General features: G+C 44.4%; 57 protein-coding genes (2 of these 57 only partly in view). 17 read left to right on the top strand and 40 right to left on the bottom strand.

Annotated features, from left to right (window positions below):
• Positions 1-589 carry the 3' portion of a cysteine desulfurase family protein gene (locus GTQ38_RS14485; RefSeq protein WP_161436262.1) on the top strand. It extends 584 nt beyond the left edge of the window, so 589 of the gene's 1173 nt are visible here — the last part of the coding sequence; the start codon falls outside the window, past its left edge; it ends in the stop codon at positions 587-589.
• Positions 590-973: 384 nt separating this feature from the next.
• Here GTQ38_RS14485 and GTQ38_RS14480 read toward each other — a convergent pair whose 3' ends face one another.
• The gene (locus GTQ38_RS14480) at positions 974-2080 is read right to left on the bottom strand and encodes an XdhC family protein (protein WP_161436261.1); all 1107 of its coding nucleotides are present in this window, start codon (positions 2078-2080) and stop codon (positions 974-976) included.
• A 103-nt stretch (positions 2081-2183) separates the two neighbouring features.
• Between GTQ38_RS14480 and GTQ38_RS14475 the strand changes: the two genes are divergently transcribed.
• Positions 2184-3398 carry a molybdopterin molybdotransferase MoeA gene (locus GTQ38_RS14475; protein ID WP_161436260.1) on the top strand — a complete coding sequence of 405 codons (1215 nt, stop codon included), beginning with the start codon at positions 2184-2186 and terminating at the stop codon, positions 3396-3398.
• Between the two features lie 287 nt (positions 3399-3685).
• Here the strand turns inward: GTQ38_RS14475 and GTQ38_RS14470 are convergent, their stop codons facing one another.
• The 7 genes from GTQ38_RS14470 to GTQ38_RS14440 all read right to left on the bottom strand — a co-directional run bounded on the left by GTQ38_RS14470 (position 3686) and on the right by GTQ38_RS14440 (position 10372).
• Entirely contained in the window at positions 3686-4756 is a 1071-nt protein-coding gene (locus tag GTQ38_RS14470) for a HesA/MoeB/ThiF family protein (protein WP_161436259.1), read from the bottom strand.
• On the bottom strand, positions 4753-5346 hold the full coding sequence (locus tag GTQ38_RS14465; protein WP_161436258.1) for an NTP transferase domain-containing protein: 594 nt from the start codon (positions 5344-5346) through the stop codon (positions 4753-4755). The genes GTQ38_RS14470 and GTQ38_RS14465 overlap by 4 nt, the downstream gene beginning before the upstream one ends.
• A gap of 10 nt (positions 5347-5356) precedes the next feature.
• Entirely contained in the window at positions 5357-6340 is a 984-nt protein-coding gene (gene moaA, locus GTQ38_RS14460) for a GTP 3',8-cyclase MoaA (RefSeq protein WP_161436257.1), read from the bottom strand.
• A gap of 32 nt (positions 6341-6372) precedes the next feature.
• On the bottom strand, positions 6373-6618 hold the full coding sequence (locus GTQ38_RS14455; RefSeq protein WP_161436256.1) for a MoaD/ThiS family protein: 246 nt from the start codon (positions 6616-6618) through the stop codon (positions 6373-6375).
• A gap of 2 nt (positions 6619-6620) precedes the next feature.
• Complete coding sequence (locus GTQ38_RS14450; RefSeq protein WP_238857943.1) at positions 6621-8807, bottom strand: xanthine dehydrogenase family protein molybdopterin-binding subunit; 2187 nt, start codon at positions 8805-8807, stop codon at positions 6621-6623.
• 66 nt (positions 8808-8873) lie between these two features.
• Positions 8874-9335: a (2Fe-2S)-binding protein gene (locus tag GTQ38_RS14445; RefSeq protein ID WP_161436254.1), complete on the bottom strand. Its 462-nt coding sequence runs from the start codon at positions 9333-9335 to the stop codon at positions 8874-8876.
• 101 nt (positions 9336-9436) lie between these two features.
• Positions 9437-10372: a polysaccharide deacetylase family protein gene (locus GTQ38_RS14440; RefSeq protein WP_161436253.1), complete on the bottom strand. Its 936-nt coding sequence runs from the start codon at positions 10370-10372 to the stop codon at positions 9437-9439.
• A 154-nt stretch (positions 10373-10526) separates the two neighbouring features.
• Here GTQ38_RS14440 and GTQ38_RS14435 point away from each other — a divergent pair, with 154 nt between their 5' ends.
• Both GTQ38_RS14435 and GTQ38_RS14430 read left to right on the top strand, forming a co-directional pair.
• Positions 10527-11615 carry a vWA domain-containing protein gene (locus GTQ38_RS14435; RefSeq protein ID WP_161436252.1) on the top strand — a complete coding sequence of 363 codons (1089 nt, stop codon included), beginning with the start codon at positions 10527-10529 and terminating at the stop codon, positions 11613-11615.
• Between the two features lie 443 nt (positions 11616-12058).
• Positions 12059-12226, top strand: a complete 168-nt coding sequence (locus GTQ38_RS14430; RefSeq protein ID WP_161436251.1) for a hypothetical protein — start codon at positions 12059-12061, stop codon at positions 12224-12226.
• Positions 12227-12305: 79 nt separating this feature from the next.
• Here GTQ38_RS14430 and GTQ38_RS14425 read toward each other — a convergent pair whose 3' ends face one another.
• From GTQ38_RS14425 to GTQ38_RS14410, 4 genes are read right to left on the bottom strand one after another with little or no spacing between them, the layout of a single operon-like run.
• Entirely contained in the window at positions 12306-13793 is a 1488-nt protein-coding gene (locus tag GTQ38_RS14425) for a M14 family metallopeptidase (RefSeq protein ID WP_161436250.1), read from the bottom strand.
• The gene (locus GTQ38_RS14420; protein ID WP_161436389.1) at positions 13793-14431 is read right to left on the bottom strand and encodes a peptidoglycan recognition protein family protein; all 639 of its coding nucleotides are present in this window, start codon (positions 14429-14431) and stop codon (positions 13793-13795) included. The genes GTQ38_RS14425 and GTQ38_RS14420 overlap by 1 nt, the downstream gene beginning before the upstream one ends.
• 52 nt (positions 14432-14483) lie before the next feature.
• On the bottom strand, positions 14484-14870 hold the full coding sequence (locus GTQ38_RS14415; RefSeq protein WP_161436249.1) for a 3D domain-containing protein: 387 nt from the start codon (positions 14868-14870) through the stop codon (positions 14484-14486).
• 40 nt (positions 14871-14910) lie between these two features.
• Positions 14911-15783 (bottom strand): pirin family protein, encoded by an 873-nt coding sequence (locus tag GTQ38_RS14410; protein ID WP_161436248.1) that lies wholly within the window; start codon positions 15781-15783, stop codon positions 14911-14913.
• 56 nt (positions 15784-15839) lie between these two features.
• Between GTQ38_RS14410 and GTQ38_RS14405 the strand changes: the two genes are divergently transcribed.
• Entirely contained in the window at positions 15840-17183 is a 1344-nt protein-coding gene (locus GTQ38_RS14405; protein WP_161436247.1) for a serine hydrolase domain-containing protein, read from the top strand.
• Between the two features lie 925 nt (positions 17184-18108).
• On the opposite strand, the gene GTQ38_RS14400 is transcribed toward GTQ38_RS14405, so the two are convergent.
• From GTQ38_RS14400 to GTQ38_RS14375, 6 genes are all read right to left on the bottom strand, one after another.
• Complete coding sequence (locus GTQ38_RS14400; protein WP_161436246.1) at positions 18109-18951, bottom strand: 1,4-dihydroxy-2-naphthoyl-CoA synthase; 843 nt, start codon at positions 18949-18951, stop codon at positions 18109-18111.
• Between the two features lie 24 nt (positions 18952-18975).
• Positions 18976-19509, bottom strand: coding sequence for a hypothetical protein (locus tag GTQ38_RS14395; RefSeq protein ID WP_161436245.1), 534 nt, complete (start codon positions 19507-19509; stop codon positions 18976-18978).
• 96 nt (positions 19510-19605) lie between these two features.
• On the bottom strand, positions 19606-20775 hold the full coding sequence (locus tag GTQ38_RS14390; protein ID WP_161436244.1) for a glycosyltransferase: 1170 nt from the start codon (positions 20773-20775) through the stop codon (positions 19606-19608).
• A gap of 124 nt (positions 20776-20899) precedes the next feature.
• A complete protein-coding gene (locus GTQ38_RS14385; RefSeq protein ID WP_161436243.1) occupies positions 20900-22411 on the bottom strand; it encodes a DEAD/DEAH box helicase in 1512 nt (503 codons plus the stop codon).
• A gap of 121 nt (positions 22412-22532) precedes the next feature.
• Positions 22533-23459 (bottom strand): 2-hydroxyacid dehydrogenase, encoded by a 927-nt coding sequence (locus GTQ38_RS14380; RefSeq protein WP_161436242.1) that lies wholly within the window; start codon positions 23457-23459, stop codon positions 22533-22535.
• Positions 23460-23465: 6 nt separating this feature from the next.
• Positions 23466-23975, bottom strand: a complete 510-nt coding sequence (locus tag GTQ38_RS14375) for a DUF6155 family protein (RefSeq protein WP_161436241.1) — start codon at positions 23973-23975, stop codon at positions 23466-23468.
• 200 nt (positions 23976-24175) lie between these two features.
• On the opposite strand from GTQ38_RS14375, the gene GTQ38_RS14370 reads away from it, so the two are divergent.
• A complete protein-coding gene (locus GTQ38_RS14370; RefSeq protein WP_161436240.1) occupies positions 24176-25039 on the top strand; it encodes a sigma-70 family RNA polymerase sigma factor in 864 nt (287 codons plus the stop codon).
• A gap of 457 nt (positions 25040-25496) precedes the next feature.
• Here the strand turns inward: GTQ38_RS14370 and GTQ38_RS14365 are convergent, their stop codons facing one another.
• From GTQ38_RS14365 to GTQ38_RS14340, 6 genes are all read right to left on the bottom strand, one after another.
• Positions 25497-26822, bottom strand: coding sequence for a YaiO family outer membrane beta-barrel protein (locus GTQ38_RS14365; RefSeq protein ID WP_161436239.1), 1326 nt, complete (start codon positions 26820-26822; stop codon positions 25497-25499).
• 3 nt (positions 26823-26825) lie between these two features.
• Positions 26826-29210: a sulfatase-like hydrolase/transferase gene (locus tag GTQ38_RS14360; protein ID WP_161436238.1), complete on the bottom strand. Its 2385-nt coding sequence runs from the start codon at positions 29208-29210 to the stop codon at positions 26826-26828.
• Positions 29211-29214: 4 nt separating this feature from the next.
• Positions 29215-30642, bottom strand: a complete 1428-nt coding sequence (locus GTQ38_RS14355) for a glycosyltransferase family 2 protein (RefSeq protein WP_161436237.1) — start codon at positions 30640-30642, stop codon at positions 29215-29217.
• The gene (locus GTQ38_RS14350; protein ID WP_161436236.1) at positions 30635-32920 is read right to left on the bottom strand and encodes a HEAT repeat domain-containing protein; all 2286 of its coding nucleotides are present in this window, start codon (positions 32918-32920) and stop codon (positions 30635-30637) included. The genes GTQ38_RS14355 and GTQ38_RS14350 overlap by 8 nt, the downstream gene beginning before the upstream one ends.
• Positions 32921-33088: 168 nt before the next feature.
• On the bottom strand, positions 33089-33466 hold the full coding sequence (locus tag GTQ38_RS14345) for a response regulator transcription factor (RefSeq protein WP_161436235.1): 378 nt from the start codon (positions 33464-33466) through the stop codon (positions 33089-33091).
• A gap of 9 nt (positions 33467-33475) precedes the next feature.
• Positions 33476-35212: an ATP-binding protein gene (locus tag GTQ38_RS14340; RefSeq protein ID WP_161436234.1), complete on the bottom strand. Its 1737-nt coding sequence runs from the start codon at positions 35210-35212 to the stop codon at positions 33476-33478.
• A gap of 1431 nt (positions 35213-36643) precedes the next feature.
• Between GTQ38_RS14340 and GTQ38_RS14335 the strand changes: the two genes are divergently transcribed.
• Together GTQ38_RS14335 and GTQ38_RS14330 are read left to right on the top strand one after the other, a co-directional pair.
• Positions 36644-36820 (top strand): hypothetical protein, encoded by a 177-nt coding sequence (locus tag GTQ38_RS14335; RefSeq protein WP_161436233.1) that lies wholly within the window; start codon positions 36644-36646, stop codon positions 36818-36820.
• Positions 36821-36826: 6 nt separating this feature from the next.
• A complete protein-coding gene (locus GTQ38_RS14330) occupies positions 36827-37684 on the top strand; it encodes a phosphatidylserine decarboxylase (protein WP_161436232.1) in 858 nt (285 codons plus the stop codon).
• Here GTQ38_RS14330 and GTQ38_RS14325 read toward each other — a convergent pair.
• Both GTQ38_RS14325 and GTQ38_RS14320 read right to left on the bottom strand, forming a co-directional pair.
• Positions 37681-38574: a DUF72 domain-containing protein gene (locus GTQ38_RS14325; RefSeq protein ID WP_161436231.1), complete on the bottom strand. Its 894-nt coding sequence runs from the start codon at positions 38572-38574 to the stop codon at positions 37681-37683. The two genes, GTQ38_RS14330 and GTQ38_RS14325, sit on opposite strands and share 4 nt — an antisense overlap.
• Positions 38575-38713: 139 nt before the next feature.
• Entirely contained in the window at positions 38714-39250 is a 537-nt protein-coding gene (locus GTQ38_RS14320; protein ID WP_161436230.1) for a DinB family protein, read from the bottom strand.
• A gap of 377 nt (positions 39251-39627) precedes the next feature.
• Here GTQ38_RS14320 and GTQ38_RS14315 point away from each other — a divergent pair, with 377 nt between their 5' ends.
• The 3 genes from GTQ38_RS14315 to GTQ38_RS14305 all read left to right on the top strand — a co-directional run bounded on the left by GTQ38_RS14315 (position 39628) and on the right by GTQ38_RS14305 (position 42270).
• Entirely contained in the window at positions 39628-40674 is a 1047-nt protein-coding gene (locus GTQ38_RS14315) for a toll/interleukin-1 receptor domain-containing protein (protein ID WP_161436229.1), read from the top strand.
• A gap of 121 nt (positions 40675-40795) precedes the next feature.
• Positions 40796-41803: a hypothetical protein gene (locus GTQ38_RS14310; RefSeq protein ID WP_161436228.1), complete on the top strand. Its 1008-nt coding sequence runs from the start codon at positions 40796-40798 to the stop codon at positions 41801-41803.
• Between the two features lie 56 nt (positions 41804-41859).
• Positions 41860-42270, top strand: coding sequence for a hypothetical protein (locus GTQ38_RS14305; RefSeq protein WP_161436227.1), 411 nt, complete (start codon positions 41860-41862; stop codon positions 42268-42270).
• A gap of 14 nt (positions 42271-42284) precedes the next feature.
• Here the strand turns inward: GTQ38_RS14305 and GTQ38_RS14300 are convergent, their stop codons facing one another.
• The 12 genes from GTQ38_RS14300 to GTQ38_RS14245 all read right to left on the bottom strand — a co-directional run bounded on the left by GTQ38_RS14300 (position 42285) and on the right by GTQ38_RS14245 (position 52042).
• Complete coding sequence (locus GTQ38_RS14300) at positions 42285-42728, bottom strand: hypothetical protein (protein ID WP_161436226.1); 444 nt, start codon at positions 42726-42728, stop codon at positions 42285-42287.
• Positions 42725-42961 carry a hypothetical protein gene (locus GTQ38_RS14295; RefSeq protein WP_161436225.1) on the bottom strand — a complete coding sequence of 79 codons (237 nt, stop codon included), beginning with the start codon at positions 42959-42961 and terminating at the stop codon, positions 42725-42727. Before GTQ38_RS14295 ends, GTQ38_RS14300 begins: the two co-directional genes overlap by 4 nt.
• Positions 42961-43218 carry a phosphopantetheine-binding protein gene (locus GTQ38_RS14290; protein ID WP_161436224.1) on the bottom strand — a complete coding sequence of 86 codons (258 nt, stop codon included), beginning with the start codon at positions 43216-43218 and terminating at the stop codon, positions 42961-42963. The genes GTQ38_RS14295 and GTQ38_RS14290 overlap by 1 nt, the downstream gene beginning before the upstream one ends.
• A 4-nt stretch (positions 43219-43222) precedes the next feature.
• Positions 43223-44500 carry a beta-ketoacyl-[acyl-carrier-protein] synthase family protein gene (locus GTQ38_RS14285; RefSeq protein ID WP_161436223.1) on the bottom strand — a complete coding sequence of 426 codons (1278 nt, stop codon included), beginning with the start codon at positions 44498-44500 and terminating at the stop codon, positions 43223-43225.
• Complete coding sequence (locus tag GTQ38_RS14280; RefSeq protein ID WP_161436222.1) at positions 44493-44945, bottom strand: 3-hydroxyacyl-ACP dehydratase FabZ family protein; 453 nt, start codon at positions 44943-44945, stop codon at positions 44493-44495. The genes GTQ38_RS14285 and GTQ38_RS14280 overlap by 8 nt, the downstream gene beginning before the upstream one ends.
• Before the next feature lie 2 nt (positions 44946-44947).
• Complete coding sequence (locus GTQ38_RS14275; protein WP_161436221.1) at positions 44948-45739, bottom strand: SDR family oxidoreductase; 792 nt, start codon at positions 45737-45739, stop codon at positions 44948-44950.
• 37 nt (positions 45740-45776) lie between these two features.
• Complete coding sequence (locus tag GTQ38_RS14270) at positions 45777-46832, bottom strand: type III polyketide synthase (RefSeq protein ID WP_161436220.1); 1056 nt, start codon at positions 46830-46832, stop codon at positions 45777-45779.
• Positions 46825-47550: a methyltransferase domain-containing protein gene (locus tag GTQ38_RS14265; RefSeq protein ID WP_161436219.1), complete on the bottom strand. Its 726-nt coding sequence runs from the start codon at positions 47548-47550 to the stop codon at positions 46825-46827. Before GTQ38_RS14265 ends, GTQ38_RS14270 begins: the two co-directional genes overlap by 8 nt.
• Positions 47547-48668 carry an NAD(P)/FAD-dependent oxidoreductase gene (locus tag GTQ38_RS14260; RefSeq protein ID WP_161436218.1) on the bottom strand — a complete coding sequence of 374 codons (1122 nt, stop codon included), beginning with the start codon at positions 48666-48668 and terminating at the stop codon, positions 47547-47549. The genes GTQ38_RS14265 and GTQ38_RS14260 overlap by 4 nt, the downstream gene beginning before the upstream one ends.
• A 79-nt stretch (positions 48669-48747) precedes the next feature.
• Positions 48748-49440: an OmpA family protein gene (locus GTQ38_RS14255; protein ID WP_161436217.1), complete on the bottom strand. Its 693-nt coding sequence runs from the start codon at positions 49438-49440 to the stop codon at positions 48748-48750.
• 3 nt (positions 49441-49443) lie between these two features.
• Entirely contained in the window at positions 49444-49926 is a 483-nt protein-coding gene (locus GTQ38_RS14250; protein ID WP_161436216.1) for a lipocalin family protein, read from the bottom strand.
• 139 nt (positions 49927-50065) lie between these two features.
• Positions 50066-52042: an alpha-ketoacid dehydrogenase subunit alpha/beta gene (locus GTQ38_RS14245; RefSeq protein WP_161436215.1), complete on the bottom strand. Its 1977-nt coding sequence runs from the start codon at positions 52040-52042 to the stop codon at positions 50066-50068.
• A gap of 123 nt (positions 52043-52165) precedes the next feature.
• On the opposite strand from GTQ38_RS14245, the gene GTQ38_RS14240 reads away from it, so the two are divergent.
• The 6 genes from GTQ38_RS14240 to GTQ38_RS14215 all read left to right on the top strand — a co-directional run bounded on the left by GTQ38_RS14240 (position 52166) and on the right by GTQ38_RS14215 (position 56794).
• Positions 52166-53116: an isopenicillin N synthase family dioxygenase gene (locus tag GTQ38_RS14240; protein ID WP_161436388.1), complete on the top strand. Its 951-nt coding sequence runs from the start codon at positions 52166-52168 to the stop codon at positions 53114-53116.
• A gap of 2 nt (positions 53117-53118) precedes the next feature.
• Entirely contained in the window at positions 53119-53646 is a 528-nt protein-coding gene (locus tag GTQ38_RS14235) for a hypothetical protein (RefSeq protein ID WP_161436214.1), read from the top strand.
• 12 nt (positions 53647-53658) lie between these two features.
• Positions 53659-53985 (top strand): translation initiation factor, encoded by a 327-nt coding sequence (locus GTQ38_RS14230; RefSeq protein ID WP_161436213.1) that lies wholly within the window; start codon positions 53659-53661, stop codon positions 53983-53985.
• A gap of 120 nt (positions 53986-54105) precedes the next feature.
• Positions 54106-55038, top strand: a complete 933-nt coding sequence (locus tag GTQ38_RS14225) for a DUF1835 domain-containing protein (protein WP_161436212.1) — start codon at positions 54106-54108, stop codon at positions 55036-55038.
• A 6-nt stretch (positions 55039-55044) separates the two neighbouring features.
• Entirely contained in the window at positions 55045-55911 is an 867-nt protein-coding gene (locus GTQ38_RS14220) for a nucleoside phosphorylase (protein ID WP_161436211.1), read from the top strand.
• Between the two features lie 28 nt (positions 55912-55939).
• The gene (locus tag GTQ38_RS14215) at positions 55940-56794 is read left to right on the top strand and encodes a substrate-binding domain-containing protein (protein WP_161436210.1); all 855 of its coding nucleotides are present in this window, start codon (positions 55940-55942) and stop codon (positions 56792-56794) included.
• Here the strand turns inward: GTQ38_RS14215 and GTQ38_RS14210 are convergent.
• Both GTQ38_RS14210 and GTQ38_RS14205 read right to left on the bottom strand, forming a co-directional pair.
• Complete coding sequence (locus tag GTQ38_RS14210) at positions 56781-57446, bottom strand: uracil-DNA glycosylase (RefSeq protein WP_161436209.1); 666 nt, start codon at positions 57444-57446, stop codon at positions 56781-56783. The genes GTQ38_RS14215 and GTQ38_RS14210 overlap by 14 nt on opposite strands.
• Before the next feature lie 73 nt (positions 57447-57519).
• On the bottom strand, positions 57520-57671 hold the end of the coding sequence (locus tag GTQ38_RS14205) for a DUF6340 family protein (protein WP_161436208.1). The gene runs 907 nt beyond the window's last position; the window shows 152 of its 1059 coding nt (coding positions 908-1059); its start codon lies beyond the right edge, outside the window; its stop codon occupies positions 57520-57522.

Below are 57671 nucleotides of genomic sequence, written 5' to 3'. Positions count from 1 at the left end.
AGACTTCGCCTGTTTTTCCGCCCACAAGCTATATGGCCCCAAGGGTGTGGGAATGGTTTATGCCAGGGAGGCTACCACAAAAGAGGTGTTTACAAGTTTTATACAGGGAGGTGGTCAGCAAGGCGGTCTCAGAGGTGGTACGCTGAACACCCCGGGAATTATTGGTCTTGCAAGTGCCACATTACTGGCTCAGCAGCTACTTGAACAAGATACCGGGAGGATGAAAAGCCTAAGGGACCGTTTGGAAAAAGGTATCAGTTCAATCGAATTATCAACAGTGAACGGCAAGGAGGCAGAACGCCTGCCAAATACTTCCAATATCTCGTTTCAGTTTGTCGATGGAGAAAATCTGCTACGAGCCCTTAGCCCATACCTTGCGGTTTCCAACGGATCCGCCTGTAATTCAGCTTCGGTAGAACCTTCGCACGTGCTAACCGCCATGGGAGTAGCTCGCGATATGGCCTATGCTTCCCTTAGGTTCAGCCTTGGACGATTCACAACGGAAGAACATGTAGATGAGGCTGTGGATATCGTCTCCAGGGAGATCGCAAAACAACGCGAGAATAATATTCTATGGGTCAGGAGGTGAGGGTTCACGGGGGCGAACAGTAATCAGTGAACAGTAATCAGTAAACAGTGAACAGTCCTCCTTCGCCAAGGTTATGGAGGATGAGATCAGTGGGCAGTTAGCAGTTGGCAGTGCGCACACCTAAGTTAACAGTAAACAGTAAACAGTGAACAGTAAGCAGTGAACAGTTGCTTAGCAAACTATCTACTCGTCTAGCCATCTGGCAGTCTAACAATCCAATTATCTAACCGTCCGACCATCTGGCAGTCTAACCGTCTAAACGTCTTTCCGTCCAACCATCTAAACATCCAAACGTCTAACCGTCCAACAGTCTAAACGTCTATCCTTCCAAGCGTCCAACAATCCAAAATTCAAAACCTTAAATCTTGAACTTACGCTTAAACTTCACACCCTGGCATGAATAGGCCCCTTTTTATTTCTAAGCATCCCTCCTTCTTTCCCCGAGAATACACTTAGGATTTCAGCAAATACACTTGCAGCTATTTCTTCGGGTGAATTCGCACCGATTTCCAGTCCGCAAGGCGCGTAAATCCGATCCATTTCCTGCTCAGAAATGTGTATGTCTCTATCTTCAAATTCTCCCAAAATCTTAAGAAAACGCTTTCTGGGGCCTAAGGAACCAATATAAGGCGCTTCGGATTTCAACAGCTCTTCCAGGTTATCGCGGTCCGCCTTAAAGTCGTGCGCCATAAGTAGTATTGCTGTTCGATCATCTATTTCAGGCCGCTCAGCAGCATCTTTGGGATATAGATGTTTTACAGACCTGAGTTTTTTACTGTCCAATTTTTGAATATTGCCGACCAGGCTCACTTCCCAATCCATAACCTGAGCCTGAGCTATCATAGGATAAACATCGTAGTTATCACCATAGATCGCCAGATGGTATTGGGGAGGTATGTATTCTACAAAGGCCCTCACTTGCTGACCCTCCATTTCATAATCTATTATTCGTGATTTTCGTTTGCTAAGAACATCCTGGGCCTCGGCCGTTGCGAATTGGGCAAAAGATGCTTCCGGGCATCCCACGAGTTCCGAGGTATCTGCCTGATAGTAGAAACTGTTTCCCAGGTTGAGGGAAGGATGTTCTTCTGATATAGCCACTACGGTTACAAGGCAATGATGCCTGCGATCTTCCGCACATTTACGAAGCATTTCTATCGCTGAAGGATTCTCATCTATAGGGGTAATAAGTACTTCTATAAGCCCGTTGCATCCAAGCCCTACCCCAATTTCCTTTTCCTTGGAAGTGTCATAGGTAACCACTGAGGGTTGTCCTTTAAGAATGGCTATTTGTGATCGCTTGAGTGCGTCACCCTCCAGGCAACCTCCACTAATGCCTCCTTCAAAAATACCGGATTCAAAAACGATCATCCTTGCTCCTTCCCTGCGATAGGAAGAATCCTGTACACGGACCACCTGGGCAATGGCCGCTTTTTCTCCACTAAAGCCTCCTGAATCAAAAAGTTTAAGAATGGATTTTATCTCTCTCATGCGCACATATTAAATTCTAATTAGCTGCCGATTCACCAACCTATAGTATTGTCAGCCATATGCTCTAAGATACCTAAAATTTGCTATATTCATCAGCTCTAAAATGGATAACATTTTCATCACATATCAACGGGCGCTGGAGCTGTTGGAAAGTCAAATAGAAGACTTCCCTACTGAAAGCAAGGCATTAAAAGACTGCGTGGGAGCATATCTGGCGGAAGACCTGCATGCGGATCGCGATTTCCCACCTTTTGACAGGGTTACCATGGATGGAATAGCCATCTCATTTAGCTCCTTTGAATCAGGAAGGCGTCAATTTAAGATTGAGGCTATATCTCCCGCAGGAAGTCCACAACTGGTATTGCAAAACCCTGATAATTGTATAGAAGTCATGACCGGTACGATTGTTCCGGAAAAAGCGGATACCGTAATCCGGTACGAAGACCTGTCGATCCAAAATGGTGTGGCACATCTTCAGTCAGAAACGATAACGCATAGACAAAGCATCCATTTTAAAGGTTCTGATAGGGCTCAGGGAGCCTTGATGGTAAAAAAGGGAAGGCAGCTTAGCAGTGCGGAGATCAATATTGCGGCAGCTGTTGGTAAACCCTCCCTATTGGTGAAAAAACTTCCCGATGCCGTTATTTTTTCGACCGGGGACGAACTTGTGGATGTAGACGAATCTCCAGAGATCCACCAAATCAGAAGATCCAACGTTTACGGCATCCGCAATACCCTCAAAGAATGGGGGATACAAAGTGAATTGCAGCATCTGCCGGATGAGAAATCTGAGATGGAAAGAGTAATCGCCAAATATTTGAAATCACATCAGATATTGTTCTTTACCGGTGGGGTTTCTAAAGGGAAATACGACTTTTTACCTGAGGTTTTAGAGGCCCTGCAGGTTAAAAGGCTCTTTCATAAAGTACAGCAGCGCCCTGGAAAACCCTTTTGGTTTGGAACAGCTCTTACAGGAGCAAAGATCTTTGCGCTTCCAGGAAACCCGGTGTCCTCTTTTGTATGCCTGTACGTGTATTTTCAGTACTGGTTAAGAAGCTCGCTGGGCTTAAATTTAAATTTTCAGTACGTAAAACTTCTTGACGAGATCAGTTTTAAACCGGACCTTGTTTACTTTTTAGAGGCTAAACTGGAAAGCCAGACAGACGGAACACTGGCAGCGCTACCCCTTCCCGGTAATGGTTCAGGAGATTTTGCCAACCTGGTGAATGCGGATGGCTTTTTGATCCTACCTCAAAACAAAACCCTCTTCAAAAAAGGGGAAGTATACCCTTTTCTGCATTACAGACAAGTTTTTTAATGTATCAATGAATCAATGAGGAAATTTGAAGGTTTGAGGATTTGAGGATTTGAAAACGAGGTAATCCAAAAATACAACAGTCTAAAGATCTGGCCGTCTAATTATCCAGCAGTCGAACAATCCAACCGTCTAGCAATCCAATGTACCAATGTGGAAATGTGAAACTGTGAAACTGTGAAACTGTAAAATTGTAAAAATCTAATAATCCAACCTTCTATCACTCCAGCAGTCCAGCCATCTAATCGTCCAACAATCCAACCATCTAATTATCCAACAGATTATCCCAATTACGAGAATACCGCAGAATACCTGTTCAGCCCTCCTGATATATGGAAAACAGCTGCGGAAGGATATTGGGAAAGGGCTATCCTGGCGGCTACTTCACTGCGCTTCCCGGATTGGCAGAGAAAATATATCTCATGATCAAAATCTATTTCCATTAACCTGTTTTCCAATTCGTCGATGGGGATATTATGTGATCCCTGAAGGTGGTAATCATCAAACTCCATGAAGCTTCTAACATCAATAAGCTGTATGAACTTTGACCCATCCAGAAGTTTTTTGAGTTCCTCGGAGGACACTGTCGGAACCGTATGGCAAATCGGGATATCGTAAGTTTCCTCCAGGGCGGAAATCTTCAGGTTTTCTTCTTTAGGTTTAAATCGGATCTTCTGAAAGGATTGATTTAAGCCATTAAACAACAATAACTGCCCGGATAAGACCTCCCCTACTCCAGTCAATACTTTGACGGTTTCCAGGGCTTGCAGGTTTCCGACAATACCAGGGACAACTCCTAAAATCCCATTGTCATCACAATTTGGGATCTCATTATTTGCCGGAGGATCGGGGAACAGGCAGCGATAGCTTGGCCCACCCTTGTAATTGAATACGGACACCTGCCCTTCAAATCCGTGCAGTGCACCATAAACGAAGGGTTTATTGAGCATTACACAGCAGTCGTTAATCAGGTAGCGTGTGGCAAAATTATCCGTTGCATCCACAACAACATCGTAATTCTCAATGATTTCCAGCGCATTTTCGCGGACCAGAAAACTATCGTAGGTATGGAAATTAGTTTCGGAGTTTTGAGCCTTTAGCTTTTGAAGAGCCACCTGGAGTTTTGGCCTGCCGAGATCTTCTTCGGAGTAGAGCACTTGCCTTTGCAGGTTGGCCAGTTCAACGGTATCCTGATCTATTAGCCCAAGGGAGCCTACGCCCATGGCGTTCAGGTATTGCAATACCGGAACACCAAGGCCTCCGAGCCCCACAACCAGGACGCTGGATCCTCCAAGGGTCTTTTGGGCTTTCGGACCAAAATCCTTTAGGGTGATCTGCCTGTTGTACCGTTCTTCTGTCATACTTTGCCCAATTTAAGAAGCACCTGCTCGTAGTCTTCCTTAGAGTTGGCATTCAGCAGCACTTCATCGTCTAAGGGGAAGACCAATTTGATATCCGAATTGATCAAAAACTTCCTGGGGCAGGTACTGTCACCATTGTCAAGATACCGTTCTGACTGCAGTAAAGCCTTTGGCTCCCAAATTGCCGCCAATGGTTCGGGTAAGCCACTTTGTCTTGTTGCAAAGGCCGTAGCGTACTTTGAACTGTCCCTGGCTTCTACCAGTTGTGTCAGTGCCTCCTTGTTGATCAGCGGAATATCGCAGGCAACAACGAGCCAGGCCACCTCTGGGTGTTGTTTCCTGGCACTTAGCATTCCATTAAATGGGCCGCGATATTTATCCGCATCTACAATGAGGTTCGCTCCTTCAGGAAAATCTGCCCGCTGTTCTTCGCGGAGACTGTAGAAAGTACGATCACAGAGTTGATCCAACAAATGGAAAAGATGTTCCTGCTGTGGAAGTTGGTGATAACGAAGGTTTCCCTTGTCTTCACCCATCCGTGTGCTTTTACCTCCGCAGAGTACCAGGCCATATAGCTTAGTGTTATTCATCTGAGCAGAATTAACCTCCTATGGAGGTCATTGAATTTTCGAATACGGCATTGTGGTTTTGCTGAGCCTCAAATCCTGTTCTGGCCCTACTGCCGATTGCCTTCAAAATCGCCTCTTTTACGTTTTCAGTGGACGCCGGTGAACGCATAATATCCCTAAGATTCGTCACTGGTTTGCCGTACAAACAGGTGATCACATCGCCGGTGGCCGTAATCCTAAGGCGATTGCAACTGCCGCAGAAAGTTCGACTGAATGATGGGATTAAACCAAAGGTACTCTTATGTCCATTGATTTGATAATTTATTGAAGTAGAGGTCTTTGGAGAAACTAATTTCTTGAAATCAGGATAGGCAGAACGGATGTGCTCCAGTATACGCTTGTAATCCCAGGTGATAGCTGTAAAATTCTTACTTCCACCATTAAACGGCATTTCTTCTAAAAAACGAACGGAAACCGGATAGTGTTTCATGAGTTCCAGCATGGGAATAATATCCTGGGTATTCTGATTCTCCAGGGCGATAAAATTGATGCGAACGTTAAAGCCTTCGGAGATCAATCTGGTTAAATTCCCGTAGACTGTATCATAAAGGTCCCTCCGCGTTACGCTTTTGAAGGTTTCTTTATTGATAGCATCCAAACTCACGTTCACGTTCATGATCCCCAGCTCCTTAAGCTCATCAATATAAGGCCCTATCAGGGTAGCATTGGTGGTAACGGAGATATCTTTGAGACCCTCAAGTGCCGCGAGTTTCCTTAGGAGCACGATCAGGTCCTTCCTCACAAATGGTTCTCCCCCGGTTATACGGATCTTATCTATACCCTGCTCTACCAGTATGGCCGCGAGCTCGGAGAGTTCATCAATACTCAGTAACTTTTCTCGCTTTTCAAAATTGATCCCCTCGGAAGGCATACAGTAGTTACAGCGCAGGTTACAGCGGTCCGTAACCGCAAGTCGGAGGTAATTTATTTGTCTGTTGTGATTGTCGATCAACATAGTGTATCCCGGTAAATTATGCCTTTATAAAATTATCCCCCACTTACTGGTGGAATAAGCGCAATCTCGTCAAAATTATCAATTTTATCACTATCCTCAGCATAAGAATTGTTTACTGCAACAGCTAAGGAGCTAAGGTTTCTCAGCCTTGGATAGGTACTGCTGAGATAGTCCTTCAACTCCCCTACAGTTCGTAATCGAGAAGTGCTGGAAACAGGCAAGGACAGTGTGGAGCTACCCACAATGTCCTTGGTAATGCCAAAAAGTAATACGGTCATATTTATCCTATGATTTCTTTTTCCGGAACCGTTAACAGTTCTGGATATTTGCTAAATGGCTGATTGTACAAACGCTTTCCGGTCGCTGCCTTGAAGGCATTGGCTATAGCTCCTCCTGCAGGTGGAAGCGTAGGTTCTCCTAATCCGGTAGGCGAATATTCATTCTTGAGGAAGTGGACCTCAACTACCGGCGCTTCTTTCATTCGAATCAATCGGTACTTGTCAAAATTAGCTGCCATAGGGGTCCCGTCCTTAAACGCGTAATCCCCGTACATGGAATGTCCGATGCCGTCAATAACTCCACCTTCTGCCTGATTTTTGGCCCCTAATGGATTCACTACGATTCCGCAATCCACTACGCAGGTAATCTTCTTAACTACAGGGGATCCATCTTCAATTTCTACATCTGCGACTTCAGCCACGTGGCTGTTATGGCAGTAATAATTCACGAATCCCTGGTAAACACCTTCCGGTTTGGTTCCCCAACCTGATTTCTCAACCGCCACTTTAATGACTTCCTCCATTCTTTCAGGGGAATATTGAATTCTTTCGTCTTCAGTACCTTTTACCTTCTGCAACAGGTCCAGGCGTAATTGAACCCGATCCACCTCCATCATCTCGGCCAACTCATCAAAGAAGCTCTGTTCTGCAAAGGCAAGGAAATTGGTATATGGTGCCCTCCAGGCTCCTGTAGTTATCTTACTCTGATACTTGGCAACGTCTACCTGATAGTTCTCTATGGCTCCGGCAGGAAAGAAATTGGGTATCAGATCATACATATTGTCATTGATCGCGGCTTCTTTCAGATGGTAAGCAGTTACTTTTCCATCTTTTACACCAGCCTTTATGCGGTACTTGATAGCTGGTCTGTAGATCCCGTCCATCATGTCGTCCTCTCTGCTATACACTACCTTAACGGGCTTCTTAATGGCATCCGCGATTTCAGCTGCTTCGATCACGAAATCCCCGAAAAGCCTTCTTCCGAATCCTCCACCCTGACGTGTCATTTCCAAATGAATTTCCGAAGGATCCCGTTCCAACATGGCGGCTACCAATCCGGCCTTCCAGGCAGGGGTCTGTATAGGTCCTACCAGGTGTACCTTTTCCGGGGTAACATTGGCATAGAAATTCATGGGTTCCATACAGTTATGGGGTAAAAAGGGCGACTCATAGGTACGCTCAAGAACCTTATCAGCCTGCGCAAAAGCGCGGGATACATTACCGTCTTTTCGCAAGTTCTCAAACCTGTTACCATCCAGTAATCCGGTCAGCGCCTTATCCATTTCTTCAGTGCTATCTATAGTACCATCGTCCTCCCACTCCGCTTTAATCGCCTCTTTGGCCTTCATCGCCTGCCATGTAGTTTTTGCAATTACGGCAACCTTATCACTAGTGGATATCTTACTGGAAAATCCTGGATCTTTTTCAAGCAGGCTTCGTACTTTGGCTCCAATTTTCACTACATCTATAACTCCCGGCATCGCTTTGGCCGCGGCGTCATCATAAGACACTAGCTTTTTACCAAAGGTAGTTGGCCTGACCACTGCTGCATATACCATCCCATCGGCCTTATAGTCCAACCCGAACAATGGCTCTCCGGTTACGATCTTATCGATATCCACATTACCGACATCCGTACCGATAAGCTTAAAGTCCTTAACTTCTTTCAGAGCAACCTCCTCTGGAACTTCCAGTGCCGCAGCATCGTTAACCACGTCACCATAACCCAGGGTTTCGCCCTTGGAATTTGTGATCACTCCTTCGCTGGCCGTACATTCGGAAGCATCTACCCCCCAGCGGGCCGCAGCCGCGTTGATAAGCATTTGCTTAGCCGTAGCACCCGTTTGTCTTAAGGCTTCCCAACCAAAACGAATGGACTGGCTTCCCCCGGCTACCTGTCGGGTGTAGTTTTCGTTATCCAGGATACCCTGTACAACGTTCACTTTGTCCCAGGATACATCTAATTCTTCGGCGATGATCATTGGCATGGATGTTTTTACCCCCTGCCCGATTTCCGGATTGGGAGAAAAAATGGTCACCGCACCATTGTCCGCAATTTTTATGAATGCGTTAAAGTCATTGTAGTTCAGCTCGGCAAGATCGATAGGCGGAGCCGCTTTGGGTTTACAGGCCTGAAAGAGGTTAAACCCGATTAGGAGCCCCCCGCCAGCCAGTGAACTGGTTCGCATAAAAGCTCTTCTACTAAATTTTGAGGATGTTATGTTAGTTGACATGTTTCTTTTGTTGATTGATTTTTAGCCCATTTTTTCTGCAGCTATTTCCACTGCGCGATAGATCCTGTTGTAAGTGGCACATCTGCATATGTTGCCGTGCATTGCACTTTTGATATCCTCCGGGCTAGGGTTAGGATTCTTTTCCAGAAAGGCCGATGCTGTCATGATCTGACCTGCCTGACAATACCCGCACTGTGGAACATCCACTTCCTTCCAGGCTTCCTGAACAGGATGATTGCCATCTTCGGACAATCCTTCTATAGTGGTAACCGACTTACCTTCTACCTGCGACATGGTCAGTGAGCAGCTCCTAACGGCATTCCCATCCAGGTGAACCGTACAAGAGCCACATTGGGCAATTCCACAGCCGTACTTGGTACCCACGAGATCCAGATGATCCCTAAGAACCCATAATAAGGGAGTGTCTTCACTAACGTCAACGGAGCGGTTTTCGTTGTTGACTTTAAATTGATACGTTGGCATATTCTGTTGTTTTAGGTGTTTTAATGAGAGAGATACTCTTTAAAGGTATCAAAAAAACGAGCAGCACATTGGGCTTTAACAATTTGTTAAATGTTAAAGTACTAAGGCGCCCGGGTGATCTTGTCACGCAGTTCCCGCCATGTGACCAAAATAATATTTTGCTCCTCCAGGAGCTCCTTGCATTCCTGACTGGAAAAAAAGTCCACATCCGCTTGCCGCCATTCTGCACCCCAGTAAGGATGATCCACCGTTACAGCTCTCGTTTCCTCATCGTCATAGGCCAGATGTATTAAAAGGCAGTTCAATCCCGGAGACAGATTATTTAATACTGATTTATAGTACGCTGCCATACCCTGGTCAAAGTCTGAGGGAGCCGCTCCTAGAATATTATCCATGACCACAGTGCGCTCATCCAGCAAATCCTTGACCCCCTGGTCCTGTATTTGATATATCCTTCCATCCAGCAGCACCGGTAGCTGAAACTCTTTGCCTATTTTCATATATGCGGCTAAATAGTCTGGCCTGCTTGCGGCCGCGCCCATATGCGCATCCAGATGAGTGAGGTCTATACCTGACTGATAGGCCTTTTTTACCTGGTTCCTCAATTCTATTTCTACTTCTTCTGCTTTACCAACACTCAAAAGGCTATCGACAGAAGCATAAAAATAGCCGTCCTTGTTAACCAGGCTCGGAACTGCGTCTACTGAGCTAACAGGACCCCATTTGTAATAGTTCCACTCACTGTTAAGCGTTAAGTGTACACCCAGGTCCCGGGAACTATTCTTTCTGGCATAATCCGCTATTTCCGGAAACCAGGGACAAGGTACCATGATACTGGCCGAATTCACCGGGGTTTTTTCCAGCCCCTCAATACTGGCCATGTTTTCAGAATGCGTCACTCCAAGATCGTCCGCATGGATGATCAGTAGTTTGCTATCTTTTGGATATCCAAGGCGTTCGTAAATGTCAACTTGCTGACCGAACAGAAAGTTTTGGCAAAGCAAGAGAGTACAGAATGGTATAAGGAGTTTCTTCATAGTTCAACCGAATTCTTAAGAATGTCAATAGGTACAAGAAAATTACAAAATAAGTCCTGAGCCTTCTTAACAAGATTTAACATTTTTTTTGAGGCGGCCTATAATTTATGAAGGATTTGGCCGTTCTGATGGGAGAACCGAAAACCATATGAACATGAAATCCCTTCTTAGAATTGCCTTCACCTTTAGTTTTCTCGCTTTGGTAATGTCCTGTGGTAACGCAGATGATGATGTTAGTTTTGATTTTGGCGATGGGGGCCTCGGACAAGGTCAACCGGTTGATGATTGCCTGAATCTGGGTGAGAGCGACCTGGTGCTATCTATTCAGGATCAGTTTACAGAACTTCCGGGAAAAGTTTCCATATTTTTCAAGGTTTCAGACACTCAGGGTAACCCTGTTCCGGGACTTACCGCGAATCAGTTTACTATCTACGAGCAAGGAAGGAACGACGACTGCTTTAACACCATTTCAGCTTCTGAATCCCTCGCCCGTATTTCTCCCAACTCCCAGATCTTCAACAACAATACCTTGCTGGTTCTGGATTTAAGTAATAGCGTTTTGAGCAGCAGCCTGGATGAACTAAAGTCTGCTTCAACAAGTTTTATCAATAATGTCATGCCTGAAATAGAAGATGCGGCATTCCAAATGGCCATCTATTGGTTTGATGGTGCTGATGAGCTACATGCCTTGAATCCGCTTACCTCATCCAAGACAGAACTGATAGCGGCCATAGAGGGAATTGACGATAACATAAGCAATGACCCATCAACAGACCTTTACGGGGCGGTGATCAAAGCAAGTGATATCGCGGACGACCTGCTCAAGGACAATATTGCTAATGAGACCATCGGAGCAGTTTCTGTGGTGCTGTTTACCGATGGAACTGACCAGGCGTCTCGCTATACCGAAGCCTCCGCACTTAAAAAAGTGAATGAGGCCAATAGTAATATCTCTTATTTTTCAATAGGTCTAGGTGCGGAAATTGACACTCAGGTCCTGGCGGATATCGGGAAGACTTTTAGCGTTTTTGCAGGTAATAAGGAAGAATTGGAGTCCACTTTTAACGATATTTCATTTAGGGTATCTCAGTTGGCCAACAGTTTTTACCTTTTTGAATACTGCACACCCAAGCGAGATGGTAGCGGAGTGAATAACCTCGCCATTCAGGTTACCGATGGAAATCTTCAAGGTGCTGTTCAAACCAAATTCGACGCCAAAGGATTCGTTGGGGGATGTGAGTAGGTTCGGTTGGTAGTCCTACTTCGCTAAAGCTTCGGAGGATGATATCAGTAAACAGTGAACAGTCCTCCTTCGCCAAGGCTACGGAGGATGATATCAGTAAACAGTGAACAGTAATCAGTAATCAGTAATCAGTGAACAGTAAGCAGTTCATCATCTAGTCAGCCAAACGTCCAAGCGTCTAACCATCTTATAGTCCAACAGTCTAGCCGTCTAACGATCCAATAATCCAACCACCTAACCACCCAACCTCCTGTTTAACAGCTATTTAATCTTACTTTAAGGCAACATTCCTTTTCACATAGAAAGTACCGTTCATCGAAATAGCAGTCGGAAAAGTAGGGTTTTTGTCATGGCAACTGTTTTACTATCACAAACCTCAAAAACCTATTGCAACTTAAGTACATCCTAAAAACTATCTAAAAGTCTAATTAAAAAAAATTGTTATGGATGTCATTAACGAAATTATCCGCCAGAGCGCAATAGGGCCGTTCTCAAATTGGTTCAAAAGCGCAGTTTTAACCTTGTTCTCATCTATTGTGGTTACCTTGTTTACCATGCTGATCCTTCTGATCAAGTACGGTCCGGATACCCCTCTGAGTTTTGGTTACTAGAACAGCCGCCAAAAATGGCAAAAAAATATGCGCCGGAGTCAAACTCCTGGCGCATTTGTTTTTTTATGACAAAAACTGATTAGCGCAGTATCATCGCATTTCCTTTTTTCGAGCTAAATTCAGACCAGTTTCTTTTGCTGTCTTCATTTAGGTTTATCAGGAAACCGTTTATCACAGCAAACTCATTTTTACCGTCTTTCTCCAGCAAAAAGCTTGGATTGACCCCTACGTTTATATGGAAATCGTGCATTTGGTACTTCTCGGCAACAAGGTGCATAGGGAATATAATGCTAGGGCCTTCCGGTAGATCTTTCATTCTCAGGAACAAATAACCAGATTTCATTAGCTCCACAAAATCGAGTTTCTCCAGATCGGATACGGCTTCAAGGGTTTCCGGATATACTGCACCTTCCTTTATTTTATAACCGCTACCATCAAAATTCTGGTAGCCGTAATAGGTAGAAAGATCTCCCTGGTCCATGATCCGGCTACTATACCAGAAATCAAGGTGGTTCTCGTAATCTACCTCCGGCCTTTGTATGCCCAAATCAAGAATATAGTCATTACCCAGGAGTTCATAGGTCACTCCGGTAATTTTAAGGTCGAACAGTTTCCGATCATTTTCCGGGATCTCATCGTAGGATTCCAGGGCAATATCCTTGTAATTCCCTTTAGCGATCGTATAGATCGCAGAGAGAATAGAAACGTAGTTTAGTTTTCTTATCTCCTGTTTTTCGAGATCATTTGCAAAGCCACCGGATTCAATCAGAATGGCACTCGTTCCCCATTTTTGAATGTTATCCCCAAAAGCCCTGGGTTCAAAATCGTCATTATATCTTCCCACTTGCCCTGGGGCATACTTTTGTATGATATTATTCATGAACACAATCACTTTCATGGCGTTAGCCCTTACCTCATTGATATCCTTCTCATAGTTATATGCCGGCGCGAGGTAGGAGATGGTGGCCGGCTTCTCTGTCCGTTCCGCATTATAATAAGTACTTTGATCGTGAAGATTAAACCCAAAGTCGGCTTCAAGACTATCGCGAACTCTTTTCAAAGTTTGCCCTTCAGGGGATTGAAGCCTTAAGGCATCCCTATTGATATCGATACCCAGAGCGTTCCTCCTCTTGTAGACCTCCGCCCCATCCGGATTGAGCATAGGAAGGAAATGGAGTTTCAAATTGCTTAAAATTTCCTGTTTTTCTTCTTTATAATCTTCACTATTCAGAAAGTTAAGTATGTCAAAAATTGCCAGAGTCGCTGTTGGTTCATTACCGTGCATCTGAGACCAAAGAAAAACGTCTGTCTCCCCCTGCCCAACACTTACCAAAAAGAGCGGTCTTCCTTCTATAGACCGGCCAACCTGCTTTACTGTAAAACCAGGTTTTTGACCAATCTCTGTCAACAATGGGACGATTTGACGGTATTTGACGCGCCTTTTGTCCAGACTGGGTTCCTTATACTTTTCGTAGGTTTCATATAAAGAAGCGGTAATATCATTGGTCTGACCAAAGGTCGGGGCCAGGGCAAGCAGCATAAAGAATATTGAGTATCTTACCTTCATTATAAGCTAGGTTTAGTTGGTAGTGGTTTAAAATTATGTCTTTTGGTTGCTTTCCGAACACTTTCCATAAATTCTATTCCCGGGTCATCCTTTACTGTTCGATAGCCTTCGTCTTTTTCTAACCAGAGTTCATGCCCTTCAAATAAGGTGTACTCATAGTGGCCTATTAGATAGGAAATATCGTATTTGTCTGCCAAATAATCTACCAGCCAGATGTTAGACTTCAGCTGCTTTTTGGTTAACGGTAAGTCGTCCGTACCTCCGATATTTTCGATACCGATCGCACAGTGATTCAGACCAATAACATGACGAGCCATAGTGGTTTCGGGCATTAAACGGTAGATGGTTCCATCCCGGTCTACCATAAAATGCGCAGAGACATTTAAACCGCTTCTGTTTTGAATATCAGGTCGCCAATCTGGTAAAGTGGCATTATCAAAAGCTTCAAAAGACTCCTCAAAAGTGGGAATGACCGTCCAATGCAGCACGATCATCTTTGGAACAATTTCCGGACTACTTTGTTCCAGCCCGTAGCGGTCTGCGAGGTATTGCAGCGTAAGTCTTTCCCTTTCCTCATCAAAAGTGATAGGCTTGTCAATTATTGTTCTTGTGCGGGAACAGGATAGCATCAAAACCATTCCAAGAACGGCTAAAAGTATGCTGGTTGCAGAAATATTAATCCTGCGCTTGTCACAGGCTGTCTCTTTTAACTGCATATTGTATTTTAAGTTTTTGTTTCCCCCATTCTCTGGCTCTTTTCACATCTTTTCCCATATAAATATCTATCCGGTTAATCCATCGGCGGTGCATTTTATCTTTAACCAGGTAGACACCTTCTAATCCTTCAATTTTAACCATGGTATTATGTCTCAAACCCTTGCTTATTAAGTCTCTGGAAACCGCTATGCAGCGCATCCCTGGTTTGAGGGTATCTCCCCAGGCCGCAAGATTAGGCTGCCCTGATGTCTGCCAGGAAACGGAATTATAGGCAGAGGCCGTTACGCTTAGTTCTATCCAATCGAATTCCTTTTCTGCAGGCCGGGGCCGGCAGCATATCAAAAAGATAAGGACTAGCACAATGCCTGTTAGCAAAGGGAACCTAAATACCGTTTTAGCGCTATCCGGGAAGTTTAACATAGGTCGAATCTGTTGTCATCATTGGAAACTCCCTGGCCTGCCAGGCAGACTTTGCCCGATCTATTTTTTCCTTATCAGAAGAAACAAAATTCCAATAAATATGTCGTCCCTCCTCAAAAGGCATTCCGCCAAAGAGCAATAAATGGGTATTCGGATTCATGGTAATATTGCAGGCATCCTCTACCTTGGAGACCGCAATATTCCCTTTATCTACCAAGGTATCACAGGCTGTGATCGAGCCTTCCACAACACAAATACCTACCTCGCCCTTTAGTTGCCCTGAAATGTCCAGATCCTGCAGCTCTTTATTCCTGATTTCCAGCATAAACAAGGGAGAATGTACAGGGACCGGCGAGTTCTTGCCAAATCCACTACCGGCAATTAGCTTAAAGCTTATATCCCCTTCATTCCATCTAGGTAATTGATTACCAGGGATATGATGAAATTCAGGATCCACATCTTCCTTATCTTTTGGCAGGGCCACCCAGATCTGATAACCGTGGGCTCTGAAGGTATTGCCATTCCTAAGATCCGGGGGTGTGCGTTCGGTATGGGAAACACCTTTGCCCGCTACCATCCAATTCACCGAACCCGGGCTTATACGTTGACTAGTTCCCATACTGTCTTCATGCATGATCTCACCTTCAAGCATATAGGTAAGGGTTGCCAGTCCTATGTGAGGATGTTGGTCTACATCCATATACTTATTCGGGCCCAAGGTAGTCGGCCCCATATGGTCTATAAAAATAAAAGGCCCGATCATCCTTTTTTTGCGGAAAGGAATGAGCCTGCCTACCAGAAAATCCCCAATATCCCTGCTTCGTTCCGGAATAATTAGTCCGATGTTAGACATGATACACTTTTTATATCTTAGTTACGGAAAGTTACAATAATTCTAGGTGCATCAATATGAAAAAAGCAAGTCGTGTCCTCTTGATCTTTTTTTTACTACTCATTGTCTTATTAGCTTTCCAATATCCCAAGTTGGATATCATTTCAGGATATGCCGCGAAGAACATGTCGTCCAGTGTTTTTCTTGCTAAGCGAACGGCAGTTTCAGTTGCGCAAAACGACAATAATGTACCGCTTATCAGCGTAGCGGAAGTGGTTGTTGATCCTATGGCCAAAAATGCTACTGCGACCGTTTTTGGCCTAAAGGAAAGAAGAGCGGTATACCGCGAGGGGCTTGGGAGTGTTTTATTAAATGGAGATTCGGAATTACCAAAGGATTTGAAACGTCCGAATCGGAATATTCTAAAAGACAGCCTACCTTTCCCTTATGGCAATAACGGGACTAAGGACAGCATTTTTCCCGAAGTTGATTATCAGAAGCTCGATAGGGCACTACATATGGCCTTTTCTTCCCCGGAAATACAAAAGACCAGGACAGTTCTGGTGGCTTACAAAGACCATATAGTGGCTGAGAAGTATATAAGGGGCTTTGATCCGGAAACACCAATTTTAGGGTGGTCAATGACGAAAAGTATTCTGGCCACACTTTACGGGATTATGGAATATCAGGGGAAAATTGAACTTGAGGACAATGCCCCGGTAGCCGAATGGGAAAATGATTCCAGGGCTGAAATTAGTTATGATCACCTGCTAAGAATGCAAAGCGGACTGGAATGGGAGGAGGATTACAGTACCATTTCGGATGCAACCAGAATGTTCTTCTTCGAAGATGATATGAGTTCGGTTCAAAGAGGCAAAGAGACCATAGCCTCCCCTACTCAGGTCTGGAATTATTCCTCAGGGACCTCGAATCTCTTGTCCGGGATCCTTAGAGATCAATTCGACACCTACCAGGAGTACCTGGATTTTCCTTACAGAGAATTAATAGATAAAACAGGCATGTATTCCATGCTGATCGAAACTGACCTGAACGGCACCTATGTAGGCTCTTCATACGGCTGGGCAAATACCCGGGACTGGGCAAAGTTTGGCCTGCTATACCTGCATCGAGGCATGTGGAATGGAGAACGGATCTTTGCTCCGGAATGGGTTGATTATGTGAGTAGACCTACAGCGTTTTCCAATGGTGTATACGGAGCACATTTTTGGCTGAATTCGAGGGGTAAATATCCAGATGTTCCCAGGGATCTTTATTCGGCAAACGGTTATCAGGGTCAATATGTCTTTATTATTCCTTCCAGACAAGTGGTTGTCGTCAGAACAGGATTGGCAGGAGGTGAAAAATTTGATGTAAACGCCTTTTTGAAAGGGATACTGGCTGCATTTCCGAAGGATCCTTAGTAAATATCAAAATTCCGGCTTTTCACCACAAAAGGGCGGTCGCTCACAACAATAATTTCAGATTCTTTCTATTCCGGCTTATGTTTACAGTGTAATTCAAACAAGGAGTTAATTTTTTCATTTTCATATAGTGTTCTCGTAAAAGAGTCCTGATCAACTAGACAGGGCTCTTTTTAGTTTTGGAGAGGTTGGAGGGTTGGACGGTTAGATGGTTGGATTGTTAGATGGCTAGACTATTGGACGGTTGGACGGTTAGACTATTGGATGGTTGGATAGTTGGATGGTTAGATTACTAGACTATTGAATGGTTGGATGGTCAGACGGATGGATAGTTGGATGGTTAGATGGCCAGACGAGTAGATGATTGGATTGATGGATTGTTAGATGGCTAGACTATTGGATTGTTAGACGGTTAGATCATTAGACGTTAAGACGACTGGATGGTTTCTTAATTTTTGGTCGAATACTTTTTTGTATAACCTACGATGCATATGGTATATCGTACATCTGCAATATTTGGTCTATCAACTGTCAACTATCAACTATCAGCCTTTATCCTCCGAAGCTTTAGCGAAGGAGGGCTGTTCACTGATTACTGCAAACTGCTTAGTGCTTACTGAAATTGGGGTTCTAAACCCCACCCCAAACTTAAGTTAATCGTTGACACTGTATTTTAAAAGCAGGGAAGACTATGATTTAATTTGAAAATGTGGAAATGGATTGTCGATGGATGGATTGTTAGATAGCTAGACTATTGGACGGTTGGACGGTTAGATGGTTAGACTATTAGATAGTTGGACGGATGGATTGTTGGACGGTTAGACGGCTTGATAACTGGATTGTTAGACTGCTAGATGACCGGCTGAGAAGATAGTTAGCCAAAAACTATTCACTGATTACTGCCAACTGCAAACTGACTACTGAATCAAGGTATCCACTTATTCTTCCCAAAGTTGGGTTTGCGCTTTTCCAGAAAGGCGTCCCTGCCTTCTTTTGCTTCATCAGTCATATAAGCCAATCTGGTAGCCTCGCCCGCAAATACCTGTTGCCCAACCATACCATCGTCCGTCAGGTTCATGGCAAACTTCAACATTTTTATGGACGTCGGCGATTTGGCCAGGATCTCCTGTGCCCATTGGTATGCGGTTGACTCCAGATCCGCATGGGGCACTACCTCATTGACCATTCCCATTTCCCAGGCTTCCCGGGCTGAATAATTTCTTCCCAGAAAAAAGATCTCCCGGGCCTTTTTTTGCCCTACCAGTTTAGCCAGATAGGCAGATCCATAACCTCCGTCAAAGCTTGTAACATCAGCATCCGTTTGCTTAAAAATAGCATGCTCTTCGCTCGCCAGGGTAAGGTCGCAGACCACATGCAAACTGTGCCCTCCTCCAACAGCCCATCCAGGTACAACCGCTATAACTACCTTTGGCATAAAACGGATCAGCCTTTGAACTTCCAGTATGTTTAATCGGTGATAACCATCCTCGCCAACATATCCCTGGTGCCCCCTGGCCTTCTGGTCGCCCCCGCTGCAAAATGCATATACTCCATCTTTGGATGACGGGCCTTCAGCCGATAGTAATACCACACCAATAGTACGGTCTTCCATAGCATCGTAAAAGGCTTGGTACAACTCGCTCGTGGTTTTTGGCCTAAAGGCGTTCCGGACATCAGGACGGTTAAAGGCAATACGGGCTACGCCATCCGACTTTTTATAAGTGATATCTTCAAATTCCTTAACAGTTTTCCAGCTCGGTTCTTTCATTTTTATATCGCTATAAGTTGAAGCCTAATCCCAAAGGGGGTCGGCCGTTGTAATTTTGTCAATATTTTCAATTTGCACGAACCAGGAAGTACCTGCCCTGCCATCCACGCCTGGACTAACCAGGGAATCGTTGATGAAATCCACCATCAGCCCGGTAGAGTATCCGTTAGTCCCGCAGATCTTGACCCATTTGTTTTCGGGCCTGAATTGAATTTTGAGGGAGTCGTCTGCCAGGAAAGGCAGTTGTCCCAATATTTGAGGTACCTGGGCAAATACCTCCCTATTGTTAGTAATCGTAAGGAATTTAGCCTCCGTAAGGTGTTCAACGGAACGCGTGGAATCCTTTCGACCGCGCCCTCCGAAACCTACCCGTATCGGAAGACCGTTCCTTACTGCATCAATGAGTTTTTGCTTATCACCATACAGCGCATTCCCATTACGGTCGTTACGGTAAACCAGGATCCATTCATTGACAGATACTTCGGTATTGGATCTTGTCTCACAACTCAAAAGCGCAAGCAGAACGACACCAATGAAAGCAAACAGCGTTTTATTCATCTTCCAATAATCTTCATATTACTTCCCTAAAACCAGGAAGGCTAAAGGTAACATTTCTTGTAGTGACTGTTAATATAACATCTCTAATAATAACACTTAGGACTTCGAATTCTTTGCTTCGATCCATTTTGTAAAATACCTGGTACTGTTCATGCTGTGATGCCAGAGCATGGCCCCAATAAAGTTATATGTGCGCTCTTCCTGGAGTTGCTGCCCCAAGGTATCGATCCTTTGAAGTAGCTTTTCAAAATGATTTTCTTCCTGAAGTGATTCCATTACTAGCTTACCGCCTCGCTGCGCTTCTTTCCAGGCGGTCTGGTCATTGTATAGCTTTACCGCATTCTGCGCGAAGTCAGCCACATGATCTGTAATGCAGTTTCCCGGGAGTTGGTCCGTTGAAAGGCCTTCTGCTCCAATAGTTGTTGTAACAAAGGGAGTTCCCGTTTTTATGGCCTCAACAAGCTTGCCTTTTAAGCCAGCACCAAATCTAAGGGGAATAAGGCTTACCCGGGCCCGGGACAAGACTTCTGCAGCGTCTTCGGCCCATCCTTTGATCATAAACCCAACCTTCGGTTCATGCAGTGCTTTCAAGGTATCTGAAAAGTATGCCCCGTAAATATGGATCTCCGCAGAAGGTAGCCGGTGGCGTATTTCAGGCCAAATCGCTTGCTTTAGCCAAATAAGTGCATCAGCATTTGGGCTGTGCTTGCCATTCCCAATCCAAATAAAATTATTCCTTTGGTCAAAGGGGATATCGGCCAGCTTTTCCAGGTCCGGATCAGGATCTTCCATAAATGGCAGGTAATGCAAAAGCGAATCCTTTATTTGGAATTCCGACTTTAAGACCCTGAATTCGAATTCCGAGATAATGAGCGACAGGTCGGACCGCCATATGCTTGCCATTTCGCGCTTTGTGAGATCACTTTGTTTCCAGGAATTCACAGAGAACGCTACACCCTTGCCTACTGCCTCCTCCCTGGAACGTCTTAGGGAATGAAGATCTTCCGTATCCAGGATACGCAAGGCCTCCGGAAGCCGCGAAGCTACACGCCAACCATACTGCTCTTCCACCATAAACCTGTCAAAAACCACTATATCTGGTCTGTCTGCAACTAAAAACTCATCAAAACTGGAGTGATTCATCCTAATTTGCTTCTCGCTAACCCCAATAGCTTCAAGATCTGCCGAATAGGCCGTTTTCTGTGCGGCACTGGCGAAGGTAAGTCGATAACCGGCCCCTAAAAAAGCACGAATAAGCTGCATCATTCGGACTCCGGCGCCCGTAGTGGCAGGCTCGGGCCAGGTATGGCCAAGGATCAGAATACTTTTAGGACGGGGTTTGATGAGTGATGTATAATTTTTGATCTGATAAAAATCGTAGCCGCTGAGATCACATTCTTGCAGCGAACTTTTGTGAAATGTTCAAACGAAGTTTACGCTCGTAATCTTCTTCCAGCCATTCCTTATAGTTCTTGGTATTATTCATAATGCAATAAGAGTATTGTCTTACCCGATAGGCAATTTCCTCCTTAAGCTGCTTGGCCAGTATCCTGGCTTCAAAGACATCCTCGCTGTTCTCAACGCAGATCTGCGCGTGTTGTTCTATACTGCGTTCCAGTACGGTCTTAGACTTCAGGCCCTGGGCGAAAATCTTCTTGTATTCCGCCTTAATATCGAATTCGATATTTGTTGATTTGCCGAATTTAGCTCGAAGATCCGGAGGCATTTCGTAAACGAATTCGCGCTCAATATCCTCATCATTCTTAATGTTTTCCAGGAAGAAATCCGGAAAATGAAAGATCTCCTGCCAGTCTATAGGGGCGTCCCACATTCCGAATCTGGCAACGTTATTACCCAAATCCACGACAGAGAACTCGCTTTTACTTGGCAGAACCCGGGAGCCGCGGCCGATCATCTGAAAATAAAGGGTAAGAGATCGTGTTGCCCTGTTTAAGATGATAGTTTCCACGGTAGGTTCATCAAAACCGGTGGTCAGAATACTAACAGAGGTCAATATGGCATCAGGCGTAGAAGCGAACCATTCGAGGATCTCCCTGCGTTCTGAAGCGCTGTTCTTATTGTCCAGATGCCGAATGTTATATCCGGCTTTTTTGAATACCTCATAGACATAACGGGAGGTATTGATACCATTGTTAAAGATCAGTGTTTTGGTGCCCTTGCCAATCTCTTCGTAAGCGGTAAGAAGCTTGCCAAGCATATTCTGATTGCCGTAGAGCTCGTCTGAGGATTTAACGGTATAATCGCCATTTATCCCCAGTTTCAATGACCTGAGGCTTACATCGTAATTATAGACGTTAGCTCTGGCCAGAAAGTTCTTCTGGATGAGCGAAGCGATGGATTCTCCGACGATCAACTTCTTGTAGTTGTCCTTCATCGGAAGCTTGATATTGGAACTCAAGGGAGTCGCAGTCACTCCAAGAATTATAGAACTCTCAAAGTATTTAAACAATTTCCTGAAGGAGTTGTAATGCGCTTCGTCTATGATTACCAGACCCACATTGCTCAGTTCCACCATATTCTCCTGAAGCCGGTTATTCAGGGTTTCCACCATGGCCACATAGCACATATGCTCATTATCGTCCCTGAGCTCCTTAACATCGCTGTTAATGATCATATTCTTTACCCCGAAACCGCTTAGCATATTAGAAGTTTGCAAGCTAAGCTCTATTCTATGCGTAAGTACTACAACCTTTTTTTTGTTCTGGCTGATGTACCTCTTTGCTATCTCAGAAAAGACCACTGTTTTACCCCCTCCTGTCGGAAGCTGATATAAAAGATTCACATCAGACGGGGCCTCCTCAAGGTACTTAAAGATGGAATTTAAGTCCTGTAGCTGGTAGTCGTAAAGTGTCTTTTCTATGTGGGCAGTATTGGATTGCAATGAAGAATAAACTTAAATTTCAGTTCTTTTTTTTGAATTTGGGGGTCTTTTTTCCGCTCCAATTTTGCAAAACTAGATGTTTTTTATCCTTAAATGAAATTTAATGTCCAAAAACTAGACCCTAATATCCCTTTTCTCTGGAAACTTCATTTTTTAGGGGTTCTCCGGAAAGAAGTCGACTGTAATTCTCCAGCAGTTGTGGAACTACAGAGGCGATGTCCGAGACACTGGCAATATGCGGGGTCATATGAACTTTTGGGTGTTGCCAAAAAGGGTGTTCTTTTTCAAGAGGTTCCCGGTGATAGACATCCAGGCAAGCCCCTGAAAGATGTCCGTTATCGATCATTTTCAGAAGATCCTCATCCACCAAATGCCCTCCTCTTGCCACATTGATCACGTAGGCTCCTTTGGGCAGCTCAGCGAAAAGCTGCCTACTGAGTATCCCTTCCGTAGACGGTGTAAGCGGTAGCAGGCATACCAGGATCTCGGACTGGCCGAGAAAAGTTGTGAGTTCTTTACTTCCGTAGACCTTGAGTCCCTCAAATTCTCTGGCCTTGCTCGCCCATCCGACAACCTGTGTGCCAAGGGCTACCAAATCCCTGGCCAGGGCCTGGCCCAGCTCCCCCATTCCAAGTATCCCAACAGTAGTATCTTTAAGACGACGATATGGCAGGGGTTGCCAGACTCCTTGAGATTTATCCGAATCGTACTGATGCAGGTTTTTGAGGTAATTCAGGATCTGGGCTATCACGAATTCAGACATGTCACTGGCCAGAAAAGGATCTATTACCCTGGTAATTGGAATAGAGGGATCTATAGTGTTGTCCTCAAAAATGAAATCCACACCGGCTCCAAAGGAAGCGAGGCACTTTAAATTAGGGTAATTCGCAAGAATTCCTCTGGGGTGCTTCCAGACCAGGACCATACTGATCTTTTCCGCAGGATGCTCTTCCAAATAGCTGTAGATCTCCAAACTGGGGTCCGCTTCCAGCAGTTTTTGTTTCCATTCATCAATTTTTCCATCCTGTCTGATAATAACTATTGCCATATAGATCTAATCAATACTGTCCAAGGCCCGGGAAAACCCTTCCGAAAGGGGCCAGCGTTGGGTTAATGTTTCTTTGTAGATGCGCAGCACGCGTTCCTTGAAATCAGGTAGTAGCAGATGCAAACTGATATGTTGAACTACCTCCTTGAACGAATTCAGCATACTTTTGTAGAAAGCATCAGGGACTTTTCTTTCTGCAGAAAAAGACTGTGCGATCTCCAGGTTGTAAAGCATCAGATCCGCAAGCATAACAGGATCCATTCCAAGGGTTCTAAAGCGTTTGATGTACTTTTGAGCCACGGACCTCCTCGCCTTCGGACGCCTTCGCTTCAGCGGAAAATACTCGTTGGAGATCTTTTGTTTAGCTTCCTGAATGAGTTTCTCCTCCTTTGGATTGAAAACAAAGTCATAATAATCTTTCACCACCGGAAAGCGCTCGTACAAGTCCACTATTTGCGCTTCCAGGGCGTCTTTTTTAAGCTGTGTCAGATAGGATTTCAAAGCCCGTTTGCTCATGGATCGAAGATACGCATATCGCCCTGAAAATAGCAAGTCGGCTATTCTTTTTCATCTTACTCAAAATCGGAAATCCCAACTGGTACCCGACAGAATATAACGCTCATAAGTATTGTATAATATTAGCTGTTTCCTTTTGGAAAAACGGGAATAATAATGTATAATATTAGCTTATAACTTTCTAAATCCTTTCAGCATATATGAGGCAACTAAAGATTATCAAGCAGGTAACTAACCGTGAATCCAAATCCTTAGACAAATACCTGCAAGATATCAGCAAAATTGAACTAATCACTGCTCAAGAAGAAGTAGAACTGGCACAAAGAATAAAGGCTGGAGACCAGGCCGCCCTTGAAAAACTAACCAACGCTAATCTGAGATTTGTAGTATCCGTTGCTAAACAGTACCAGAACCAGGGTCTTAAACTTCCCGATCTAATCAACGAAGGCAACCTGGGCCTGGTTAAGGCGGCTAAAAGATTTGATGAAACCCGGGGCTTTAAATTCATCTCATACGCCGTTTGGTGGATTAGACAATCCATACTGCAGGCCCTGGCGGAACAGTCGCGTGTAGTGCGATTGCCGTTGAACAAAATAGGCTCTATCAACCGTATCAAAAAAACCTTTTCTTACCTGGAACAGGCTCACGAACGCCCACCTTCGGCTGAGGAGATCGCCAAGGAATTAGATATGACCGTAAGCGAAGTAAAGCAATCCATAAAGAATTCGGGGCGGCATATCTCCATGGATGCGCCCTTAAAGGAGGGTGAAGAATCCAATCTTTACGATGTAATGAAGGCTGGGGAATCTCCCAAACCGGACAAAGGCCTTATGCAGCAATCCCTGAATACTGAAATAAACAGGGCGCTGGAAACATTGTCCCCAAGAGAGGCAGATGTGGTAAAGTTATATTACGGTATTGGTGACAGACAATCGATGACACTGGCAGAGATAGGTCAAACCTTTGATCTTACAAGGGAAAGGGTTCGTCAGATCCGGGAAAAGGCTATCCGCAAATTGCGGCATAATTCAAGAAGTAAACTACTGAAGGCCTATTTGGGCTAATTAAGATGAGACATTAGAAGTAATACGAAAAGGGAGTCTTCACTCCCTTTTTTAACAATCTATACACTAAAAACACTTAAGAACAGCCTAATCGGCTGATATCGTAATCTGACAAAATCTCATTAAGATCTTCCAGGAAGTTTAAGTAAGCCGCGTTGTCTTGATTTTGGTTTGCCATATCTGTAGGTTTTAAAAAAGAACTAGCCGGTTGGACTATAAATAATCCAACTCGGCTAACTCATTTAAACTTAAAATTTCATTTAAATCTCGGAGGAAAGCAAGATATTCCTCCCCGTAGGTATCGTATAGCATGGTAAGATTGGTTTTAAACTATTGAGATTTGGGAATCAATAATCATATAGTAAACCTATTTAAAATGAGGGCCTAAAACAACAAAATGTGGTGAAGCTTTCTTTTTTTGTTGTGAACGCATGTTAATTAAGAGGTTATGCCTGTATTAAAACTTAACCTTATATATAAAGCCCGCTCCAACAGACCAAATGAAATTCCCGGGTTCGGCGAATAGCTCCTGCCTGGCAAAGCTGAGCTGCGCTTTGTATATGTTAGGAGTACCCTTTGCAGTGAATTGATATTCCATATTAACCCGCTGAGACTCCAGGTAAAACAGGGTTTCAGAAAGTACGGTGTTGTCCAGGATAATCTGCCTGATTTCAGGGCTATATCCCATACCGGCGGAGATCCCTAGATAGTTTTCAGCATCCTTGAGGTATCTCCTAACCAAAAGATTGCCGGAAACCCTGGTTAGGTTATTGGATCTCGGGGTAATATAACTGCGTAGTGAGAAGTAGTAGTTTCCTTTGTAATAGCCCACAGAATTGGTTATTATAGAAAGTTCCCGGGCGTCAAAACTGAGGTACCTGCCGCCCGCGGAGAATTCCATGGCCCAGGGTAGATTGACATAAAGATCTCCGCCCACTTTGTGATTTGGGAAAATGGACGCGTTGGAATATCCATAATTCATATAGGCATAGAAGCGTTTGGAGAACTTCGGATAAAAGTCAATATCGTACTGTAAGCCGTTAGTTTCAAACTGATTACTGTAATTTATCCGGGGAATAATGCTTCCGGCAAGGGTTTGTCTTTTGTATTCTACACTCGCGCGGACCATTGGATCGTAGAAGTCATTGAAAACCGTAAAGCCATTGTTAACCGAAAACATGTTTTTTGGTCCCTTTTTCTCTTTGGCATCCTTGGCCACTTCCTTCGTAGTTTCGGTCTTTTTATTCGCCTCTTCGTTTTTCTTGCTGCTCTTCTTATTTTTCCTCACTTTTTTCAGGCTTATTCCTTCTCCCGGATCTTCATTCCATGGGGGATAAACCTGGTTTTCTATCAGATCCATTGCCCTTTGCTTAAGCCTTAGTAATTCCGGGTCTTCCTTAATATATAGCAGCGCCTTGTTCGCGAGTCCCAGGGCGGTGGCCCCGTTTTTCAGGTATAACTCATTTTTTACCGCGGAAACCCACACTCCCCTGTTCCCCCGCGCTCTGGAGGTTACCTTATTGAATTCCTTTCGGGCTTCTTCATAATTGCCGTCCCAACTCAAGGTCCTGGCGAACAGGATTCTGGCATCCAGGTCTGAAGGGTCATCAGCCAGAAGTTGTTCCAGCGTGGTCCGTGCCGCTTTGTGGTCCCCTAAAAGGGCCTTTTTCCGTGCATTCTGAAAAGGCAGGGCCGGAGTCTCATTATAGGCCAGGTCTTGTCCATGGATCACTCCAAAAAACGGCAAAAGCAAAAGGATGATATGTTTTTTAAGACTATTCACACTTTAATTTTTTTCTGAAATCATTGCGGTTTCAGCTTTTACAGGAGCTTTGGGGCGTTTACCAAGCTTTCTGTATTCCCTTTCGGCCCTTGCTATCTTATCCGCAATCTCATCGGCACTGGAACTGTTCTCCTTAACCCTGGGAATCAATTCATAGGCAGCCTCATGCCGTTCTGACCAGAAGTATACATCGAACAATGCCGCGTAAGAATCTATATAATTAGGGTTCATCTGGATACAGGATTGCAGTATCTCAATGGAAGTGTCGTAATTCCCGGACCAGGCATTTACTCTTCCGGTAAGTATTTTAGTATCGATATGGCTTGGGACATCGGATAGTATGTAGCGACAGAGTAACAGGGCTTTTTCGTACTCCCTGTCAAAGGCCAGGTCACGGGCCGTCAGGTAGGCCTTATCTGAATCCTGACCGTTATAGACACTGTTAATCCATACGATCTCACTCTCTGTAAAACGTTCTTTTTGTACCTCAAAAATGGTGAGGCTATCCGGAATGATCTTGTTGTTCTGCGTCACATAGGCATTCATCGCTTTAAAACTATTCAGTTTGCCCTCGATTTTAGAACTGCTGGTTCCAAAGGCACTGCTGATATCCATATTCTCATCGATTTCGAAGACATCACCATCTGAATATAAGTAAGGACCGGAGACGTACTCCTTCAATTCGTTCTTGTTTCGCATCAACGGGATATCTTTAGCTCCCTGAAATTCCTGCTGCATGGCCAGGGTACCTCCCATCCAGGCAACCCTTTTGGGCATTTTAAGCTCATAGGATTTGTTGAGCATGGCCAATATGCTGGGGGTCACATCAAAGTGAGATGAAATAGCGCTGATCTTCCGCGGATTTTTTATCAGTGGACTATAAACAATTAATGGAACATGAAAACGACTCAGGTTATTTCGTTGTGGAATAGGTATCAATCTGTGGTCTCCCGTGATAATGAAAATGGTATTCTCATAATTCGGTTGTTTCTTGTAGGCATTTAGGGCCCACTTTAGAGCATCGTCCGTATATAAAAGGGTAGCGAACACATTGTCGTTCTTTTCCATGACCTTAAGGATCTTACCTTTGTGCCTGCCCCGGGATAATATCTGTTCCACCTCTTTCTCGTAGTATTCCTGGTTGGGCGGAATAAAAGGTTCGTGATTACTGATGGTCATATAGACTTCCATCCTGGGTTGTTGTTCGGCCCGTTTAAAACTCATACTCTTTTTGAAGAGTTCCATATCCGGATAACCCCAGGAAGAGCCCGCTGCATCTTCGGCCTGTAAGGTGTATTTATTTCCGAAACCTGATCGATCCAGAACAAAGTCCAGTTTTTCACTTAGGAGGAATTTATCCACGTTGTCGAAAGAACTGTTCGTCCCCTGATAAAATGAGGTGTGATAACCGTTGCTTTTCAGGATGCTGAAAAGCGTAAGTTTATTTGGGAATTCCTCCAGCTCCATAAAACCACTTTTACCAAAAGGCAGTGACCCTATCAGGGAAGGCAGCACACCAAAAGTTCTTCCTGTGTTGCTCAAACAATTCTCCCAGTACAGGGACTTGGTGGAAAGTGAATCGAGAAATGGGGTAAATCCTCCGTATTCCGCTCCCTCACCAACAAAATCGCGCCCAAGACCTTCCACGATCATGAAAACGATATTTGGTTTCTCGGCTTTTAGCTCAAAATGCGGGCCCAGTACATCTTCCATTTCCGGGCGTTTTATAAGCGGATATTCCTCATCTGACTGATAGGTATTATCTTCTGTGGAACTCTGATAGAGGTTGATAGCCAGATACTGGGTCTTATTTTGGTTGATGGGTTTTCCCTCCGTAAACAAAGTTGCTACGAACAAACTAAATAGTATGATGGTAAAGGGGTAGAGTTTGCTAATTCGATGATAGAACTTAGAGGTAACTTTAAAGAATCCGTAAAACGATCCGATAATCACCGCCAGTCCGAGTATCAAATAGAGTATCATCCATGCTGAGGCCGAGTTTGAGACGGTCTCTTTCATGTCGTCATAGCTATAGCCCAGTAGATCCGAACCAAGCGGTACCAAGGTAGTACAGTAATATCCAATAAGCATGGCCTCTATGATCAACAGAAGGGTTAGCAGGAAGAATGCCAGCCTAAACCCATATCTTGGCCTGAAATTCTCCCAGAAATTGAAAGGAAATGTAAAAATGACCCCAACCAAAGAGGTAAAGCCAAGCTGATGGATCACCGCTATCAAAAAACTCTTACTGAAAATACTGTCTACAACTCCCTTTACGTATAATACGCTGTACTGGAATATGGACAATACCACAAGGCAGCCCAGAAACGCGATCATCAGGCGGGTATATTCCTTTAAGCTGTATCTCTCCAGTTTACTCGTATTCATACTGTTATGCTTTACTAAATCCTTTTCTGCCGATAGCGCCCCATCCGGAATTGATCCTGAATAGCTTTTTATAATTACCCCTTATAGCCGAAAATGAAATGATCGGATGGAAAACAAAGGGTTCTATAAGGGCAAAGAGCATCAGCGTAAGAATGTCTTTTGTTTTCTTGTATTGATTATATGAATAGACCTCCCACAGTATCGCGTAGAAGGAAAACATGATGGAAAAAGTATAAACCGCGAAGGTAAGCGCGATGAAAAAGTCCCAGTTCAGAATTCCCAGGTAATAGAAGAACAACACCGAGATCAGACCTACAAATTCAAGGATTGGCGCCAGCCATTCGTAAAAGAACCAGTAGGGATAGCTGATCAGCCCCAATCTGCCGAATCTGGAATTGAAAAACATATCCTTATGTTTAAACAAGGTCTCCAGGTTACCTCTGGCCCAACGGTCGCGTTGGTTAACCAATATCTTGATACTTTCCGGTACTTCCGTCCAGCAAAGCGGATCCGGAATGTACTCCACGGTATAAGCCTCTCTCCTTTCGTGCATATAACGTCTCATCCTAAAAACGATCTCCATGTCCTCCCCTACCGTATTGGTATCGTAACCGCCGGCTTCAAGGGCAATTTCCCGATCAAAAAAGCCAAATGCTCCGGAAATGATCAGCAGGCTGTCTATCCTTCCCCAGGCCATTCTTCCCAGAAGGAAGGATCTCGTATATTCCAATAATTGAAATCTTGCAAGCCAGTTTTTGGGAAGTCTGATTTCCTCCAAAGCCCCTCCTGATATTTTGCAGGAGTTGGCTATCCGGATTACCCCTCCAACAGCAATTACCCGCTTTTTTGAGCGTTGAAAAAAGGATTTTACCACATGCAGCAAGGCATCCGGAACCAAAAGGCAATCCACATCAATGCAGCCGATATATTTATTTTCGGACAAGCGCATACCGGTATTCAAGGCATCGGATTTACCCCCATTTTCCTTGTCGATCACCGTAAGCTTGGAAAAAACCCTTTTGGATGATTTATATACTCCTCTAATGGGTTTACAGGGCCAATTCGGGTCTATTTCCTTTTCGATCTTTACCAGATCATAGGCCTCAATCATCTTTTTAAGGGTATCGTCCTTACTGCCATCATTTACCACCATTACCTCGTAGTTGACGTACTTTAGTGATAAGAGGGATCGAATGTTCTCCACAATGGTAAGCTCCTCGTTATAGGCCGGTGCGATTATGGTAATACTGGGCGCGAGAGGTGAGGCCATGATCTTGGAAAGATCCACAAAACTGTTCTTTTTACGGTAGTGCAAAGAGCTACGCGTAGACAGGTAGGTCATGGCCGTAAATACCGTGAACAGGGCCGATGTAAACAGGAGGAATACTACATTAATGTATTCCAGTATAATATTGAATACCCCACTATCCATTCAACTTGTCTATGATTTTAAGGAAACTCTCAAAAATGCTGGTGTTCGAGTTGTCCGATTGGTCTTCTTCCTCTTTATGCGCTTGCAATTCAATAACTTCAGCCTGCTCGGCCAATTCAAAATCAGGCTCCAGGATTCCTACGGTGGATTGTACAGCCTCGGAAACGATCTGAACCTCATCACCTAGTAAAGTTTTTTCCTGAACCTCTTCCTCAGCGGCATTTCCAAATGTCGCATCACTTTCTTTTTTGGCAAGCATCTTCTGCAGGATCTCAGCGGTTTTCCTGGCTTTTTTACGCAACTGCGCGTCTTCATGCTCATTTTCGGCCAGCATCTGGACAAACAGCAGTTCCTTTTCCTCGCCAACAGCCGGAATTTCATCCAGTAAGATCAGTTTGGACTCCAGATCGCATGTCCTAAAGAATTCCTGGAAGATGCTAAAAGTGGAAAGCTCCTGCCTGCCGTGTTCCAGGATAACAGATCCATTCTCATCTTCCTCTTGTTGCGGAGCTGTAATATCTCCAATCTTCAGTTTCTCTTTTTCGAACCGTGGGTTTAACTCCCAATCCACATCCATAATGGATTCATCTGGCTGCTCTGTTAAGTCCGTGATCTCCTCAAATACCACTTCCATTTCCTTATATGCAGCGTTCTCTTCGCTATACATATTATCTAAATCCATGGCTTCTTCTACTACAAAGGGTAAAAAGTTAAAATCGAGTTCAAAATCAACTTCAGAGGCTCCCTCCCTGACGGCAAAAGGTTGCTCGTCCGATAAAACCTCATCCATTACGTCCCCACTCCCTATGATCTCTGCAACCACTTCCATATTTTTAAGGATAGATGCTTCCGCGTCCGCCTCCTGTTCTGCTGAGCCTTTTTCGTCAGTCTCAGTGACAATAGGAAGAAAGTCCAGGGGCAAGACTTCTCTGGCCGCCTCCTTTTCGGGATCGGCCTCATCCAGAATGTCCTGAAGGTCTTCCATAAAACAGATCTCAAAGATGATCTCATCTTCCATCTCCTGGTCCAGGAGATGTTCTTCGTCAGGAATCGGCTGCTGATGCTGCTCTTTCGTATCTTTTGGGTTGGAAGGTTTAGGTGTCATGGTTTCCTGGGTGTTTGGTTGTTCTGAGTTTTCCTGGCTTGCTTCTAATATTTCTTCATCCGGGCTATCAGGGTTGTCAAGGGAATCAGAAATGGTTTGTACGGGATCTGGTTCGATATCCGTCGGATTGATAGACGGGCTTTCTTGTTCTAATTTTGTTTCAAAAACTTGCTCTTCAGCTACCTCCTCCCGGAGTATTGAATCCTCTGTTGTGCTAAGCTGTTGGTCAGGGGCTTCTGCAATTTCGTCCGGCTGTTCCAAAGTTTCCAGTATTCCCTCTGACGGTATGATACTTTCCGGAGAAATCGCGTTTATCGCACTTAAAGCTTTACTTTTAACAATAAAGTTATTTTCCTTTTTTTCAATACTTTGAAGAAATTCAATATCTTTCTTACTACCCATCATCCCAATGGCGTCCAGCAGTTGCAACTTTACATCTGTTCCACACCTCCAGAAGACCGCTTTAAGCGTTTCCACAGCATCTGAAAAATGGAATTCTTTTATGCAGCCGATTGCCTCAGATTTGATTTGGTTGTTTTTGTGCTTTACCAACTGAATCAGGGAGGCCTGGGCATCATTTTGCTTGTAATATTTGATCAGGCGTAAAGCGAAGAGTACCACATCCCGGTTTTTGGAAGTCAGCCAGGCTTTGAATCTTGGCGGCTCAAAGTCTTCCTTGTGCCGAAGTACATCCAACAGTTTTAACTGCTGCCATTCAGAGATCCTGTACTTATTGGAATCCAGAAAGTAGTTAATGCCTTCGTCCTTGAGGGTTACAGTGGCTATTTGAGCTTGTTTTCGCACCACGCCGCGGCGATGGTTAATGAATTTCCTTATCATGGTAAATGCCTCCCCCACCTGCATTTGAGTAAGCTCCAGTATGCCTTCGGAAATAACTTCCCAGCGCCAACTCTTTAGCTTCTTAAAGGCGTCCTGATGTAAGCCCAGATCCTTGTACAAATTATAAATTCGCTCCTGGGCATCTCCCGAGAGGTCCTTTTGCAGGTCCATCAGGATCTCTGTCAGGGCTTTGCGATTGAATTTCTCTTTCAAAAGTTCGCGAACCTGTACTTTAAGATTTAAGTATTCTTCCTTTTCTTCCCTGGACGAGTCGTCTTCGAAAAACAAAAAGTTGCTAATAAGCGGAGCCAGTTCTTTTTTCCGTTTAGCCATAGATACTGACTTTCTGGAGAGTTTATTCCGGAAAAAGAAAATGGAAAGAAAGTATAGTAATCCCAGTCCGATAAACAATAGCCCTAAATCCCACAAAAGATCCGTTTGGATCTTAGGCGCGTTTATTAGCGGTAATACTTGATATTTTGGTAGCTCCAGGGACATTAATTATACCTTGCTTAGTTCTCTGCCCACCCTTACCAATAGTTCCGAAGGACTCACCGGTTTGGCAATGAAATCGTTTGCCCCAAGCTCAAAAGCGCTCAGCACATTCTCTTCATTACCAGCCGTAGAGATGATGATGATCGGCACTTGAGAAGCCAATTCCTTACGTACGTAGGAAATTAGTTCTATACCGGAGAAATAGGGCATCATAATATCGCTAACTATGATGTCCGGAATCTCAGAGCTTAGAAACTCTTTGACGGCCCTGCCGTCATTTGCCAGTTTTACACTGTATCCTGCTTTTTCCAGTCTGAAATGCAGCAAGGACGCCAGTAGCTCATCATCTTCGGCAAGCAAAAGTCGGGGTTTGCTTATGTCCATAATTATTTTTTACTTCTTCAATTTGCGCATCGCATTGTCTAATGCTTCCTCTACCCTTGGATATTCTTCGACGAAACAGCTATGAAGAAATTCAAGATGTTTTATATCTCCGTTCTCTTTTGAATCCTTGTGGATCTGCTCAACTATAGATAACAGCTCAGGCGTACCTATCATTTTTAGGCCAGATTTGATCTTATGCGCGGCAAAAGACACGGACTCAAGATCTTCTTCTCCTAACTTTATTTTAACCTCTCCTATGAACTCCAATGCGTTCTGCTTGTAGAGAGAAACGAGCTCTTCCAACAAACTGGTTTCGCCCATACATTCTTCGAGGACAGATTCCAGGTCAATGTCATACTTGAGTTTCCTTGTTCCTTCACTTGTTCCGATTTCCGTTGAGGTGACTTCGATGTAATTTGACATATCCTTTCTGTTTTGCTTCAGTTTAGACAATAGTTCAGCCGGGCTATAGGGTTTGAGCAGGTAATCGTCAATTCCGGTCTCCTTGCAATCACTCTGATCTTCCACGGTAAAATCCGCGGTAAGGGCAATGATTGGGATCTTATTGATTGTCGGCTTGGGGTTTGATCGAATCTTCGCGGTGACCTCGTATCCGCTCATTACGGGCATTCTAAGATCCATAAGAACCATTTCGATAGGATTGTTCTCAAGAATAGCCAATCCCTGCAACGCGTTTTCTGTGATATAGTATTTGCATCCCCAGGCCTTTAAGCGGGAACCGATCAGCCTCTGATTAAGTGGATTATCTTCAAAAACCAGGATGTGCATCCCCTTTAGCCATTCCGGCAATTCTCCCTTGTTCGGACTAACCTCTTTTCTACTGAGTTGACCGGACTTGAAAGGCAGCGTGAACGAAAAAGTAGTACCTACGCCTACTTCACTTTCCACTTCTATGCTTCCCTTTTGCTGTTCGATTACCTGTTTGACGATGCTGAGACCTAATCCCGAACCGCCGTATTTGCTGAAGGTATCTTCTTTGGCCTGACGGAAGGAATCGAAGATATGCCTAAGGTCTTCCTTGGCGATTCCTATTCCGGTATCTTTGATTATAAATCGTATCCAAAAGGTGTCCTCGACGGTTTTTTCGAGCTCCAATCTGAGGAAAATTGAACCCTGCTCAACGAATTTGATGGCATTGCCCAATAGGTTAAGTAACACCTGGGTAAGTTTGGAAGGATCGCCCTTTAGAATATCAGGTATATTCGGATCCGTGTTTAGGCTTAAATCCACCTCTTTTTCAAGGATCAGGGTCTTACAGAGATAGGTCACCTCATTCACAACCGACTTAAGGTTAAAATTCACCGACTCAGATCGATGTAATTCTGCTGATAACTTAGAATATTCCAACAGCTCATTGATAATACCCATAAGTGTTTGAGAGGCTGATCTGATGGCGTCTACATGGTTTAGCTGATCAGCACTGAGTTCACCTTCGCGCAGGAGCTCCGTAAACCCAATGATCCCATTGAGTGGTGTGCGCATTTCGTGGCTGACGGTAGCGATAAGTTTACCGGAGTTATCAGCCCCGTTTTCTTCCCGGATCTGACCGCCTGGCTGTATCTCATCTGATGGGCTACCCCAAATGCGATTCTCCAGCTGGTCTTTGAAGAAAGTAAAGGATTTCTTTAGGCGTGTAGCTTCAGCTGCAGAGAGTTCCTCAAAAGAAAAATTATTCAGGGCCTGCTCCAGATCCGACAATTGCGTAAGTAGGTTCTTCGATTTCAAAGAAAATTTGATTTGGGTTGGTTTTAATCTCCTCAGAACCAAAGAATACTGACTTGAAACTTATCCGCATTCTTAAACTTCTGATCTTAATTGGATTAAAACTCCTCATTTCGAATCGCTTATACAATTAAATGTTACCTAGCACTGGTTTTATGTTGTCAAACCGCTTTATTTGTAGGTTTAAAATCTGACAATAGCGGCATATAGTTTTTGCCTTTTTAATCCCGCCGCAGCTCGCCTAAGCCGAAGCGGAAAAATAAACAGTCGGGAAAGCCTCAAACAAAAGGCCTTTTTAATCCACCAAAGAACAGCGACCATTGACCCTCCGGACGACATTGAACTACTGCATTCAAAAGCTCATTACCGGTCCTGACCTTCCCTAAATGGAAGAAGTTAGATTAACCATAGTTGGTATAAGGAAGAACATGATGAAAAAGGCAATGAATCAAGGTATAATTTAGTTTAGGTAATATATTTTAAAGTACTGTAAATAAACAATTTATATATCTAGATTTAGTTTGTTAAATCATCGAAGGGCCGCGCTAAAATGACGTCCATCCAACGGTCTAACAGTCCTACCATCCAACCATCTAAACATCTAACCATCCAACAGTCTAACAGTCCAACCATCCAACCGTCTAACCGTCTATCCGTCTAACCATCTAACTGTCCAACCATCCAAACATCCAATTGCTACATTGTTCTATTTCCCCATTTCCACATTTCAAATAAAATCATAGTCTTCCCTGCTTTTAAAATGCAGTGTTGATGGTTAACTTAGATTTGGGGTGGGGTCTGGACCCCTATTTCAGTAATCAGGAATCAGTAATCAGTAATCAGTCTACAGCCCTCCTTCGCTAAAGCTTCGCAGGACAAAGGTTGATAGTTTATAGTTGACAGTTGATAGACCAAATATTGCAGATGTACCATATGTATAGTAGGTTATACGAAAAAGTATTCTACCAAAAATTAAGAAACCATCCAGTTGTCTTAACGTCTAATAATCTAACCGTCCGACAGTCTAACAATCTAACCAGTCTACCCGTCTAACAATCCAACCAGTCTACCCGTCTAACAATCCAACCAGTCTACCCGTCTAACAATCCAACCAGTCTACCCGTCTAACAATCCAACCAGTCTACCCGTCTAACAATCCAACCATCCAACCGTCTAACAGTCTATCCGTCTAACCATCCAACTGTCCAAACATCCAATTGTCCAAACATCCAATTGCTCCATTGCAACACTATTCCATTGATACATTACTACATTGCTCCATTCCCCCTCGTTCCTTTAAGAATCCCCACCTCGTAATTAACAGATTTTAAGAACGCACTGATAAAAATTGTTAAGCTAACAATAAACTTTTCTTAATTCATTTTTGGGTTGGGTGGTAAAAAAATACATTTAATCAACCTAATCCGACAGCTCATGCAAACCATCGTTAAACACTTCATCGCCCTTCTTTTACTTTTGTTAACCCAGTTCGTGTCCGATTCAGATTCCGAGACCTATGTAGCCGAAAAAGCTGATCTCAAAATTGAGCAGTCTAAACAGTCCCTATGCTATCATGATCAGGTTTTAAAGGAATCAAATGATAAAATTTAGGGCACCATGGAGACTGTAGCTTCCTTCGATTACTACTCTGATCCTTATTTTACAGTATACAAGATTCCACAGTGGCGCGCTGATGTGTACAAATTCTTTTCGGTCCACATCTGGGGGAACCTCCCCGGCAATATCCAAAGAAAGCTCTCCGCGTTTTATGCTTCGAACTATGACAAACCCTTTTCCAAATGGATCATAGAACCCTATATCCGATTTCATTACAGGGATAAAAACTACCTGGACAAGTTCGCACCGCCGGAAGGAAAGGATCGGTTTGAAAGTTTCCAGGATTTTTTCATCCGCAGGTTCAGGGAATTGCCAAAGAATCAAAATCCGTGGGTCTGGCCCTGTGAGGGCTTGCTCTGTGATGTAGGAGAAGTACGAGATATCGAATCAGTGATGGTTAAGTTTGACCGGCGGAATGTGGAGACAATTTTTGGGGTATCCCCGAAGGCCATTCCGGGCAAATACCACTTTACAAACGTCTTTCTGCACAATAAGAATTATCACAGGATCCACGCGCCAGTAAAGGGAAAAATAAGCCGGATACAGCATGTTCCCGGCGACCTGGTAGTATTACGTCCCTGGATCTATATGCACAATCCATCTTTGCCCGCATTCAGGAATGAGCGATATAACATAGATATCACAGATGAAAAGGGACGAACCTGGTACCTCTCTATTGTTGGGGGTCCTGCAGTGGGCACCATCAAGTTACCGGAAGCGGTGAAACTTGGGGCAACAATCGAAAAATTGGAAGAACTTGCGACTTTCTATCTAGGTTCTACCTGCTGCATGGCTGCTCCTGAACCTCCAAGAAGACATTCAAAAAACACTTTCGTGGAAGTGGGCGCAACTTACTAAAAAAGGGTTTTAGGTTGCACAAGTGTTTTGGGGATTCGCAACGCTACCCCTAAATCCTTATTCAGTTTTTCTATCAGATGGGCGGATAGTAAGGGGGATGCCAATTCCATATTCTGATGTACAAAAAAATGGATCTGGCTCAAGCCCTGGGCCCTCCATGATTTTAATCTGCTTGCCCAATCCTCCAGGCGATCATAATCCGTAGGATGATTGGCTCCTACATATCGCACAAAAGCTTCGTCATTGGTTAGCCTCATGTGCATCAAATCCCTCCTGCCAGCAGTATCAACAAGTATGTTGGCAATATTATTTTCTTCCAAAAGATTGTAAAGCTCTTGTGAAACAACAGCATCGTTATACCAATCCGTGTGACGGAATTCTATGGCCAGGGGGAACTCCTTTGGCCAATAATCCACAAATCTCACTACCCTGTCCCAGTTTTTAGGACCAAAATTATTATGCAACTGTAGAAATATAGTCCCTAGTTTTTCTTTAAGAAGCGCTGTTACCGAAAGATATTCGTCCATTATTGAATAAACGTGATCGTTCAGTCTTCGCAGATGACTGACATTATTGACGATCTTAGGAAAAAACTTAAAGCCTTCAGGGGTTTTATCATACCACTTTTCATAAGTCTCCACCGGAAAAATGCGATAGAAGGTTGCATTGAGCTCTATGGAATTGAACTGGGTGGCATAGTACTCAAGCTCGTCTTTAGTACCCCTGGGATAAAAGTTCTTAAGATCCTGACGATTCCACTTAGCACAACCGACATACAGGTCTAATGGCTTGTTCTTACTGCTTTTTGACAGTACTACTGAGGTATCCGGATGATCCGGGGGAATTGTAAAATCTATGCGCTCAGGGTGATCAACCTTTCCAAATTTCATTAGTTTAAGTTTCTTACAATTGCCAAAGAATAAAATTATGAAACTTTGGCTTCAGATACTACGGAAACTACAAAAAAGTATAAATCTATACATTTAAAGTAAAAGTATAAATCAGACTTATAATACCTTTAATATCAGTTTATTCACTAGGAGTATAGTTAAGTATTGTCAGATATTTTGGCCATGGACCAACCTCATCGGTGAATTGTTTGGCCATTACCCTGGAGATTTGAGCGATATGGCCGAGGTCGTGCACTGCCCAGGCAGAGAGAAGCTGTCTCAGGCTTACCGCGCCAAATTCCGGATGTATGCCTGTCCTTTCCAGTTCCTTATCGCTAAGGTCTTTTGACTTAAGATTTAGGAGATTGTTCTTTCTCAATCGCCTGAATTCCTCCAGCAATTGCGAAAGTGATTTACCCTGGCTTGCCTGGAATTGCGCGAAACGATCAAAAGGCTCAAAGCGTTTATCCTCATTATCGCCTAAGATGATCTCCGTTCTGACCATCCAGTCCGTTTTTTCTCCATGTATGAGATGACCCAATACGTCATAAGGGCTCCAACTATCTCCCCCTTCGTTGCTTAGGACCAGTGCATCATCAAGATCGGACAGGAGATCTGCAATGACCTGCGGGGTGTTTTCTAATATAGACTGCACTTGTGCGATTTTGAGTGTCATACCTTAAATATTACTGTTGATAAATGTGGAAAGTGACATCATAAAAGTACTCAAAAATTCGGCGAACCGGAATCGGTGATCAGGTCCGCTGCTGTAGCTGAGATCCAATACCAACGGGGTATGAGATTCGGGTTTATACTGAGATAAAATTCCGCATTTATAATCGTAATGTCTTGATTGACAAATACTTTCGAAAGTAAAAACAGGCCCAAAAACATCCAAAAAGCATCCATCCACACATAAAACCTTACGAGACACACATTAATTTCCTACTGGTCCGAAAGAAACTTTTACATTTAAGATAGGTGTAGCGTCGATCAGCGGTGAAATAATAAGTTTTCCGCTTTGTACTAGTGCCGAGATAAACTTTCTCCCCAATGCAGGAAAGTGCTCAAATACCAGCAGTATACATTTCCTACGCCTGGAATGAAGAAAGTGAGTCCCTCGCCAAGGCCATCGAAAAAGAATTCCAGGAAGAAGGAATCCAGACCATACGCGACAAAAAACACCTCTCCTACAAGGGCCGAATACGCGACTTCATGAATGAGATCGGTCGAGGTAAGTACATTATCCTGATCATTAGCAACAAATACCTGAGATCTGAGCATTGCATGTTTGAATTACTGCAGATCTTTAAAAGCGGTAGTTTTTATGAACGCATTTTTCCCGTAGTGATGGACGAGGTAAAAATAAGCAAGGCATCGGATCGGCTTACTCTGGTTAAGTACTGGGAAGACGAAGCAACCAACCTGGATGAAAAGATCAGAGAGCTAAAAGCACTGTCCAATATTCAGGGAGTTACAGAAGATCTCAATCTCTATGCGGAGATCCGGAATAATATGGCCCGGCTGACCAATATCCTCAGAGATATAAACACTCTGAACACCAGCAAGCATATCAGTTCGGATTTCCATCAACTTAAAGAACAGTTAAAAGCAAGGATCCGGGAGGATTTCCAGAGCAAAAAACCCGTTTTGTTCCGGCGCAGAGCATTGACAAGAAGCGTATTGACGCTATTGATTCTAGCGGTAGTCGCATTTGGATTTGTACTCATGAACCGGGAGCTTAACGGGAAGGAAAATGAAATTCCATTGGTACAAAAAGATTCTTTGGAGGTGGCCATGGACTCGACCGAAGTGATAGGCGAAACAATGAATCCCCCGCCTAAAAAGGAAGCAAGCCCCGAAAAAAAATCGAATGTCAGCTATAGCGTTTTATTGACCGTACCCTCCAACATGACTCAGGCAGCCGTTTTCGTTGACGGAAAGCCAGCTGAGGTACTAAAACGCGACCTGATCTTTATTGAGGTCAGAGTTTGGAAAAAAGACAACAGCCACCATTTTGAGATCCGCGATGGTGGAGAGCAATGTACTACTGAGCGGATGATAGAAGAAGACAATGTTGAAATAGCATTGTGCATATAGAATCGACAGAAACTTCCCCCTACCACACCAAAGGTATTAAAGTCGAATTCTAAGGTAAGAGCCCAGGCTCTGAGAATACTACCAGGTAAATGCTATAGAATTTTTAGCAAAGATGTAGACCATGCAAAAAAGACCAAACAACTGCTTTAGAGACCTCCTGACCGTATTCCTGGTTTTGCTTTTAACCACGGATGTACTTAGTCAGAAGAAAGATTCCCTTTACGTCTGGGATTTTACAGTTAGCCACCCGGAGCTAAAGCGGATCGGAGAGATGCTAACCAACGACTTTGAAACTGAGCTTATTGGGCTGGGTTGGTACACTGTGCTCGAGCGGCGGAAATACAACCGGGTTCAGGCCCACCTGGATATGGAGAATCGTATTTCTGACTTCAATAACCTTTCTACCGCTTCAAAGGACAGTCTGAGAAAAATTCGGGCCGGGGTTGTCATCTTTGGGGAGGTTAAGGATGATTTTGAAAGCGGACAGTACGAGGTGACTGTGGCTTTTCAGCGACTGGACGGGGAAAAATTCCGTCAGGACTTCACCCTGATCGGTCGCGGACTGATCAATGACAATCAAACCAGAAAAAACAAGATGCGGGAATTAGTCCAAAAGCTGCATTCCAAAGAATTCAAAGAAGCCAAACGAAGTCAGTTTGAGCGAGTTTCCGAAAAGTTGTCCACCTATATGGTTCGTGTAAAGAATGTGCAGAAGGGATTTCAGGATATAGCCCGATTTGCAATGAATAACGACAACTATTTTGAAGAACTGGGGCAAACCATCATAGACTACAACCTCATTTTTGATGACCTGCACAATAACGGCTCCCGATACCATATGGATTTTACAAAAAACTGGGATCGGGAAAGAGGGCGCAAACTAAAGTCCATATTGGATGGGATCATGAATGACATTCACAAGACTTGTGTTCTCAAACTGGATAAAGTAAGGATGGACATCTGGGAGTATCGGACCAAAAGCATGAGTAAAAATGAAAAAAAAGCGAAAAAGGAAGAGATCATCCGGGGAGTGAGAACTACCACGGACGATCTCAAGAGACAAATTGATATCATGGATATAGAAATAAGCACTTTTTTATCTCATCTCACTACAGAGATGGAAGGCTGATCTTGGCATGATGACAGCAGGAAAATTACAGCATGTTTAACTAAAACTCCATAGAAATGAAAACGCTTTATTTGATCAGATCCGGGATCAGGCTTTTTATAGCCATCCTGATTATAGGATGTGGCGCAGAGACTGTGGCCGCAATACTTTTCATTCCAGCTTTCAGCGCTACATGGAATGTGGAAAACAACGATGTCTATCGTATAGATCTACAACCTGATGAGGCCAATAAAGGGGTTCACGCAGGGGTTTTTGAAGGGGAAGAGCAGCACGACACCATTCCAGCTCTTGACGGAAATCCTCTTTCCGGAAGTTTTAGCGGGTTGAATATAGAGTTCACCATTCAAAGGCCAAATAATGAGACGATACAATATGTCGGGCAGATGCAGACTATCAGTGATTCAGACCATCAGGTTATCAGGATTGAGCTTCAGTCGTTGGAAGGGAATTTGGTATTGGTACAGTGAACTCCAAGCGGAATTTAAAGATCTGAACTGGTCTTCTTGTGAAATACTAGCTGATAAATTCTGTTGGCAGCCCAATTTCCAAGGGGGAAATAAAGCCCAAAAAAAAGAGCCATGCCCAGTGAAAAGTTACGAATTCCAAAAAGCTGGTCCAGGATATTATTTGTGTAGGCGCAGGAAGTCTGAAACCAATACCCACAGAACTCCAAGAAGCCCATAGCAACAAGGCCGTAGGCATATTGCATATGAAATGGCAGGCCTCTTAACAGAAGTGAAATGGGTACCATGTAGAGAATATAACAGGTTATAACCTGCCACCAAAAGGTAAATCTGGCTATTTCTACTTCGGCGCCGAACCAGTTCATACCCAGGCCCCAAAGGAAGTACAATACGCAATAAACCATCACCAGCCTATTGTCTACATTGAGTTTCAATTTTGCAAATTCCAGGAAGGTCTTCATTTTTTCTTTTTTAGGGCTTCTCCCTGAATACCAGCCCTGATAAGCAGTACCAACCCGCTTATTACCAGGGCCAAGGAAGCAGTACCTGCCAGCACCCATAATTGCCAACTGGAACCGCTGTGTTTCAAAAAGCCGGCTTCAACTGTGCAACACAGACCCGCACCAAAGGCCAGGGCTCCAAAGGTACCAGTGAGCCACCACCTTCTTCGCAACTTCCTAGTTTGGTCCCTCATTAATCCTGATTTCGCAGTTTGGAATCAATGATTTCCAGAGCATCTTTGACGGTTTGCATAGCGTCCATATCCTCATTTTCCAGTCGGATATCAAAGGTGTCTTCCACATCCAGTATAATGTCTACGAGGTGGGCGGAGTTGATATTGAGTTCATTGATGAAGTGACTTTCCGGACTGATCTCATCAGGGTTCACATCTTCCGGCAAATAGGGAGTCATCAGAGCCTTTAGCTGCTCGTATCTCTGGGCATGAGCCATAATATTAATTTTCTTTACAGGCACTAAAAATAATACAGGCGTTCACATCTCCAAAACCAAAACTGGCTTTTGCGATAATTTTTAGCTCTATATCCATAGTTTCCCGGGGTATACGGGACGCTTCTATTTGCTCGAGGATTAGTGGGTGGATCTGCTGGCAATTCCTGTTACCAAATATTCTACCTTCCTTAAATTGCAAAATTGAAGCCACGCTTTCTATGCTGCCGGCTGCGGCCAGGCAATGACCCAAGGTGCCTTTAAAGGAATTGATATAGGGAAAATCTACGGCTGACCGGCCCAAGGCCTGGCACCAGTTCTTTATTTCTACAGGATCTTTGGCAGTAGCTGTCAGATGACCATTGATCGCGTCTATTTCAGCGGCCTCTATGCCGGACTCTTCAACCGCCTGCAGAATACACCGCTGAACGGCGAGACTATTAGGCGCTGTCATGCTGCCACCAGCCCTGTGCCCTCCGCTATTTATGGAACCTCCGAGTATCTCAGCGTAGATCCTTGCTCCTCTTTGCTGAGCGCTTTCCAGGGATTCTACGACCAAAGCCGCCGCGCCACTTCCAGGTACAAATCCTGAGGCATTCGCGCTCATCGGACGACTTCCCTCTTCCGGATTGTCATTGTAATTCCGCGGCAGTATGCGCATCGCGTCAAAACCACCCCAGACATAGGGTCCGCTATCGCTACAACTGCCCGCTAGCATTCGCTCTGCCTTACCGGACCGGATACGGTCATAGGCCATAAGAATACCTTCAGTACCCGTAATGCATGCAGAGGAGTTGGTTGTTACCTGATTTCCACAGCCCAGCATCCCGCCGAGATATGCGCTTATGCCACTGGCCATGGTCTGAATGACCGCGGTACTACCTAAACGACGGGTGTCTCCACGGTCTACCAGGTAGACCGCTTCCCTGAATTTATCCACTCCTGATATGCCCGTACCGTAAATGATCCCGCTGTCCCAGTCCGGTTCTTCCTGGCTCGATGGACTAAGCCCGGCGTCCAGCCAGGCATCCTTTCCGGCGATTACCCCGTAAACCAGCCCGGAGGCCTGGAGTCCTTTCTGCTGAATTGGTGTAAAGTAATTGTTTAAGTCAATATTTGTAATATCAGGCTTTCCAGCAATTTGACACCCAAAGCCTTTATCCTTAAGCTCGGACTGAAATGCGATGCCGCTTTTTCCAAGGGAAAGGCTTTTCGCAAAATCATCCAGGGTAACCCCATTCGGTGCGCATACCCCCATTCCGGTGACCACAACTCTCCTACTCATCCTTTTCAACTTTGATCATTCCTGAAAGTTCTCCCTTACTTACCAACTCATTTTTAGCATTGTACATGCGGACCTCACATTTCAGCTTTCCGAATCTAAAGTATTGTTTCTTTGATCTCACCACTACCTTTTCTCCTGGGAATACGGGTTTATAAAATTCCATATGCGAGCTTGACATGGCCACACCCCTACCCTCAATACTTCCCGGGTTTTCTTTTTGCTGGAGAAATATACCAAGGCACACCAATCCGATCTGGGCACAGCATTCAGTAAGTATTACGCCTGGTGTTACAGGCTGGTTCCTGAAGTGCCCCCGATAAAAGTCCAGATCCTCACTAAAGGTGTAAGTTCCTTCTGCTCCTTCCGTATCCAAATGCAGCAATTCATCTACAAAATGAAAAGGCGGATCATAGGGAAGAATAGAAATAATTTGCTCAAAATCCATACTCATAAAAGGCTTTCTCCACCATCTGCCTTGATCACGGTACCTGTAATCCATGCCGCCTCAGGCAGACATAACAGGTAGGCAACATTAGCAATATCTTCCGGTGTAGTCAGGCGTTTATTGGGGTTACGCCTGAGCGCACTCTTCCGTATCATTTCACTTCCCGGGATCTGGTTGAAGGACCAGGTATCTGTTACACCTGCCTGAATGCAGTTGGCTTTAACCCCAAGCGGCGCAAACTCCAGTGCTATGTTTCTGGTAATTGCCTCAAGTGCGGCCTTGGCGGCAGAGACCGCGGCGTAATTAGGAATAGCTTTTTGGTTTCCTTCACTGGTAAACGAAATGATCCGCATATCTTTTGATGCCAATCCGGCATCAAAAACTTCCTTTGTCCAGTCGTACAGGCTTACTGCCATAGCATCCAGCGTAATCATAAAGTCCTGCTGGTTCAGGCCCTGATCTCCGGGATCTATCATAGGTTTTAAACTTCCTTTGGCAATACTGTGAACAAGAACACCGATGGACCCGCCTTCGGCAATTGTGATCGCCTTAAGTTCGGATACGATCTCCTGTCGGACAGCTGTTTTAAGCGCATCTACATTCCTGCTTTCAAGCCTTACGCCAGGAGAACGTATGCTTTCGAAAGCAAGTTCTACCTCCTCCATATCCGCCCTTCTGTCGCGATGCACGATAAATATTGAAAACCCGGCTTTAGCTAGTTTCCTGGCTGTTGCAAGACCCAGGCCCCGGCTTCCTCCCAGGATTATCGCCCAATTTCCATTAGCTGCTGCCATAGCTTATAGCTTATCATTTATTAGTGCACTTCGGCTGTTACCATTCAATTAAGACCCTTTGAGCCGAAAAACCCGGACCGAAACTCAGCATCAGGCCCTGCTCGCCTTTTTCTGTTATCTTAGACAAGAACCGTTCGAGAACGTACAGAACGGTTACGCTGCTCATATTTCCATATAGCTTTAGCACCTCCCGCGTATCTTCTATACTCTTTCCCATTTTACCAAAAAGGTCTTCCACGGTCTGAACGATTTTCCGACCCCCCGGATGAAAGATCAAATGATCCACATTTTTAATATTAGTCCCGAATTTTTCCAGAAAGGGATGTACTATATCCTCAAAATGACTGGCGATGGTCTGCGGAACTTCGGGGTCCAGTATCATCTTAAGCCCGGTATTGGTCAGGTCAAAACCCATAAGGTGTGTGGCATCCTTAAAGTGGTACATCTCCTCTCCCAACAGTTTTGGACCGTTTGCATCCGCTTCGGAACTCAAAAGTACGCAGGCCGCCCCATCTCCAAAGATGGCTGCACTGACCATATTGGCCATGGAATAATCCTGCAACTGAAACGTGGCCGTAGGACTTTCAACCGCAATTATTGCAGCCCGCTTTCCCGGGGAGGCCCTCAAAAAATTACTGGCATAAATGATACCTGAGATCCCGGCTGCACAGCCCATTTCTGTTACTGGTAAACGAACAATATCATTTCGCAAACCCAGGCTGTTTACCAGATAAGCATCCAGCGAAGGGATCATAATACCGGTACAACTTACAGTAATGATATAATCCAGTGACCGGGGGTCCCAGCCAGCATGATCCAGGGCTTTTTGCAATGCCTGATTCCCCAGCTTTTTCATCTCACGAACATAGATATCATTCTTCTCCTGGAAAGAAGTTTCTGTAAAGACTTCCTCAATATCCATGATTCCATACCTCCGGTCTACCCCTGCTCCTTCGAAGATCTTCAACACTTTACGCCTAAAGCGTTCATCCTGATCATCCAGCCAGGATTCAACAAAGGGAAGAATGTCTTTTGTACTTCTGCTATATTCGGGCAGTGACTTGGAAACCGCCTCAATACGAACTTCATTCATTCAACAAACGCTGTTTTGAAAAACTCAATATCCATAACCACCGGAATGCCCATTTCCATTGAATTTTATGATCCATTTCCGGAAAGTTAGCCGAAAGCCTTTCCAGTTCCTTTCTTCTGAATCCTCTTCGAATGGACACCAGGCCGTCGTGCCTGGCAATCCGGGTGCGTATAAAAATACTGCTAAACCCTTTAAATAAAGCATAAGCCAGACGGTTTCTGTGAAGATCGTTGATCACCACACCTTTACGCGCCAAATCAGTCAGGCGTTTTAGCAATAACTCCAGCTGATCATCCTCAAAATGATGCATGGTAAGTGTAGTAATTACAAAATCAAAGGTTTTTGGTGGACATGGGTGTTTAAGGATATCCGCCGCCACCAAATTTATTTCAGGAAAATCCTTTGAACTTCGCTTTCCCTGGGTAACGGCTGTCTCACTAAGATCCCACCCTGTCAATTGCACTTCTATTTTTTGATTCCTGCAGAAGGTGGCGATCAGGCGCATCATGGTGCCATCTCCGCAACCAGCATCCAGTATGCTATAGGATCTCTCCGGATAGGCCTTAAACAATCTTTGCAACGCCTTGATGGTAATTCGATTCCCGCCCAGAGCCCGATTCGCAAAGTCAATATCCTTTAGCACCAGCTTTAATTCACCGGCAGGGACCTTAGGGTCGTCCATTAATTCTTTCTGTAATGTCCGCTGTACAAAACTCATTCGATCTCCATTGGGTGTCCGTGTGTACTTTTGATCAGCGCCCGAACCAGTGCCGGTGATTTTCCAACCACATCGATAAGTCTTTCGGACGTTTTAGACCTTAAAAGCAGTGATTGCAATCGCCTTCCGGCGGCCAGGCGGGCCGAAAAGGCTTTCTTCCAGTTCTTCTCATACCTATGCTCAAGTTGATCATGTGTACAACTCTCGTCTTTCAAAAACCGACTGATCTCCTTTACAGCTATGGCGGCACTGTGTATGGCCATGGCCATTCCATTACCGCATAAGGGATGAATCAGCCCGGCAGAATCTCCGCACATCAGCACATGATCTGTTACCGCACCTCTCTTTTGAAATGAAATTTGAGCTATGCTCAGCGGACGATCAAAAAGTGGTTTGGCATCCTTAAAAAAGGACCTCAGGCAGCTGTTCTCCTCAAGCACATGATATTTAAACTTATCGTGATCTTTATATAATTTAAAGATTTCGTATTTAGCAAGGTAACACATATTAATTGACCCGGATTCGGTTTTGGAAAGGCCCGCATAACCTCCCCGGAAATGATGTAATTCCACAAGCTCTTCAGGGAACCCGGGATGATCATAATGTGATTTAACTCCTATCCAGGGCGATCGTTGCTCGATAAAACTTCTTTCGAGTTTTTTATCCAGGTGCGACCTTTTTCCATAAGAACCAATTACCACAGCGGCATGTATTTTCCGGCCTTGGCTCGTTACTGTGAATTGATCGCGCTTAAAGACAATGTCTTGCACGGATTCAAAATAAAACTTCACCCCTAGTTCAAGTGCCCGTCGATAAAAAGTATGATCCAGGGCATAACGGCTGATCCCGAAACCGCCAAGGGGTAGTCTGGCAGTCAATATACCACCTTTACGGCTACTCATCCTGAATTGGTCTATTCGGACGGCCCCGGGAAGTCCTATACCCAGGAATTCAAGATAAGGTTCCACTTCACGAGAAAGATACTCCCCACAGACTTTGTGACGCGGGTACGGCTGTTTCTCGAATACCTGCACATTAAATCCTTCCAGGCTAAGATGTATGGCCGCGGAAAGGCCGGCAAGTCCTCCTCCTACAATTATAACATCAGGTCCGTTCACTATGGGAAGATACGGTTTTCGGCATAAAAAATCCCGACCTAAAAGGCCGGGATCCAGAAAACTTTATAGAAAGTGTCTTCTAATTCTTTGTATTCTGTCTCGCCTCTTCTTTTAAAGCTTCACTTGCTATGATACCCAATTCCACCCTGCGATTTTGAGATTTGCCTTCAGCAGTGCTGTTGTCCGCTTTTGGTTGATTCTCCCCATACCATTTCGTGGTAAACCTGTTAGCGCTTATACCCTGGCTTATCAGGTAATTGGTTACAGATTCGGCGCGTTGCCTGGAGAGGTTCATATTGTAATCCTCAGGACCGGCACTATCCGTATGCCCTTCAACCAGGATTACCGTTTTGGGATATTCTTTGAAGATCCCTGCCATTTTTTGCAAAGTTTCGGCAGACGTTCCTTTTACATTGGACTTGTTGGTATCAAAGTACACTCCGGCATCCTCATTGAAGGTCACGTTAATACCTTCGCCTACTCTGGTCACCTCGGCTCCAGGAACTTCTTCCTGTATCTTCTCAGCCTGTCGATCCATACGATCGCCAATATATCCACCGGCAACTCCTCCGACAACTCCTCCGATGATGGCACCGAGTACAGTATTTCCTTTTCCGACATTATTACCGATCACCCCACCAATTACGGCTCCTCCGGCAGCGCCGATAACCGCGCCTTTTTGTTTCTTGTTGGCATTTTGAACTGTGCTACAACCTCCTATGAGGCCGAACACTAAAAGCATAGCAATAGATTTAGCAGCTATCCGATTCATATCTTAGATTTTAGAGAATTGATAAACAATGGTTACTGGTTCGCCATCCACAGTGACATTGGACTTCAATGTCATCTGCTGGGCAGTGAGCTGGGCAATATTCAGGCTGTATCCGATCCCTCCGGAAACGTCTTTGAGTTTCTCATCAATAAATTTGAATTTCAACTGACCGGAGTAATTCTCGGCCCTTTCCACCACAGACCAACGAATAAAGCGGTCTCCACCGGAACAAAGACTGCCTCCTTTGATCGTATAACGACCCGTGCTGTTGTTATCACGGAAAAACCAGTTACTTCCTTCAAAACAAATCGCGTCGGCATCGTTAAAAAGCACAGCCTTAAAGGTGCCTTCGTTATTCTCAAAGGTAATGTCGTCCAGGGTCCAGGATCCACTGATCAGGTTACGCTGGTCGCGCACCGATTTGGTGATGGAACATGAAACGAGCAAAAGGGCGGTTAACCCAAGTAATAAAAATGAATTCTTCATAATTCGAAATTTGTTAATATTACATATACGTATCCGCGTAAGGTTTAGTTCTAATTTTTCCGTGTCAAATAGTGAAATTGAAGCATCGTCTTACTAACCACCTCTCTTTCAGGATATAGGAATTAACTCACATACAAAATTAATATTGCATAAGCTCTTTTATCGCATCCATAAGCCTCGCTTTTGGAAGGTAGAATTCTTCCAGTTTCTGAGCGAATGGAATGGGCGTTTCCAGGCTGGCAACCCGTTTAACCGGTGCATCCAGAAATTCAAAACAGTTTTCCACTACCAAGGAGGCAATATCACTTGCTATACCCCCGAAAAGGCTGTCCTCCTGAAGTAGCAGTAGTTTTCCGGTTTTCTTTACGGATCTATATACCGCCTCAATATCCAGAGGATTTAAGGTTCTTAGGTCCAGCAGATCTGCATCTATTCCCTCATCCTGTTTTAATACATCCAGTGCCCAGTGCACCCCTGCCCCGTAGCTAACAATGCTTATGGTATTTCCTTCATTCAAAAGTGCGGCCTTCCCAAAGGGTAAAGTGTAATAATCCGAGGGAACTTCCTGATATATACTGCGGTACAAAGCCTTGTGTTCAAAAAACATAACGGGATTGGGATCATTTATGGCAGTTGCCAATAGACCCTTCGCATCGTAGGGAAAAGCCGGATAAACCACTTTTAGTCCCGGAGTTTTAGTAAACCAGGCCTCGTTGGTCTGGGAATGAAATGGCCCGGCGCCAACTCCAGCCCCGCAAGGCATTCGGATAACCACATCTGCATTCTGACCCCAGCGGTAATGCGATTTGGCCAGGTAGTTTACAATAGGGTTAAATCCGCTACTCACAAAATCCGCGAATTGCATTTCTACCACGGCCTTCATACCATTGATAGAAAGACCCATTCCCGCTGAAACTATTGCGGATTCACATATGGGTGTATTCCGGACCCTGGACTTTCCAAAGGCCTCGGTAAAACCTTCAGTCACCTTGAACACCCCGCCGTATTCCGCGATATCCTGCCCCATGATCACCAATTCATTATGCCTTTCCATAGACTGCCTCAAACCTTCCGATACCGCATCCACCAGTCGAATCTTCTTTACAATACTTCCGTGATTAACTGCTTCATATTCAAACTTTTGAAATACGTCACCTAATTCTTTATTTGAATCACTATCAACTGCCGGTTCATCAAATGCGATTTGCAAATTGCGATCGATCTCAGCCTGTATCTCCTCTTTGAATTTACTGATCTGTTTTGGAGTCAGAGTGCCCTTCTCCAGTAGAAAGGATTCAAAATTTGAGATGGGGTCTTTTGCGGCCCAGGCAGAGAGCAGTTCCTGCGGAACGTATTTGGTGCCGCTGGCTTCTTCATGTCCCCGCATTCTAAACGTCTGAAATTCGAGTAAGACCGGCCTGGGGTTTTTACGCATGCTTTCGCATAACTCATCGACCTTTGAAAAAACTTCCAGCACATTATTCCCATCCAGCGTATGCGCTTCTATGCCATATCCTATTCCCTTATCTGATAATTTTTCGCATCGGTATTGTTCGGATGTCGGGGTAGACAGTCCGTAGCCGTTATTCTCAATACAAAACAGCACTGGAAGGTCCCATACCGCCGCTACATTCAAAGCCTCGTGAAAATCACCTTCGCTGGTAGCTCCTTCCCCGGTAAAAACCGCGGTTACACGCTTTTTGTCACGCAGTAGATCCGCAAGAGCAATACCATCAGCAACACCGAGCTGAGGTCCCAGGTGGGATATCATTCCAACGATCTTATAGTCCTGGATTCCAAAATGAAAGCTGCGGTCCCTGCCCTTGGTAAAACCACTTGCCTTACCCTGCCATTGGGCAAAAAGTCTATTCAGCGGAACCTGCCTTGTCGTAAAAACCCCCAGGTTCCTGTGCATGGGCAAAATGTATTCACTGGCTTTTAGCGCGGTAGTCACACCAACGGATATCGCCTCCTGCCCTATACCGCTAAACCATTTGGATATCTTACCCTGACGGAGAAGGATAAGCATTTTCTCCTCAATCATTCGGGGCATTAACATAGCCTTGTACAGCTTTAGTTGCTGATCATTGTCTATGCCTTTGGTCTCAAATTGCATGAACTGTAATTAGCTTTAGATTGCAGGGGTAAAATAACGAAATTGATCTCAACAAAACTACCAAAAGTCGCAGCCATTTTGACTGCAGATTTTACTAACTTTGAGGATCACAAGAAAAATACCATGAGTGCAATTCCAAGTGTGGACTTAAGAGAGTTCACTTCCGGAGATCCGGAAAAAAAACAGAAATTCATCAAAGAAATCGGGAAAGCTTTTGAAGATATTGGGTTCGTTGCTCTTAAGGGGCATTTTCTTTCCCAGGAATTGGTCGACAACCTTTACAGTGAGATCAAAAAGTTCTTTACACTCCCTCAGGAAGTGAAAGACAATTATGAGATCGCCGGGATTGGAGGACAGCGCGGTTATACTTCTTTTGGCAAAGAACACGCCAAAGGCCGTAAAGAAGGAGACCTCAAAGAGTTTTGGCATTTTGGACAATACGTTGAAAACAATCCTGAACTGGAAGCTGAGTATCCTGATAATGTGACGGTTAAAGAGCTCCCTGAATTCAACGATACAGGCAAGGAGACTTATAAAATGCTGGAAAAGACCGCCAGGTATGTGCTCCGGGCACTCGCCCTTCACCTGGACCTGGAAGAAACCTATTTTGACGACTACATCAAAAATGGAAATTCTATTTTGCGGCCTATTCACTACCCTCCTATAACGGAAGAGCCAAAGAACGCTGTTCGGGCGGCGGCTCACGGAGACATTAACCTGATCACACTGCTTATGGGCGCTCACGGCAAAGGCCTTCAGGTACAAAATCACGAAGGTGATTGGGTAGACGCCATTGCACAGCCGGATGAGTTGATGATCAATGTTGGCGATATGCTGTCCAGGCTTTCCAACAACAAATTGAAGTCCACCATCCACCAGGTGGTTAACCCTCCAAGAGAATTATGGGGTAGTTCCAGGTACAGCATTCCATTTTTCATGCATCCGATAAGTGAAATGCCTTTGAACTGCTTGGAAAACTGTATTGACGAAGAACATCCAAAGCTTTATGAAGATATCACGGCCGGAGAATTTTTACATGAACGATTGATTGAATTAGGGCTCATAAAAGGTTAATTATGAAAAAGTTAATATTAATTGCCATAGTAGTGGTAATCGGGCTATCCGGTGTAAAAGCCCAGGACCCATCGGATAAATACCTGGAAAAGGTCAGTACAATGGACAACACCTTGCAAACGCTTTATGCAGTCATTTCCGGGGAAAAGGGAGAGGAAAGGAATTGGGAATTATTCAAATATCTTTTTCATCCCGAAGCGCGATTGATCCCTACCGGCAAGAATTCGGAGGGACTTGCAAAAGCCCGCTTCCTGACACCTGATGGATATATTGAGGCTTCCGGCAAATGGCTGGTTGAAAATGGGTTTTTCGAAAAGGAAATACATCGCACCGTCCAAAGTTTCGGTGATATTACCCAGGTTTTCAGTACTTATGAATCCTTTAGAAGTGAAAGCGATGAAACACCGTTTATGCGTGGCATCAACAGTATACAACTACTAAATGACGGGAACCGATGGTGGGTGATCAACATATACTGGTGCCAGGAAAGCCCTTCTAACCCTATCCCGGGAGAATTCCTTCCCCAATAATTAAAATTTTGCATGGACTTACAGGATCAACTCAAAAATCTATTCCCGGACCATCAACCCGAGCCTGAAGAAAGCCCGAAAGAAGGCGCGGATATTTGGCTTCAGCAAGAACCTATCATTTGCAAATACGAAAAACGAAAGGGGAAGCCGGTTACCATACTGGAAGGTTACAATGGAGCGGATGAGGATTTCAAAAGACTGGCCAGTCTTATCAAGAAAAATCTGAGTGTCGGAGGCAGCTTTAAAAAGGAAATAGTGATAATCCAGGGGGATTACCGTGATAAAATTATGGCGATGTTGAAGGATTTGGGTTTTAATGTAAAGCGTGTAGGTGGCTGAAACAGCGGCTTTTAGAAGCACAGAATTTCCCGCTCATGGGTTGCGTAGATTTCTGTTAATTTTTTTTGTTTTTTTCGATTAAATGTTACTTTTAAGAGTTAAAACCTAAACAACTACCAAATGAGTTCCCAGCTGCATATTACAAACGGCGACAGTTTCACTGAAAAGTTACGCGCTTTGCCTTTAAAAGGTGATATTATCACCTGGCGGGAGATGTTATGTGAGGGAAAAACCGAGACCAATGTAGGAAGTGAGTCTTTCTGGAAAACCCGATTTGAATTCCTGCATAAAAATTATAAGGTCAGCAAATCATGGTTTGTTGAAAAGACTTTAAAGGAGTACCGTTCACTTTGTAATCACAAACAACAGGACCAGATCATTCTTTGGTTCGAATACGATCTTTTTTGCCAGGTCAACATGCTGGCCGTGCTCAGTTGGTTAAAGACCTATCGCAGACATGCGGAGATCTCATTGGTATGCAGTGGAAATGAAGATGATACGGACCATCTATATGGATTGAGCGAACTCGATGATGAAAAGCTGTTGGATTTGTATGAGAACCGAACGGTTTTAAGCCAGGATGATATTGAATACGCGGATTATGTCTGGCAGCTGTATTGCAGCGATAACCCGATTCGATTAGAAAACCTTACCGATTTCAAAAATTACAATTTCGAATACCTTTCCGAAGCCATTCAAGCGCATTTACATCGTTTCCCAACCATTAAGAACGGCCTCAACGCCATTGAAAACCGCGTGTTGGAGTTGGCCGTATCCGAAAAACCCCGTTCTAAACGGGCGCTATTAGGTACTATGCTTGGTAATCAGGGATACTACGGTTTTGGAGACAGCCAATACGAAAGGATTATCAGCAACCTTAAACCACTGTTCACCACGTTTAATCCTGTAAGGCTTACGAAAAAAGGAAAAGAGATCCTGGAGCGCAAGACCAATTACTACTCAGACATCCGGGATTCTGAGGCCTACCTGGGCGGAGCACTTAAGTATAGCTACCTTTACAACACCGATTCTAACCGAATACTAAAACTCTAATACCTCATGGAGTTAGGTCCTTCAGAGCTAATCCTGAATGCCGATAACAGTATTTACCATTTAAACTTACTTCCAGGCGATATTGCCGAGACTATTATAACCGTAGGTGATCCCGATAGGGTAACCGCCGTTTCAAAGTATTTTGACGAGATCGAAATACAAAAAGGAAAACGAGAATTCATAACACATACCGGCTATCTTAACGGCAGGCGGTTGTCCGTAATTTCCACTGGCATTGGTACGGACAATATAGATATTGTACTCAACGAACTGGATGCCCTTGTCAATATAGATTTCGATACGAGAACGGTAAAGGAGGAAAAAACACAGCTGGATATTATACGCATAGGAACTTCCGGCGCCATACAGGAATCCATCCCTATTGATTCTTTTGTCGTCAGCGAATATGCCATGGGCTTTGACAACCTTTTACATTTCTACGAAGGGGAGCATCTGCAGCATCCCGAAATCCAACTGGCATTTATAGACCATATGAATTGGTCTATTTTTAAGTCCATTCCTTATGTAGTCCGGGCTGACGATTATTTGCTGGATGTAATGAACTCTGAAGAAACTCATTTAGGATTTACGGGGACTAACGTTGGCTTTTATGGCCCACAGGGCAGGAAATTGCGACTGGAAAGGGAAGATAGCCAGCTGGCCGAAAAACTGGGAACATTTAGCTATGAAGGCCTGCAGCTTACCAATCTGGAAATGGAAACCTCAGCCATCTATGCCTTATGTGGCCTATTGGGTCACAGGTCAGTTTCCTTGAATTGCATCCTTGCCAATCGGGCTTCCGGAAAGTTTTCTCTGCATCCAAAAAGATCCATTGACGAATTAATACAATACACCCTGCAAAAACTGAGTTAGAAATCCTTTGTTAAGCAATAATCCTACTATGGTAAAAGTTCGCATTGTTGGTGTACCTGAACATTTTAACCTACCCTGGCACCTCGCCATTGAGGAGGGCGCCTTCGAGAACCGGGGAATAGAACTATCCTGGACAGACATTCCGGAAGGTACCGGAAGAATGTGCGCCATGCTGGAAGATGACGAGACAGACCTGGCCATAATTCTGACTGAAGGTATCGTAAAGAGTATTAGTCAGGGAAATCCATCTAGAATTGTGCAGGAGTACATAGCAAGTCCCTTGCAATGGGGAATTCACGTGCATGCGCAAAGCCCGTACACTTCGATTGAAGAATTGCAGGACGGTAAGGCAGCCATAAGCCGCATGGGCAGCGGAAGCCATCTAATGGCTTATGTACACGCTCAAAATCAGAACTGGGACACCAGTGGACTCTCCTTTACCATTGTAAACACGCTGGACGGAGCTGTTAAAGCACTTTCCAAGGGAGAGGCAGATTACTTTATGTGGGAACACTTCACCACAAAACCCCTGGTAGACCGTGGGGTTTTTAGAAGGCTTGCCGATTGCCCAACACCCTGGCCATGTTTTGTAGTTGCCGCTTCAAACAAATTCCTCTCGGAAAATGCCAATACCCTTGAACATATTTTAGAGGTAATAAATCTATATACGTCGGAATTCAAACAAATCCCCAGCATTGACCGCACCCTGGCCAACCGCTACGAACAACAACTTGAGGATATCCAGCTATGGTTATCCATGACCCGATGGAGTCAGCATCAAATAGAATTTCAAGTAATTGATAAAGTGAGTACTACGCTGAATAACTTAAAGTTAATTGATAACATTAAGCCGCAGCAGGAAATTCTATTTACCAGGCAATAGGTTCCTTCCCCATTCCCTTAAGCAACTCATTTGTTTGGCTAAAATGCCGATTCCCAAACCAGTAGCCTTTATTGGCACTTAAAGGAGAAGGGTGACCTGACTGCAGGATGTGGTGTTTGGACTGATCAATCAGGCTTGCCTTGCGTTTGGCAAATCCTCCCCACAACAAAAAGATCAAGCCTTCCTTCTCCCGGGACAGGGTTTTGATCACTGCATCCGTAAAACGTTCCCAACCCTTATTCTGGTGACTTCCTGCACGGTGAGCCCTTACGGTCAGTGTAGCATTAAGAAGCAGGACTCCCTGTTCCGCCCAGCGCTCAAGATTACCACTTTTGGGGTATGTAAGCCCCAGGTCCTGCTGAATTTCTTTAAAAATATTGATGAGAGATGGAGGATGTGCTATGCCGTCCTTGACGGAAAAACACAGTCCGTTAGCCTGATTCGGGCCGTGATACGGGTCCTGGCCGATAATAACCACCTTGGTGGCATCAAAAGCCGAATGATCGAAAGCCGAAAATATTTCCTTTCCTTTTGGATAGCAGGTATGATTGGAATATTCCTGTTTTACAAAGCCGGCAAGTGAGGCGAAATACGGCTCGTTAAACTCGGTTTTAAGGACATTTTTCCAACTCGGGTGGATATTGACATTCATGAAGACGGGAAATTTTCCCGTAAAAGTAGCGCATTAGATTTCTTTGAGCAATGCTTAAGTGCGTGATCCGGAATTAGCGCCCCAGTTCTGCAAGCTGTTTCCGGGCCAGCTGGTCTTTTGCTATTCTTAATTTTAGCGTTTCTATGTATTCCCCGGTTTCCTTGCTATGCTGATGCTCATCGGATTTATAGGCCCAGCTTAAGGCTTCTTCAAGATTCCCCGTTA

The organism is Poritiphilus flavus (assembly GCF_009901585.1).
Taxonomy (GTDB): Bacteria; Bacteroidota; Bacteroidia; order Flavobacteriales; family Flavobacteriaceae; genus Poritiphilus; species Poritiphilus flavus.
The sequence above is the reverse complement of the archived record's forward strand: the minus strand, read 5'-3'. Positions and strand labels throughout refer to the sequence as shown.

What these genes read in the sequence shown, in the direction of transcription:
- GTQ38_RS14275 (WP_161436221.1), bottom strand. Translation starts at nt 45,739, where the DNA reads ATGGCAGCAGCTAATGGAAATTGGGCGATAATCCTGGGAGGAAGCCGG.
- GTQ38_RS14285 (WP_161436223.1), bottom strand. Translation starts at nt 44,500, where the DNA reads ATGAGTAGGAGAGTTGTGGTCACCGGAATGGGGGTATGCGCACCGAAT.
- GTQ38_RS14470 (WP_161436259.1), bottom strand. Translation starts at nt 4,756, where the DNA reads ATGACAGAAGAACGGTACAACAGGCAGATCACCCTAAAGGATTTTGGT.
- GTQ38_RS14300 (WP_161436226.1), bottom strand. Translation starts at nt 42,728, where the DNA reads ATGAAGACCTTCCTGGAATTTGCAAAATTGAAACTCAATGTAGACAAT.
- GTQ38_RS14360 (WP_161436238.1), bottom strand. Translation starts at nt 29,210, where the DNA reads ATGAATACGAGTAAACTGGAGAGATACAGCTTAAAGGAATATACCCGC.
- GTQ38_RS14220 (WP_161436211.1), top strand. Translation starts at nt 55,045, where the DNA reads ATGGAGTTAGGTCCTTCAGAGCTAATCCTGAATGCCGATAACAGTATT.
- GTQ38_RS14355 (WP_161436237.1), bottom strand. Translation starts at nt 30,642, where the DNA reads ATGGATAGTGGGGTATTCAATATTATACTGGAATACATTAATGTAGTA.
- GTQ38_RS14310 (WP_161436228.1), top strand. Translation starts at nt 40,796, where the DNA reads ATGCAAAAAAGACCAAACAACTGCTTTAGAGACCTCCTGACCGTATTC.
- GTQ38_RS14330 (WP_161436232.1), top strand. Translation starts at nt 36,827, where the DNA reads ATGGAGACTGTAGCTTCCTTCGATTACTACTCTGATCCTTATTTTACA.
- GTQ38_RS14450 (WP_238857943.1), bottom strand. Translation starts at nt 8,807, where the DNA reads ATGCGAACCAGTTCACTGGCTGGCGGGGGGCTCCTAATCGGGTTTAAC.
- GTQ38_RS14230 (WP_161436213.1), top strand. Translation starts at nt 53,659, where the DNA reads ATGGACTTACAGGATCAACTCAAAAATCTATTCCCGGACCATCAACCC.
- GTQ38_RS14315 (WP_161436229.1), top strand. Translation starts at nt 39,628, where the DNA reads ATGCAGGAAAGTGCTCAAATACCAGCAGTATACATTTCCTACGCCTGG.
- GTQ38_RS14225 (WP_161436212.1), top strand. Translation starts at nt 54,106, where the DNA reads ATGAGTTCCCAGCTGCATATTACAAACGGCGACAGTTTCACTGAAAAG.
- GTQ38_RS14210 (WP_161436209.1), bottom strand. Translation starts at nt 57,446, where the DNA reads ATGAATGTCAATATCCACCCGAGTTGGAAAAATGTCCTTAAAACCGAG.
- GTQ38_RS14320 (WP_161436230.1), bottom strand. Translation starts at nt 39,250, where the DNA reads ATGACACTCAAAATCGCACAAGTGCAGTCTATATTAGAAAACACCCCG.
- GTQ38_RS14215 (WP_161436210.1), top strand. Translation starts at nt 55,940, where the DNA reads ATGGTAAAAGTTCGCATTGTTGGTGTACCTGAACATTTTAACCTACCC.
- GTQ38_RS14425 (WP_161436250.1), bottom strand. Translation starts at nt 13,793, where the DNA reads ATGAAGGTAAGATACTCAATATTCTTTATGCTGCTTGCCCTGGCCCCG.
- GTQ38_RS14270 (WP_161436220.1), bottom strand. Translation starts at nt 46,832, where the DNA reads ATGAATGAAGTTCGTATTGAGGCGGTTTCCAAGTCACTGCCCGAATAT.
- GTQ38_RS14345 (WP_161436235.1), bottom strand. Translation starts at nt 33,466, where the DNA reads ATGGACATAAGCAAACCCCGACTTTTGCTTGCCGAAGATGATGAGCTA.
- GTQ38_RS14250 (WP_161436216.1), bottom strand. Translation starts at nt 49,926, where the DNA reads ATGAAGAATTCATTTTTATTACTTGGGTTAACCGCCCTTTTGCTCGTT.
- GTQ38_RS14235 (WP_161436214.1), top strand. Translation starts at nt 53,119, where the DNA reads ATGAAAAAGTTAATATTAATTGCCATAGTAGTGGTAATCGGGCTATCC.
- GTQ38_RS14295 (WP_161436225.1), bottom strand. Translation starts at nt 42,961, where the DNA reads ATGAGGGACCAAACTAGGAAGTTGCGAAGAAGGTGGTGGCTCACTGGT.
- GTQ38_RS14475 (WP_161436260.1), top strand. Translation starts at nt 2,184, where the DNA reads ATGGATAACATTTTCATCACATATCAACGGGCGCTGGAGCTGTTGGAA.
- GTQ38_RS14395 (WP_161436245.1), bottom strand. Translation starts at nt 19,509, where the DNA reads ATGAATAAAACGCTGTTTGCTTTCATTGGTGTCGTTCTGCTTGCGCTT.
- GTQ38_RS14240 (WP_161436388.1), top strand. Translation starts at nt 52,166, where the DNA reads ATGAGTGCAATTCCAAGTGTGGACTTAAGAGAGTTCACTTCCGGAGAT.
- GTQ38_RS14245 (WP_161436215.1), bottom strand. Translation starts at nt 52,042, where the DNA reads ATGCAATTTGAGACCAAAGGCATAGACAATGATCAGCAACTAAAGCTG.
- GTQ38_RS14410 (WP_161436248.1), bottom strand. Translation starts at nt 15,783, where the DNA reads ATGTCTAACATCGGACTAATTATTCCGGAACGAAGCAGGGATATTGGG.
- GTQ38_RS14280 (WP_161436222.1), bottom strand. Translation starts at nt 44,945, where the DNA reads ATGGATTTTGAGCAAATTATTTCTATTCTTCCCTATGATCCGCCTTTT.
- GTQ38_RS14455 (WP_161436256.1), bottom strand. Translation starts at nt 6,618, where the DNA reads ATGACCGTATTACTTTTTGGCATTACCAAGGACATTGTGGGTAGCTCC.
- GTQ38_RS14405 (WP_161436247.1), top strand. Translation starts at nt 15,840, where the DNA reads ATGAAAAAAGCAAGTCGTGTCCTCTTGATCTTTTTTTTACTACTCATT.
- GTQ38_RS14255 (WP_161436217.1), bottom strand. Translation starts at nt 49,440, where the DNA reads ATGAATCGGATAGCTGCTAAATCTATTGCTATGCTTTTAGTGTTCGGC.
- GTQ38_RS14445 (WP_161436254.1), bottom strand. Translation starts at nt 9,335, where the DNA reads ATGCCAACGTATCAATTTAAAGTCAACAACGAAAACCGCTCCGTTGAC.
- GTQ38_RS14335 (WP_161436233.1), top strand. Translation starts at nt 36,644, where the DNA reads ATGCAAACCATCGTTAAACACTTCATCGCCCTTCTTTTACTTTTGTTA.
- GTQ38_RS14480 (WP_161436261.1), bottom strand. Translation starts at nt 2,080, where the DNA reads ATGAGAGAGATAAAATCCATTCTTAAACTTTTTGATTCAGGAGGCTTT.
- GTQ38_RS14420 (WP_161436389.1), bottom strand. Translation starts at nt 14,431, where the DNA reads ATGGTTTTGATGCTATCCTGTTCCCGCACAAGAACAATAATTGACAAG.
- GTQ38_RS14400 (WP_161436246.1), bottom strand. Translation starts at nt 18,951, where the DNA reads ATGAAAGAACCGAGCTGGAAAACTGTTAAGGAATTTGAAGATATCACT.
- GTQ38_RS14325 (WP_161436231.1), bottom strand. Translation starts at nt 38,574, where the DNA reads ATGAAATTTGGAAAGGTTGATCACCCTGAGCGCATAGATTTTACAATT.
- GTQ38_RS14380 (WP_161436242.1), bottom strand. Translation starts at nt 23,459, where the DNA reads ATGGCAATAGTTATTATCAGACAGGATGGAAAAATTGATGAATGGAAA.
- GTQ38_RS14430 (WP_161436251.1), top strand. Translation starts at nt 12,059, where the DNA reads ATGGATGTCATTAACGAAATTATCCGCCAGAGCGCAATAGGGCCGTTC.
- GTQ38_RS14465 (WP_161436258.1), bottom strand. Translation starts at nt 5,346, where the DNA reads ATGAATAACACTAAGCTATATGGCCTGGTACTCTGCGGAGGTAAAAGC.
- GTQ38_RS14375 (WP_161436241.1), bottom strand. Translation starts at nt 23,975, where the DNA reads ATGAGCAAACGGGCTTTGAAATCCTATCTGACACAGCTTAAAAAAGAC.
- GTQ38_RS14265 (WP_161436219.1), bottom strand. Translation starts at nt 47,550, where the DNA reads ATGAGTTTTGTACAGCGGACATTACAGAAAGAATTAATGGACGACCCT.
- GTQ38_RS14440 (WP_161436253.1), bottom strand. Translation starts at nt 10,372, where the DNA reads ATGAAGAAACTCCTTATACCATTCTGTACTCTCTTGCTTTGCCAAAAC.
- GTQ38_RS14350 (WP_161436236.1), bottom strand. Translation starts at nt 32,920, where the DNA reads ATGGCTAAACGGAAAAAAGAACTGGCTCCGCTTATTAGCAACTTTTTG.
- GTQ38_RS14305 (WP_161436227.1), top strand. Translation starts at nt 41,860, where the DNA reads ATGAAAACGCTTTATTTGATCAGATCCGGGATCAGGCTTTTTATAGCC.
- moaA (WP_161436257.1), bottom strand. Translation starts at nt 6,340, where the DNA reads ATGTTGATCGACAATCACAACAGACAAATAAATTACCTCCGACTTGCG.
- GTQ38_RS14290 (WP_161436224.1), bottom strand. Translation starts at nt 43,218, where the DNA reads ATGGCTCATGCCCAGAGATACGAGCAGCTAAAGGCTCTGATGACTCCC.
- GTQ38_RS14390 (WP_161436244.1), bottom strand. Translation starts at nt 20,775, where the DNA reads ATGATGCAGCTTATTCGTGCTTTTTTAGGGGCCGGTTATCGACTTACC.
- GTQ38_RS14370 (WP_161436240.1), top strand. Translation starts at nt 24,176, where the DNA reads ATGAGGCAACTAAAGATTATCAAGCAGGTAACTAACCGTGAATCCAAA.
- GTQ38_RS14435 (WP_161436252.1), top strand. Translation starts at nt 10,527, where the DNA reads ATGAAATCCCTTCTTAGAATTGCCTTCACCTTTAGTTTTCTCGCTTTG.